This is a genomic window from Sediminibacillus terrae (assembly GCF_009602435.1).
GTDB classification, from domain to species: Bacteria; Bacillota; Bacilli; order Bacillales; family Amphibacillaceae; genus Sediminibacillus; species Sediminibacillus terrae.
The window spans coordinates 230,687-288,357 of the sequence record NZ_VZDQ01000026.1; the positions used below are offsets into that span (position 1 = coordinate 230,687).

55 protein-coding genes, 2 pseudogenes and 1 other annotated feature (2 of these 58 running past the window's edge) are annotated in these 57,671 nt (G+C 41.3%); of the genes and pseudogenes, 13 read left to right on the forward strand and 44 right to left on the reverse strand.

Annotated features, from left to right (window positions below; translation table 11 throughout):
• The 8 genes from F6X55_RS16390 to F6X55_RS16425 form a co-directional block, all read right to left on the reverse strand.
• Nucleotides 1-335 carry the 5' portion of a DRTGG domain-containing protein gene (locus tag F6X55_RS16390; protein ID WP_026569713.1) on the reverse strand. It extends 979 nt beyond the left edge of the window, so only the first 335 of its 1,314 coding nucleotides appear in the window; the start codon lies at nt 333-335; the stop codon falls past the left edge of the window.
• 73 nt (nt 336-408) lie between these two features.
• Nucleotides 409-636, reverse strand: a complete 228-nt coding sequence (locus F6X55_RS16395) for a hypothetical protein (protein WP_026569712.1) — start codon at nt 634-636, stop codon at nt 409-411.
• Between the two features lie 591 nt (nt 637-1,227).
• Nucleotides 1,228-1,908 carry a metal-dependent hydrolase gene (locus tag F6X55_RS16400; protein WP_153464766.1) on the reverse strand — a complete coding sequence of 227 codons (681 nt, stop codon included), beginning with the start codon at nt 1,906-1,908 and terminating at the stop codon, nt 1,228-1,230.
• Nucleotides 1,909-1,994: 86 nt separating this feature from the next.
• Nucleotides 1,995-3,551 (reverse strand): polyamine aminopropyltransferase, encoded by a 1,557-nt coding sequence (locus F6X55_RS16405; RefSeq protein WP_026569710.1) that lies wholly within the window; start codon nt 3,549-3,551, stop codon nt 1,995-1,997.
• 96 nt (nt 3,552-3,647) lie between these two features.
• Nucleotides 3,648-4,043 carry a DUF350 domain-containing protein gene (locus F6X55_RS16410; protein ID WP_026569709.1) on the reverse strand — a complete coding sequence of 132 codons (396 nt, stop codon included), beginning with the start codon at nt 4,041-4,043 and terminating at the stop codon, nt 3,648-3,650.
• Nucleotides 4,044-4,069: 26 nt separating this feature from the next.
• The gene (locus F6X55_RS16415) at nt 4,070-4,723 is read right to left on the reverse strand and encodes a DUF4247 domain-containing protein (protein ID WP_026569708.1); all 654 of its coding nucleotides are present in this window, start codon (nt 4,721-4,723) and stop codon (nt 4,070-4,072) included.
• A 130-nt stretch (nt 4,724-4,853) separates the two neighbouring features.
• Complete coding sequence (locus tag F6X55_RS16420) at nt 4,854-5,522, reverse strand: PspA/IM30 family protein (RefSeq protein ID WP_026569707.1); 669 nt, start codon at nt 5,520-5,522, stop codon at nt 4,854-4,856.
• Nucleotides 5,523-5,539: 17 nt separating this feature from the next.
• Nucleotides 5,540-6,049: a DUF4178 domain-containing protein gene (locus tag F6X55_RS16425; RefSeq protein ID WP_026569706.1), complete on the reverse strand. Its 510-nt coding sequence runs from the start codon at nt 6,047-6,049 to the stop codon at nt 5,540-5,542.
• 222 nt (nt 6,050-6,271) lie between these two features.
• On the opposite strand from F6X55_RS16425, the gene F6X55_RS16430 reads away from it, so the two are divergent.
• On the forward strand, nt 6,272-7,366 hold the full coding sequence (locus F6X55_RS16430; protein WP_153464768.1) for a M24 family metallopeptidase: 1,095 nt from the start codon (nt 6,272-6,274) through the stop codon (nt 7,364-7,366).
• Nucleotides 7,367-7,554: 188 nt separating this feature from the next.
• On the opposite strand, the gene F6X55_RS16435 is transcribed toward F6X55_RS16430, so the two are convergent.
• From F6X55_RS16435 to F6X55_RS16445, 3 genes are all read right to left on the reverse strand, one after another.
• Nucleotides 7,555-8,106 (reverse strand): DinB family protein, encoded by a 552-nt coding sequence (locus F6X55_RS16435; protein WP_153464769.1) that lies wholly within the window; start codon nt 8,104-8,106, stop codon nt 7,555-7,557.
• A 218-nt stretch (nt 8,107-8,324) separates the two neighbouring features.
• Complete coding sequence (gene ald, locus F6X55_RS16440) at nt 8,325-9,446, reverse strand: alanine dehydrogenase (RefSeq protein WP_026569704.1); 1,122 nt, start codon at nt 9,444-9,446, stop codon at nt 8,325-8,327.
• A 66-nt stretch (nt 9,447-9,512) separates the two neighbouring features.
• The gene (locus tag F6X55_RS16445) at nt 9,513-10,265 is read right to left on the reverse strand and encodes an SDR family oxidoreductase (protein ID WP_026569703.1); all 753 of its coding nucleotides are present in this window, start codon (nt 10,263-10,265) and stop codon (nt 9,513-9,515) included.
• Between the two features lie 155 nt (nt 10,266-10,420).
• On the opposite strand from F6X55_RS16445, the gene F6X55_RS16450 reads away from it, so the two are divergent.
• A complete protein-coding gene (locus tag F6X55_RS16450) occupies nt 10,421-10,861 on the forward strand; it encodes a universal stress protein (RefSeq protein ID WP_026569702.1) in 441 nt (146 codons plus the stop codon).
• 46 nt (nt 10,862-10,907) lie between these two features.
• Here F6X55_RS16450 and F6X55_RS16455 read toward each other — a convergent pair whose 3' ends face one another.
• From F6X55_RS16455 to F6X55_RS16480, 6 genes are all read right to left on the reverse strand, one after another.
• On the reverse strand, nt 10,908-11,714 hold the full coding sequence (locus F6X55_RS16455) for an EcsC family protein (protein ID WP_153464771.1): 807 nt from the start codon (nt 11,712-11,714) through the stop codon (nt 10,908-10,910).
• 387 nt (nt 11,715-12,101) lie between these two features.
• Entirely contained in the window at nt 12,102-13,286 is a 1,185-nt protein-coding gene (locus F6X55_RS16460; RefSeq protein WP_153464773.1) for an acetate kinase, read from the reverse strand.
• Nucleotides 13,287-13,430: 144 nt separating this feature from the next.
• The gene (locus tag F6X55_RS16465; protein ID WP_153464775.1) at nt 13,431-14,417 is read right to left on the reverse strand and encodes a class I SAM-dependent methyltransferase; all 987 of its coding nucleotides are present in this window, start codon (nt 14,415-14,417) and stop codon (nt 13,431-13,433) included.
• A 223-nt stretch (nt 14,418-14,640) separates the two neighbouring features.
• Nucleotides 14,641-15,141, reverse strand: a complete 501-nt coding sequence (tpx, locus tag F6X55_RS16470) for a thiol peroxidase (RefSeq protein ID WP_026569698.1) — start codon at nt 15,139-15,141, stop codon at nt 14,641-14,643.
• Between the two features lie 80 nt (nt 15,142-15,221).
• The gene (gene ytfJ, locus F6X55_RS16475; RefSeq protein ID WP_026569697.1) at nt 15,222-15,767 is read right to left on the reverse strand and encodes a GerW family sporulation protein; all 546 of its coding nucleotides are present in this window, start codon (nt 15,765-15,767) and stop codon (nt 15,222-15,224) included.
• Between the two features lie 15 nt (nt 15,768-15,782).
• Nucleotides 15,783-16,337 (reverse strand): DUF2953 domain-containing protein, encoded by a 555-nt coding sequence (locus F6X55_RS16480; protein WP_161993106.1) that lies wholly within the window; start codon nt 16,335-16,337, stop codon nt 15,783-15,785.
• 272 nt (nt 16,338-16,609) lie between these two features.
• Between F6X55_RS16480 and F6X55_RS16485 the strand changes: the two genes are divergently transcribed.
• On the forward strand, nt 16,610-17,410 hold the full coding sequence (locus F6X55_RS16485) for an NAD kinase (protein ID WP_026569695.1): 801 nt from the start codon (nt 16,610-16,612) through the stop codon (nt 17,408-17,410).
• Between the two features lie 362 nt (nt 17,411-17,772).
• Here F6X55_RS16485 and F6X55_RS16490 read toward each other — a convergent pair whose 3' ends face one another.
• The 7 genes from F6X55_RS16490 to refZ form a co-directional block, all read right to left on the reverse strand.
• Nucleotides 17,773-19,386, reverse strand: coding sequence for an amidohydrolase (locus F6X55_RS16490; protein WP_153464777.1), 1,614 nt, complete (start codon nt 19,384-19,386; stop codon nt 17,773-17,775).
• 170 nt (nt 19,387-19,556) lie between these two features.
• Complete coding sequence (locus tag F6X55_RS16495) at nt 19,557-19,751, reverse strand: alpha/beta-type small acid-soluble spore protein (protein WP_026569693.1); 195 nt, start codon at nt 19,749-19,751, stop codon at nt 19,557-19,559.
• Between the two features lie 770 nt (nt 19,752-20,521).
• Complete coding sequence (gene thiI / locus F6X55_RS16500) at nt 20,522-21,721, reverse strand: tRNA uracil 4-sulfurtransferase ThiI (protein ID WP_153464779.1); 1,200 nt, start codon at nt 21,719-21,721, stop codon at nt 20,522-20,524.
• Nucleotides 21,722-21,726: 5 nt separating this feature from the next.
• Entirely contained in the window at nt 21,727-22,866 is a 1,140-nt protein-coding gene (locus tag F6X55_RS16505) for a cysteine desulfurase family protein (RefSeq protein ID WP_153464781.1), read from the reverse strand.
• Between the two features lie 84 nt (nt 22,867-22,950).
• The gene (locus F6X55_RS16510) at nt 22,951-23,229 is read right to left on the reverse strand and encodes a hypothetical protein (RefSeq protein WP_026771066.1); all 279 of its coding nucleotides are present in this window, start codon (nt 23,227-23,229) and stop codon (nt 22,951-22,953) included.
• Between the two features lie 8 nt (nt 23,230-23,237).
• Nucleotides 23,238-24,929 carry a septation ring formation regulator EzrA gene (gene ezrA / locus F6X55_RS16515; RefSeq protein WP_026569688.1) on the reverse strand — a complete coding sequence of 564 codons (1,692 nt, stop codon included), beginning with the start codon at nt 24,927-24,929 and terminating at the stop codon, nt 23,238-23,240.
• 320 nt (nt 24,930-25,249) lie between these two features.
• The gene (gene refZ, locus F6X55_RS16520) at nt 25,250-25,897 is read right to left on the reverse strand and encodes a forespore capture DNA-binding protein RefZ (RefSeq protein ID WP_026569687.1); all 648 of its coding nucleotides are present in this window, start codon (nt 25,895-25,897) and stop codon (nt 25,250-25,252) included.
• Nucleotides 25,898-26,061: 164 nt separating this feature from the next.
• Here refZ and F6X55_RS16525 point away from each other — a divergent pair, with 164 nt between their 5' ends.
• Entirely contained in the window at nt 26,062-26,541 is a 480-nt protein-coding gene (locus tag F6X55_RS16525) for a GAF domain-containing protein (protein ID WP_026569686.1), read from the forward strand.
• A 296-nt stretch (nt 26,542-26,837) separates the two neighbouring features.
• Here the strand turns inward: F6X55_RS16525 and F6X55_RS16530 are convergent, their stop codons facing one another.
• Nucleotides 26,838-28,712: a sensor domain-containing diguanylate cyclase gene (locus tag F6X55_RS16530; protein WP_081704479.1), complete on the reverse strand. Its 1,875-nt coding sequence runs from the start codon at nt 28,710-28,712 to the stop codon at nt 26,838-26,840.
• A gap of 442 nt (nt 28,713-29,154) precedes the next feature.
• Between F6X55_RS16530 and rpsD the strand changes: the two genes are divergently transcribed.
• Together rpsD and F6X55_RS16540 are read left to right on the forward strand one after the other, a co-directional pair.
• Nucleotides 29,155-29,757, forward strand: a complete 603-nt coding sequence (gene rpsD / locus F6X55_RS16535) for a 30S ribosomal protein S4 (RefSeq protein WP_026569685.1) — start codon at nt 29,155-29,157, stop codon at nt 29,755-29,757.
• A 265-nt stretch (nt 29,758-30,022) separates the two neighbouring features.
• On the forward strand, nt 30,023-31,789 hold the full coding sequence (locus tag F6X55_RS16540; protein ID WP_153464784.1) for a hypothetical protein: 1,767 nt from the start codon (nt 30,023-30,025) through the stop codon (nt 31,787-31,789).
• A gap of 257 nt (nt 31,790-32,046) precedes the next feature.
• On the opposite strand, the gene F6X55_RS16545 is transcribed toward F6X55_RS16540, so the two are convergent.
• The 14 genes and pseudogenes from F6X55_RS16545 to F6X55_RS16610 form a co-directional block, all read right to left on the reverse strand.
• Nucleotides 32,047-32,502 carry an SHOCT domain-containing protein gene (locus F6X55_RS16545; RefSeq protein WP_153464786.1) on the reverse strand — a complete coding sequence of 152 codons (456 nt, stop codon included), beginning with the start codon at nt 32,500-32,502 and terminating at the stop codon, nt 32,047-32,049.
• A 1,883-nt stretch (nt 32,503-34,385) separates the two neighbouring features.
• Nucleotides 34,386-35,135, reverse strand: a pseudogene (locus tag F6X55_RS20435) (phage tail tape measure protein); the annotation flags it as partial.
• Nucleotides 35,136-35,223: 88 nt separating this feature from the next.
• Entirely contained in the window at nt 35,224-35,409 is a 186-nt protein-coding gene (locus F6X55_RS16555; RefSeq protein ID WP_153464790.1) for a hypothetical protein, read from the reverse strand.
• Nucleotides 35,387-35,752 carry a hypothetical protein gene (locus F6X55_RS16560; RefSeq protein ID WP_153464793.1) on the reverse strand — a complete coding sequence of 122 codons (366 nt, stop codon included), beginning with the start codon at nt 35,750-35,752 and terminating at the stop codon, nt 35,387-35,389. Before F6X55_RS16560 ends, F6X55_RS16555 begins: the two co-directional genes overlap by 23 nt.
• Nucleotides 35,753-35,835: 83 nt before the next feature.
• Nucleotides 35,836-36,951 (reverse strand): phage major capsid protein, encoded by a 1,116-nt coding sequence (locus F6X55_RS16570; RefSeq protein ID WP_237648696.1) that lies wholly within the window; start codon nt 36,949-36,951, stop codon nt 35,836-35,838.
• Nucleotides 36,952-37,250: 299 nt separating this feature from the next.
• On the reverse strand, nt 37,251-37,523 hold the full coding sequence (locus tag F6X55_RS16575) for a hypothetical protein (RefSeq protein ID WP_153464795.1): 273 nt from the start codon (nt 37,521-37,523) through the stop codon (nt 37,251-37,253).
• A 4-nt stretch (nt 37,524-37,527) separates the two neighbouring features.
• Nucleotides 37,528-37,923 (reverse strand): annotated as a pseudogene (locus tag F6X55_RS20265) (hypothetical protein).
• Between the two features lie 9 nt (nt 37,924-37,932).
• On the reverse strand, nt 37,933-38,343 hold the full coding sequence (locus F6X55_RS16580; RefSeq protein ID WP_153464797.1) for a DUF1492 domain-containing protein: 411 nt from the start codon (nt 38,341-38,343) through the stop codon (nt 37,933-37,935).
• A gap of 18 nt (nt 38,344-38,361) precedes the next feature.
• On the reverse strand, nt 38,362-38,550 hold the full coding sequence (locus tag F6X55_RS16585) for a hypothetical protein (RefSeq protein ID WP_153464799.1): 189 nt from the start codon (nt 38,548-38,550) through the stop codon (nt 38,362-38,364).
• 376 nt (nt 38,551-38,926) lie between these two features.
• Nucleotides 38,927-40,804, reverse strand: coding sequence for a DNA primase family protein (locus F6X55_RS16590; RefSeq protein WP_153464801.1), 1,878 nt, complete (start codon nt 40,802-40,804; stop codon nt 38,927-38,929).
• 279 nt (nt 40,805-41,083) lie between these two features.
• Nucleotides 41,084-41,377, reverse strand: coding sequence for a hypothetical protein (locus tag F6X55_RS16595; protein ID WP_153464804.1), 294 nt, complete (start codon nt 41,375-41,377; stop codon nt 41,084-41,086).
• 66 nt (nt 41,378-41,443) lie between these two features.
• A complete protein-coding gene (locus tag F6X55_RS16600; RefSeq protein WP_153464806.1) occupies nt 41,444-41,713 on the reverse strand; it encodes a hypothetical protein in 270 nt (89 codons plus the stop codon).
• 7 nt (nt 41,714-41,720) lie between these two features.
• Nucleotides 41,721-42,116 carry a hypothetical protein gene (locus F6X55_RS16605; RefSeq protein WP_153464808.1) on the reverse strand — a complete coding sequence of 132 codons (396 nt, stop codon included), beginning with the start codon at nt 42,114-42,116 and terminating at the stop codon, nt 41,721-41,723.
• A 4-nt stretch (nt 42,117-42,120) separates the two neighbouring features.
• On the reverse strand, nt 42,121-42,354 hold the full coding sequence (locus tag F6X55_RS16610) for a helix-turn-helix domain-containing protein (protein WP_153464810.1): 234 nt from the start codon (nt 42,352-42,354) through the stop codon (nt 42,121-42,123).
• 145 nt (nt 42,355-42,499) lie between these two features.
• On the opposite strand from F6X55_RS16610, the gene F6X55_RS16615 reads away from it, so the two are divergent.
• Together F6X55_RS16615 and F6X55_RS16620 are read left to right on the forward strand one after the other, a co-directional pair.
• A complete protein-coding gene (locus tag F6X55_RS16615; protein WP_153464812.1) occupies nt 42,500-42,967 on the forward strand; it encodes a helix-turn-helix domain-containing protein in 468 nt (155 codons plus the stop codon).
• 50 nt (nt 42,968-43,017) lie between these two features.
• Entirely contained in the window at nt 43,018-44,214 is a 1,197-nt protein-coding gene (locus tag F6X55_RS16620; protein WP_153464814.1) for a tyrosine-type recombinase/integrase, read from the forward strand.
• Between the two features lie 960 nt (nt 44,215-45,174).
• Here F6X55_RS16620 and tyrS read toward each other — a convergent pair.
• Nucleotides 45,175-46,446: a tyrosine--tRNA ligase gene (gene tyrS / locus F6X55_RS16625; protein WP_153464817.1), complete on the reverse strand. Its 1,272-nt coding sequence runs from the start codon at nt 46,444-46,446 to the stop codon at nt 45,175-45,177.
• A gap of 74 nt (nt 46,447-46,520) precedes the next feature.
• Nucleotides 46,521-46,729, reverse strand: a binding site (T-box leader).
• A gap of 150 nt (nt 46,730-46,879) precedes the next feature.
• Here tyrS and F6X55_RS16630 point away from each other — a divergent pair.
• The 4 genes from F6X55_RS16630 to F6X55_RS16645 all read left to right on the forward strand — a co-directional run bounded on the left by F6X55_RS16630 (nt 46,880) and on the right by F6X55_RS16645 (nt 52,683).
• A complete protein-coding gene (locus tag F6X55_RS16630; protein WP_153464819.1) occupies nt 46,880-49,897 on the forward strand; it encodes a transglycosylase domain-containing protein in 3,018 nt (1,005 codons plus the stop codon).
• 314 nt (nt 49,898-50,211) lie between these two features.
• A complete protein-coding gene (locus F6X55_RS16635) occupies nt 50,212-50,865 on the forward strand; it encodes a GNAT family N-acetyltransferase (protein ID WP_026771061.1) in 654 nt (217 codons plus the stop codon).
• A 1-nt stretch (nt 50,866) separates the two neighbouring features.
• On the forward strand, nt 50,867-51,514 hold the full coding sequence (locus F6X55_RS16640) for an acetoin utilization AcuB family protein (protein WP_026771060.1): 648 nt from the start codon (nt 50,867-50,869) through the stop codon (nt 51,512-51,514).
• Nucleotides 51,511-52,683, forward strand: a complete 1,173-nt coding sequence (locus F6X55_RS16645; protein ID WP_153464821.1) for an acetoin utilization protein AcuC — start codon at nt 51,511-51,513, stop codon at nt 52,681-52,683. Before F6X55_RS16640 ends, F6X55_RS16645 begins: the two co-directional genes overlap by 4 nt.
• Nucleotides 52,684-53,459: 776 nt before the next feature.
• On the opposite strand, the gene motS is transcribed toward F6X55_RS16645, so the two are convergent.
• From motS to F6X55_RS16665, 4 genes are all read right to left on the reverse strand, one after another.
• A complete protein-coding gene (gene motS / locus F6X55_RS16650) occupies nt 53,460-54,218 on the reverse strand; it encodes a flagellar motor protein MotS (RefSeq protein ID WP_153464823.1) in 759 nt (252 codons plus the stop codon).
• A complete protein-coding gene (gene motP, locus F6X55_RS16655; RefSeq protein ID WP_153464825.1) occupies nt 54,208-55,032 on the reverse strand; it encodes a flagellar motor protein MotP in 825 nt (274 codons plus the stop codon). The genes motS and motP overlap by 11 nt, the downstream gene beginning before the upstream one ends.
• A gap of 105 nt (nt 55,033-55,137) precedes the next feature.
• A complete protein-coding gene (gene ccpA / locus F6X55_RS16660) occupies nt 55,138-56,139 on the reverse strand; it encodes a catabolite control protein A (RefSeq protein WP_153464827.1) in 1,002 nt (333 codons plus the stop codon).
• Nucleotides 56,140-56,347: 208 nt separating this feature from the next.
• Nucleotides 56,348-57,406, reverse strand: coding sequence for a bifunctional 3-deoxy-7-phosphoheptulonate synthase/chorismate mutase (locus F6X55_RS16665; protein ID WP_026569676.1), 1,059 nt, complete (start codon nt 57,404-57,406; stop codon nt 56,348-56,350).
• 170 nt (nt 57,407-57,576) lie between these two features.
• On the opposite strand from F6X55_RS16665, the gene F6X55_RS16670 reads away from it, so the two are divergent.
• Nucleotides 57,577-57,671, forward strand: partial view of a cell division protein FtsA gene (locus F6X55_RS16670; RefSeq protein WP_153464829.1) — the 5' end (the start) only. The gene runs 2,038 nt beyond the window's last position; only the first 95 of its 2,133 coding nucleotides appear in the window; its start codon is at nt 57,577-57,579; its stop codon lies beyond the right edge, outside the window.

Below are 57,671 nucleotides of genomic sequence, written 5' to 3' on the forward strand. Positions count from 1 at the left end.
TACCGCATCATGGCATCCAGTTTCATGGCACCGATCACAAACTTATTCAACGTTTTGTGAAGCCCTTCTCTCCCGCCTAATACTTGGCCGTCGACAATACTGATTATTTCTGCAAACGTTAAATGCTCAAAATTCTCTTTTTTCTTCGTTTCTATTCTAATCGTGCCGACACGTTCGATCGTGCTGACCATCCCCTGATTTTCCGCTTCTTTGATAGCACGGTAAGCTGTTCCTTCACTGACGTTCAACTCTTTTGCGATCTGTCTTACGGAAATTTTGTGTCCGACTGTCAGTGAATCAATGAACGCGAGGATTTGTTCATGTTTGGTAGCCAAGCCATTCACCATTCTTTCATCTGTACTAATAATTTTTATCTACTTGTTATTATACAGATGTTCGGCGCTGCCTTCAATTTTTACCAGTTGCCACCCGTCGCTCATTTCCTTGTTCCATGACCGGAGGCTTGGTCATTTGTAAAAGTGTAGCCAGATTTGCCCCTGCGACAAGAAGGAAAAACGCGAGCCAGCCCGCCCAGAAGTATCCCGCAGCCGGGCCTGCCTGTCTCCCGATTTCCGGCCAAGCCACGTATAAAAAGAAACAAGCCAACAATATTCTCAACAATGCATACTGTTTCACCTATTCACCCCCATCTGTTTGGTTGTACTATTGTATGCGTCGTCCAGAAGGTACATGCTCTTCAAAAGCAAAACCCGCAGTCGCTCACTGTTTTCACCGATGCTTCTCCTGTTTGCTCCGACGTTCTCCAAGCGTATTTGGTTCACTTTCGCATGTGGCGGTGTGATTTTCACTCGTGACCAAATAAAAACCGAACGATTCGTCAGTGGCCACTGAAAAAGTCCTTTCTAATCTAGACGAATCGCTTATCGGTCGATGCTTGCCGCGGGCACGGCCTCAGCCAACTTGGTCAAGAAGATCGCTTGACCAAGTGGATCTTCGGCTCGCGCCCATTCCTCCGGAGTCTGCGCTCCTCGCCTCCGTTGGATGGAATAAAACCGCTTAGGTACACGATGAGCACTTGGAGTTTGATTTGGTTTTTGCTTTAATGGCCATGCTTAAGTTGTCCCTGCCTCTTAAGACCTCGAAGGGGGAGGCGCAGGAGCTTTACGAGGCTGTTCCTGCCGTCGATTAACCACGAGCAATGAAATTGATGATTTTCAATAAAAAAAGAACCCCCGCCGTATCAGGCAGAAGCTCTTATCATATCTGTTAAAGATCAATCGATTGACCCGGTTTAAGTGCTATGCCCTTTCCAGGTTTCACTTTCTCTGCAAATGCGTCCCCGTCCTGCTCAATCAATGGAAATGTATTATAGTGAATAGGCACAACCTGCTTCGCATTGACCCATTCCGCAGCGACCAACGCATCTTCCGGTCCCATGGTGAAATTATCACCTATCGGCAGTAATGCAAGGTCTATTTCATTCCTCTCACCGATTAATTTCAAATCGGAAAACAGACCTGTGTCACCTGCGTGATAAATCGTTTTCCCCTCTACCGTCAACAGAATTCCAGCCGGCATCCCGGTGTAAATGCTCTCGCCATTTTCATCCGTGAAAGCAGAACCATGAAATGCCTGCGTGAGTTTGACCTTCCCAAAATCGAACTGATGAGCACCGCCGATATGCATTGGATGGGTATTCAACCCCCGTGATGACAAGTAGTTTGCCAATTCGTTCGGTGCCACTACCAGAGAATCATTCCGTTTAGCGATATCGAGGGTATCACCAACATGATCGTTGTGACCATGCGTCAGCAAAATGACATCCGCTTCGACCTTGCTTGCATCAAGGTCGGATGCTCCATTTCCTGTGATGAATGGATCAATAAAAATCTTATGTTTTTCCGTCACTACCTTCACAGCTGATTGACCGTGGAAAGACACTTTCATTTCTCTCACTCCTCATAGTTTATCGTTAATTTCATCCTAGCAAGACAAAATGCTCTATTCAAACGTTATACCCTTTTTCATCATTTTTAATAGTTTTCCCAAGCTCTTTCGTACTTTTGAATAAGATTCGGATCAATCAACGTATTCGGCTGTAGTTCGGAAGTATCGCCTCCTCCTTCCATCGCTTCCATTGGATTGCCTTCATCCTTACCGAACTCAGTTAAACCAGGGAGCATGTCGGTAGTGAGGAATCGAACAGGCACATTTATTCCCAAATCGTTCACATGAATTTCCTGCCGGCTTCCCATCACAAATCCCCAATTCCCGAAACTGGGGACATCGACATGGAAATTTTCTATATTCAATCCGGTCGCTGCAATCGTTTCGGATATGGTCCAGTATACGTCTCTCGCAAATACCGGACTGGTCGCCTGCACCATTAAAGATCCTTCAGGGCGTAAATGATTCCGGACAAGCGAATAAAACTCTTTTGTGTACAATTTATTTAAACTCTCGTCATTCGGATCGGGAAGATCAACAAGAATCACATCAAACCAGCGATCTGTATTTTCCAGAAACTGAAAGGCATCCTGATGGATGATGTCTACCTTTTCATTTTGCAACGATCCCTGGTTCAATTCCAACAAATGCGGCTCCTGTTCTGCAAGTTCGACGACTGCTGGGTCTAAATCCACCAGTGTTATGTTTTCCACATCCTGATATTTCAGTACCTCCTTGGCAGCAATCCCATCACCGCCACCTAAAATCAATACACTCTGATGCTTGTCGGCTTGTGCCATGGCGGGATGGACAAGCACCTCATGATAGCGGTATTCATCGATAGAGCTAAGCTGCAGTCCCCCGTTCAAATACAAACGGGTGTCATTGCCGTCTTTCGTCAAAATGATTTTTTGATACTGACTTTCTTCCATATGAATGATAGGATCTTGATAAAGTTTTTGTTCAAAGGTAAACGCCATCTCCTCCCCAAACAAGAAGCCCAGCAGAAGTGCCACCAGAATGACGCCGCCAACTAAAAAGTGAACGGTTATGCGACTGATCTCCTTCCGGAAAAGCCATAATACAACAAGCGCGACCAAAAGATTGATACAGCCAACAAAAAATGCACTTTTCACCATTCCCAAAGCCGGGCGAAGAAAAAACACGAACAGAAGTCCCCCTATCAAGCCTCCTGCATAATCAGAAAACAATACCCGGGCGGTACTACGATTCAAGGTGACACCGATTTCGTTAGCTTTCCTGATTAAAATCGGCAATTCCAGACCTGTCAGCCCTCCGACAGTCAATGTGATGATATACAAAAACAATGCGTCGGATCCATCAGGAGAAAAAGCTGTAATTCCGAACATGGCAAAACTGGAAAACCCGCCGATCAACGCGACAAGAAATTCAATATAGACAAAAGCAATCAATAAATGCTTCATCACTTTTTCACTTATGCTTGCCCCGATTCCCATTCCAGTCAAGAAAAAAGAGATGACCAATGTGTACTGCTTGACGCCATCTCCAAGGATATAAGATCCAAGTGCACCAAACAGCACTTCGAATACGATTCCACAAATCGACACAATTCCTGAAGCCCAGTAGATAAAATTACTTTGCCTGACAGCTTGTTGTTCCAATTAGATTCACTCCGTCTTTCCATAGTCTTTAGCAAAAATAAAGTTGGGCCTGACTTCTTGTTACGTAAAGTCAGACCCATGCGACACAATTGGTATTTATGTAATGGATGCCCCGATTACAAAAGCTAATCCGATCGAAACAGCCAGAGATACAATGCCGACTGCAGTGTTATTTTCTTTTAACTTTACTTCGACCGAAAATTTTCTTGTCAGCACTTCAAACAATAAATAAGCGATAACCTGCAATACCACTCCGTAAACGCCCCAAATCACCGTTTCCCAAATGGTCACGCTATGATAGATGGCAAAAGCGAGCACAATACAAATACCTATTACTTTTCCAGAGACGGACAGTGCAACAGCAGCGTTTCCATTCTCGATTTCTTCCCAATCACGGTACTTTCTTGTCAAGGTTTCGAACACAGCCAATCCGGCCAGCACAACCAATATAGCAATAATGAAATAAATAAAAGTCGATACAAACGGACCCATTTCCATTTCTTTCCCTCCTCTAATTTTTATTTACCAGCACTCGCTCCACCACCACGGTAGGAAGACATTCCTCTTTTCGTGTTCAATCCTCCGCGGTCACCCGTCGTATAGCCTCCATAACAGCCGCCGTTCCGGCACTGTTCCATTCGTGTTTTCTCCCAGTTGGAAGTTCCTAGCATTCTATTCAACAGTAGAAAAGTAAAAAATCCATTTAAGTGGTTCGGTGAGTAATTGCTTCGCACGAATTGGTCAGAAGCCACTTCGATCAGCAACACATCCTGGTCTTCCTCACTAGGCTTGAAGGTGACAAAATAATCTGGGTAAATCAATATTTGTTCCCCATCTTTCACCTCACTTGTTTCATCAGGCTGCTTTATACTGGAAACAAGTGATACCAGCTGTTCCCTCGTGAATTGTCTGGTGGCATATACATTCGCTTCCGCGTCATCACCTGAAATGACATCCAGCAAATAAAAATTGTTGGCAAAAACTGCTTCGATGTCCTGATTGGAAGAAGCTTTCAACTGCTCCTCTATTTCCTGCCTATCCGGTTCTTCCGGTATTTCTTCTACGGACACCGATGGTTCTTCCTCGGTGCCAGAAAGCCGGGAAAGATCAGATCCACATGCAGTCAGCAATAAAACAAGCGACAGCAAACAAACCCCAAATAGTTTGTGCATGATGGAAGCCGTACCTCCTTTCTAATGGGAAGAATACCTGCAAAAACCCTTGCAGCCTGTGGCAGGTACAAGGGTTTTACTGGTGACTTCTTCACCTGTCTATTCCATCCCCTGATCGTAACGGCAACTATTATTCCTTGCCGAGTTTCTTTTTCAAGGCGGCTAATTCATCATCTACACCGCTCTTTTCCAAACTTTCAAATTCATCATCAAGCGACTTACTTGAAGCAGACAAGTCATCAGAAGTATCTGCCTCCGCTTCAAATTGCAGGACTTTTTCCTCCATGCGTTCGAATCCCCGTTTCGACTCGTCACTTCCGATTGAAGACATCGTCCGGTTCATCTTGGTCCGGGTTTTTGCAGATTCGGCCCGGGCTTTCAGAGAATCTTTTTTCAATTTCATTTGCTGGTACTCTTTTTTCATTTCATCCAGCTTATCACGAAGCACTTTGGAATCATTTTGAGCCCTGTCCCACGATTCTTTTAATGTATCTGCCTGTTCCTGCTGATCTTTTTTATCTTCCAGCGCACGGCGGGCCAAATCTTCGTTTCCTGCTTCAATCGCTTTCTCAGCCTGACCTTGCCTTTTATCAACCAATGCCTGGGCATCGTCGTATTTCCGCTTCAACATTTTTTCATTGGCGATTTGTTTGGCAACCGAGCTTTCCACTTCGCGAATATCGGATTCCATGTCGCGCATGAACTGCTCCAGCATTTTCACTGGATCTTCTGCTTTATCCAACATGGCATTGAGTTCCGAGCTTACAATAGTACTGACACGTTTAAACATTTTGAACATAGGTGAGTCCTCCTTTATTATATGGAACCTGCAATGATTTTAATTTCATAAGGTTCAATTTCATACCCATAACTTGCTTCTATTTCGCCGCCCCAGTCCTCCAGGCTAAGATAATGCTCTTCGTCTTCATCATAATATTCCGCATAGTGTATCTGTCTGCCGTTTATGTTTCTGCTCCTGCCTTCACCTACCACCCTTGCTTCTCCCTGCTCATCAAGATAGTAAACGGCATCCTGATAAGTCAATTGTTTCGGAAAAGGTTTCGAGACGGGAAGATTTACCGATTGATAAATACCAAGCTCCAACTGTTCATCCATTTCAGCAGAAAGCCATATGGTGTTTTTCCCCTCCAGAAGCTGGTAGCCGAACCATTCATAACTGTCCTCACGATAGGTGATTTTTCCGACCACCTCGTAATCGACGAGATCATAGGTTACAATATCACCGACCTCGATCGATAAGGCGGACCGTTCTTTTATTTCTGGTTTTTTTGATTCTTTTTTAAACAGTTTCGAAAATATTCCCACTGGTTCACCTCATCTTTCCAAGAAAAATCCTTGTATATTCCTGTTTACGGATGAAATATCCCTCAGGTTTCAAATTCTTATTAAATTTTCTTTTCCTTGTTACTTATGGTAACAAAGTTCCTGCCAAAAAGATATTTCAGCCTTTCATTCCCCGCTAATATTGTCATTATACCGGGCTAGTTTGTTATACTAATATAAGATAAAGAAAGGTGGCAGAAATTCATGGAACGATTACAAACGTTGATAGAAAAACTCAAACAGCAAAACTTCGACAGCGCCCTGGTTACCTCCAAGGCAAATGTCTATTATCTAAGCGGTCATTATACCGATCCACACGAACGACTGGTGGCAGTCTACATAAGTAGTGATGAAGAGCCATTGTTCATACTCCCGGAAATGGAAAAAGAAGACGCCATCGCTTCCGGCTGGAAAGGCGATTTCCTCACATACAAAGATCAGGATAACCCCTGGAAATTATTCAAGGACTATTTAACGAAGCGAAATAAAACTCCCGACACAATCGCCATTGAAAAGGAAGATTTTTCGGTATCCCGGTTCGAGCACCTACAACAAACAGTCTCAGGCTGCGAAATTGTGGATGGGACAGAGATATTGGCTGGTTTACGCGTTATCAAGGACAAAAAAGAATATACGATTCTCAAACAAGCTGCCGATTTAGCGGACTTCGGTATCAAAACAGGTGTGGAGGCAATCCAGGAAGGGGTTTCCGAAATGGAAATCCTGGCTAAAATCGAATATGAATTGAAAAAACAAGGTGTGAGGGAGATGTCTTTCTCCACCATGGTACTATCCGGCAAAAAAACTGCCTCTCCACACGGAACACCTGGGCAGGATAAAGTTGAATCAGGTGACTTGGTGCTGTTTGATCTTGGTGTCGTATTTGGCGGGTATTGCTCCGACATCACCCGAACAGTTGCATATAAACAGATAGATCCAGAGCAGGAAAAAATCTATCAAACCGTGTTGAAGGCACAGGAAAAAGCGATTGATGCTGCAGTAATCGGAAATGCAGCCGGCAAAATGGATCAAGTGGCCAGAGAGCATATTGCAAGCCAAGGTTATGGTGAATACTTCACCCATCGGATCGGTCACGGGATCGGTGTCGACGTCCATGAATACCCATCGTTAACTTCCGAAAACGATTTAACCCTGAAAGAAGGAATGAGCTTTACCCTGGAACCAGGTATATATGTACCCGGAGTGGGGGGCGTCAGGATTGAAGACGAAGTGTTCCTGACTAAAAAAGGGCCGGAATTGCTAACAAGCTATCCAAAAACATTGCAAATAATCGAATAGAGGAAAATCACCGATAAAACAAACACCGAAGTTAAAAAGGCCGGGACAAAAACATGGCCACCAAAGCAAAAACGGAACGGATTCTAATTCAACGAATCCGTTCCGTTTTTTGGCTATATACTGAATAAGGACGATTGATGCGTTCTTCCTACCACTACGGCAAGATTCTACACTTTCGACGGGCATGCTTAAGTATTTTGTTGATGATTCATATTCATATGGTAAACGACATAATCAGTAGAGATACCCTTATATCCTGACTGTCTCAACATGGCAGTAATGTTTCCTCTATGATATGTGGCATGATTGATAAGATGGCCAACTAAGTGAAAAATGGAAATTTCCATTTCCCCGAATGTGGGATGCTGAATTGATAGTTCAAGCATAGGATCAGAGGTTGCCTTCAAAAAAGATCGGAAGTCCGCTTCAAGCCGCTGGTAATCAGATTCTATATCTTCAAGACTCTTTTCTGCATAACTGCTTGTCAACAACTGGCGGTCAACATATTCTTCGATCGTGTCAAATGCCTTGCCCTGCATCACTTTCAACCATATCGTTTCCGTGAAATAAACATGGACAAGCACCGTAGCCAGTGTGGGGAAGACACTTTCCACCTCCCTGTGAATAACTTCTTCGGGAGGACTTCTTAAGTGGTCAAACAGACGTTTATTCGACCACGTATGATAGTTATATTGATCAATCAGATGACTCAATGGATCCAACTTATTCCGGGTCCCCATTTTTTCTCCCCCTGTCCTTTTGTAAGTAGTATAACGAAGAACGAGGGAGGGAATTCAGCCATCCTCCCTCCATCATCCATTATTAAAAGCCTAAATCATCAGCGATCCAGGCTTTTAATCGAAAGAAACATCCTAGTCCCGGTTTTCTCTGATAGATGTTCTCGTCCAATGAAGATAAAAAACAACAAAGTCTTTGCGAAAAAACTTCATTACATCTATCAACTGTCTTGTAATATGCTTTCGGCTTCAGCATACTCCAATTTATGTGCCTCTGCCACCGCCTTGTAGGTAACAAAACCATTTAATGTATTGATCCCTTTCAGGAGTGCTTTGTTATCTGCACAGGCCTTCCGATAGCCTTTGTTAGCCAATTGTAGCGCATAAGGTACGGTAACGTTCGTCAGACCTATTGTCGAAGTGCGCGGCACCGCTCCGGGCATGTTGGCAACCGCATAATGCAGCACTCCGTGCCTGGTATAAGTAGGATTATCATGAGTCGTAATTCGATCAGTTGTTTCAAAAATGCCTCCCTGATCGATTGCGACATCCACGATTACGGAGCCTTCCCGCATAGATTTGATCATTTCCTCGCTAACAAGCTTCGGAGCTTTGGCACCAGGGATCAGCACAGCCCCAATGACCAAATCCGATTCTTGTAAAGCTTCCGCGATATTCAGTGGGTTGGACATGAATGTATTGATGTTCGATCCAAAGATATCATCAAGCTGGCGGAGCCGCTCAGGATTCAAGTCAATGATAGTGACGTCAGCACCAAGACCGGCTGCAATTTTGGCAGCATTAGTTCCTACCACACCCCCGCCTATGATGGTCACTTTTCCTCTTCTCACACCTGGAATTCCCGAAAGCAGCACTCCTCGGCCACCCTTCGGTTTTTCAAGAAATTGAGCCCCTATTTGCGAAGCCATGCGTCCCGCCACCTCGCTCATTGGAGTCAAGAGTGGCAGCGACCCATTATCAAGCTGGACTGTCTCGTAAGCAATGGATACCACTTTATTGTCAATCAACGCCTTGGTCAATTCCGGTTCCGGAGCCAGATGCAAATACGTGAACAGGATTAGTCCATCATAGAAAAATCCATATTCTTCTGGAAGCGGTTCCTTTACTTTCATGACCATCTCCTGCTCCCACGCTTCAGCGGCGGAAGGAACGATTTCGGCACCGGCAGCAATGTACTGTTCATCGGTAAATCCCGAGCCAAGCCCGGCTCCGGTTTCCACGATCACTCGATGGCCGGCACTTTCCAGTGTAACAACCCCTGCTGGAGTCATCGCCACTCGATTTTCATTGTTTTTAATCTCTCTAGGTACCCCGATATTCATTTGTCATCCCTCCAAATAGTCTGCATTTCTTGCAGGAATCTTTGTTATGTATAGTAAGAACACCATTCACCGGTACCGGTGAATGACATCCAAACCACCTGTGACTTCAAAAACAGAACCTGTGATCATGTCGGAGTCTTTCTCGCAAAGAAATAAAATGGACCTGGCGATATCTTCTCCCGTTCCCGACCTGCCTATCGGCGTCTTTTCATCGGGTATTTTGCGACTTGCCTCTATACCGGCCTCTTTCATGTCACCTGTAATATTCCCAGGGCATACCATGTTAGAAGTAATTCCGTATTCCGCTTCTTCATATGCAATCGATTTGGTCAAAGATACTAAACCAACTTTTGCTGCTGCAAAAGCAGAACGGTATAGCCATCCAGCTGCGGTGTTGGCTCCCTGAAACCCGTAATTGATCACCCTGCCGAAACTCTGCTCACGCATCCCCGGAATGGTAAGTTGCAATAGATGAAAAACAGAATCAAGATTCCCTTTCATCATAGCATCCCATTCCTCCTGTGAATAGTCCATTAATTTCTTTCTTTCAAATATGTAAGGTCCAGCATTGTTGATCAAGTAATCGATAGTTCCGTATTTAGTCATCGCTTGCTTTACTAGTCCTTGCAAGTCCTTTTTGCTGGTTACATCCGCTTGAACAATATGTAAAGGATCTTCTTCATGCAACTCGGCTAATGCTTCCGCTTTCTCTTTATCTTTCCAATAAGTGGCGGTGACTTGATGACCAGCCTGCAAGAAAGCTTCTGTCACTTTTCTGCCCAATCCTTTCGTTCCAGCAGTTATAAGTGCATGTCCCATAAATTGCACCTCCATTGTCAATGAAACTTTTGGCCAATTCATCTTTATCCTAACTTAACCTAAACAAAAATTCTATCTTCACGTATTTAGTCCGTCTATCTGAGATGTTCCGGCCATGGTATAATAGAATAAAGAGGTAGAAAGGAGTCTTTTCTATGGAGTTTGAATACAAACATATTGTAGCGGCCGTCGACGGTTCAAAAGCTGCGGAACTCGCCTTTAACAAAGCGGTTGATATCGCCAAGCGCAACCACGCCCAGCTGATCCTGGCCCATGTCATTGACCATCGCACATTCGCAACTGCTGAAGCTTATGACCGCTCGTTGGCTGAAAGGGCAGAAACTTACGCGAACGAACTGTTAAACGGTTACCGGGAAAAAGCTGAAAGAAATGGTGTGACCAATATTGTTACCGACATAGAATACGGATCTCCTAAAATCAAAATCGCTAAAGATATCGCCAGAAAACACAAGGCAGACCTGATTATCTGCGGTGCAACCGGAATGAACGCTGTGGAAAGATTTCTAATTGGCAGTGTTTCCGAAAGTGTCACTAGATATGCTTCCTGCGATGTGTTAGTAGTAAGAAGCGAATAAAAAACAAAAGCCTATCCCTAAGGTTTATCGGGATAGGCTTTAACAGTTATACAATACACCTTTTTTGATAGAATCGAAGGGAAAACTCGCCGACACGTCTTGCCAGTCGGTAATTCCAGGCAGCCCCCGCAGCTATTCCAAGCAGCGGGACTCCTTGAACGACTTTTCTTCTAGCTGTTAAAATAAGCAGCGACTTCACCACTTGCTTTATCGGCTGCTGCAGCCAATTTTCGTCTACCAACTCATCATTCCCCTGATACATGTAATCGGCTGCAGACTTGGTTTCGGAAAGCAGGTTTTGCCATGCTTCCCACTGCATTCTTTTTGGCAGGATGGCGGCTTGAAAAACTTTTAGTGACAGCATCATTTCAGTCGGCCGACGAATTTCTCGTCCAAATCCCATTGCAATCAACTGGACTAGCCGCAAATTCATAAGCACTTGCAAGGGGAAATCCGTTCCAAGTAACAGCACGCCTCCTGTACCCGCGACACCTCCTTGCGCCAAGGCATACAATCGTCCCTTCGCCATTTCCTGCACGGAAATAAAAGAAGATTGTTCAATGGTCAATCTTTGCATATCCTCAATCGAATTTATCGACGGAAGAAAAATCCTTCCCTGAGCTATTAATCTTTCCCTTGCTTCCTTTTGCAGTGCCGAGCCTTGTAAATAGGCGTGTGAATGAAACAATAAATCATCCAAAATACGGAACCATTCGGATTTTTGATTTTCGTTCAATCGATTAACCGTATGGTATTGCAAAGCATCATAAAGTCGTTGAAAATCATTGGCCGATTGCGATTCAAGCTTTGTTTCCCAACGGGAGACTTCCTGATTAATCGGACTTGCTGCCACACGATCCCCCTCTTCCCTGCTTTTTTTCTATCGTAACACAGGGACAAGACTATGCGCGTGGCATAATTAGAACTTTATGAAACTGCTACATTTGAGTACCTGAGCAGCTTTTATTCATTCTCATGCTGACAGTTCATACAAATATCAAGACTAGGACATGCCTTCACATTCTTCTGGAACCGAATGAACTTGGCGCAAAGGGATGTACTATTTGCGCACTTTATGCCCCCTCGCGACAGGAGACGCCACAATAAGTACAGAGCCTGTATTCCATGTGATTCACAGATATGTTAACCATAAAAAACCGAACGAGTACGAATTCAAGGATTCGAATCACCGTTCGGTTTTTTTAGCGTGGATATTTTCGGTCCAGCCGCTTATTTTTGATTACGCAAGTCTGACAGTGTCGCGCGCAATCATGACTTCTTCATTCGTCGGAATGACGAATACTTTAACTGGTGAATGCGGATAGTTGATAAACGCTTCTTTTCCTCTGATATTGTTTAGAGATGGATCCCAGTAAACGCCCATGAATTCAAGGCCTTTCAAGACACGTTCACGAATCTCCGTACTGTTTTCTCCAACACCTGCAGTGAAGATGATCGCATCCACTCCATGCATTCTTGCAGCATAAGAACCCAGGTATTTATGAATCCTTTCAGCGAACACTTCAAGGGCGAGTTCGGCACGCTCATCCTTATCGTCGGCCCGTTCCGTAATGTCTCTTAAGTCACTGGAGAAGCCGGATAATGCAAGCATACCACTTTCTTTATTCAGAACTGTCATCACTTCATTGGCAGTCTTCCCTGTTTTATCCATGATATAAGGAATCAAAGCTGGGTCAATGTTTCCGGATCTTGTACCCATTGTCACACCTGCTAAAGGAGTGAAGCCCATCGAGGTATCGATTGATTTCCCATTCTCAATGGCAGCGATACTTGCCCCATTACCCAAGTGGCAGGAAATTAGCCGCAACTGCTCGAGCGGTAAACCAAGCAGTTCAGCTGCACGTTGAGACACATACTTGTGAGATGTACCATGGAATCCGTACTTTCGGATGCCGTATTTTTCATAGTACTCATATGGCAGGCTATATAAATAAGATTGTTCCGGCATTGTCTGGTGAAAAGCTGTATCGAAAACAGCAACTGCCGGAACTTCAGGAAGAATTTCACGGAATGCCCGGATACCGGTAAGGTTTGCCGGGTTGTGCAACGGCGCCAGGTCTGACACCTCTTCGATTTCTCTGATTACCTCGTCGGTGATTTTCACGGAATCACTGAAACGCTCGCCACCGTGCACCACCCGGTGACCAACACCCTCGATTTCATCTAGAGATTGGATCACCCCGGATGCCGTCAGCTTGTCCAACAGCATTTTTACTGCCTGCTCATGGTCGGGGATATCTGTAGTAGTCTCGTCCTTCTCTCCTGCAGCCTCTAATGTAAAAACAGAGTTTTCGATGCCGATCCGTTCGACAAGGCCTTTTGCAATCACTGTTTCTTCTGGCATCTCGATCAATTGGAACTTCAGAGAAGAGCTACCTGCATTTATCGCTAATATTTTGCTCACTATCCTTCAATCCTTTCATTCAAGCGTCCTTACATACTCCCTTACCCATTTAAACACCGCTTTATCAAGTTTGCAATATCAAGGTTTCAATGATAACGCTTGCCTTCCAAAATCTTTATTTTCAAACTATTCGCCGATATTTTTTCAAGAAATTCCTTCTTGCTTGAACCACTGGTTTATTTTGACCAGAATGTCATTCATTGCCTGGACATTTTTAAAAGATGGCAGTTTGGCCATTAATGCTTCTTTTGGAGCTTTGGTGTCTTGTCCTTTTTTTTGCAGCAAAAAGATGCTCTTTGCATTTTGTTCTGATTTAAAAATATTCTCCGGCAATTGCACAATTCCGAAAATATGGGCGTTTTTCTGCAAGAAGGCATTTAATTGCGATGCCTGGTCACTGTCAAACAAAAAGTTCGGGATGACCAGCACCAGGTAACCGCCTTCCTTTGTATATTTGATGCTTTGTTCAATCAATAAGTGATGGGCATAAGAATGGCCTTCTTCTGCCTTAAGCTCGAAATCAGCGGCAATGATATCATCCGGATAATAGCCTACCGGTAAATCGGAGACAATCAAATCTGCTGATTCCATTAAGAATGGCCGGAGACTGTCCTGATGAAACAATTCCATGTCGATTTGTTGGAAATTGGCACTCATCAATGCAATCCGGATTAGGGTGGCATCGACCTCACTGCCAAAAGGCACTGTTTGTTGTTCCAGTTGATTATGAACTGCAGTCAACAAGTTTCCTGTACCACAAGCAGGATCAAATAAACGTATTTGTTCCCGGCCTTTCATCAGTTTATTCGCCAAATATCCCGCAAACATCGCCACAGTATCGGGAGTGATGAGATGCTGCTGCTGCGTTGCACCTTGCATCCCTTTCAAGGCAGCCAACTGAATCGATTTTCTGATTTCCTCCCGGTCGAAAGAACTGATTTCCACTTCGCCGGCTTTTTTACGCAAGTGCTGCAGCGCAAATTCACTGAGCTCTTCTGCCGTTTCACCGGTAAAAAAGTACTCCAGCACCAGGGCAAGACTGTCCAAATATGGTTGTTCCATCTGATGACCAATTTGTTCTGTGGTTTCGTCCAGAAAGTTATATAGTCTTTCCACATTATTGTGTTCCACTTCTTTTCCCCCATTCGTTTACCATCATCAGCCTTTTATTTTAACAAAATCCATCCGTTCCGAGAAAACATATGGCTATGTATTGGTTTTACATTCCTGATCAGGCACAAAAAGCCCCGAATGCCGGATCCGCCGATGTATAACAAAGAACAAAGCTCCTCGTAAATACAAACCGGCCGGACAAGTCACTCGGGGCAAGTCCTCACTCATTCAACAAATAAAATTAATTCGTTTCTTTTACTGCAGCAAGGGCTTTTTCATAATCAGGATGGTTGGTACCTTCGCTTACATATTCAGTGTATGCCACCTTGCCGTCCGAATCGATGACAAAAACAGAACGGGCCAGTAGGCGCAGTTCCTCCATCAACACCCCATAATTCAGGGCAAAATCAGCATCTTTATGGTCGGAAAAAATGTCGATGTGCTGAATATCATTAGCTTGTTTCCAACGCTTCTGCGCAAACGGCAAGTCCATGCTGACAGTCAACACTTTGACATTGTCCAGCTTTTCCGCTGCATCATTAAAACGTTGTGTTTGTTCTGCACAAACTCCGGTGTCTACAGAGGGAACGACACTGATCAGTCGTACTTGGCCGCTGTAATCAGATAAACGGACTTCATTCAAATCATTATCAAGTACTTTAAAATCCGGTGCTGTATCGCCAACTTTCACTTCGTTCCCCCCAAGAGTCATCGGGGTGCCTTTAAAGGTTACATTCGCCATTCTATCAGCCTCCATCATTTATTCTCGTGTTCCATTATGAAGGCATTGAAATGGAATGTCTAACATAAAGACCGATCCCATCACTCGTCATCACTTTCTTCGGAATCCTCGTCGTCACTTTCTTCTTTGTTTTTCTTATCTTTTCCTTTTTTATCTTTTTTATCTTTTCCTGCTTTCTCTCCCTTTTCTTTATCTTCTTTCCCGCTTCCTTTTTCCAACTTACCCAGGGTCCCTTTCAGCATTTCCTGGATTTTATCCATCGCTTGCGGGGCGAAATCCAACAATTTCTCATAAAGGTGGGTACTTTGATCCAGATGTATCATTTGTACGCCTTTTTCATTTACGATCAAAAATGCTATCGGTGTGATGGATACTCCCCCACCACTTCCTCCGCCAAACGGCATCCCACTGCCTTCCCCGGAATCGGAGTTGTCTCCCCCGCCCGATGACTGTCCTTTGAATTCAGAGCCGCCTGCCGCAAAGCCGAACCCCACCCGGGAAACGGTTATGATCATACTGCCATCCGGAGATTCTACTGGATCTCCAATAATCGTATTGACATCGACCATATCTTTCAGATTTTCCATTGCAGTAGTCATCAAACCCTCAATTGGATGTTCACTCATTTATTATTAACCTCCTTAAGTATTTACCGGTTCATTCACAGACTTCATTGTTTTACCTGAGACCTGCTTCATAATATGTCGAATGATGCGTATAGCTTTACCTAAACGAAAGGAAAAGATACACTGCGCTTCTGTAGAAAGAAACTCATGTTGGAACAACGGCTGGATATCAATCTCTTCCACCGGCATCTGTTTGACATGAGAACGAAGCCAAGCAATCAAGCTATATTTAATCCCCCATCCAGCACCAGCTGCTAAACCCGTAGTTTTTGCATCTGCCAGGCCCAGCTTCGTTCTCCAGGAGAATTGATGAATTGAAATTTTAGATATGAATTCGAGAAATTGTGGCAGGATAGAACGATAAACTTGGAAGTGATGCTTCAGGTCGCGCCATCTTCGTTTTAACGACTTGACCGGTTCGCTTTCTGGATTTGCCATTTCATTTGACTTTGACAGCCCTTTCTTTTCTGACAAAGGGTAAAGTTCTTTATGAAAAACACGGAATCCCAATATCTCCAGCTGGATTTGAAGATAATCGGAGCCGTTTTCGTATTGATAATCTATCGTCATGTAAACCCGCACACATAAGAGAAGGATAAGGGACAACAAGACAAGAAACAGGATGATACCTGCGGACAGCAGCCAACCCATACAAACACCTCCATCGTCTCCAGTATTTTCAAAATGACTATGGATTAAACAAGGATTGTTGATTATGTTCCTGCTGGGATTATGAAAAAAAGAATGATAACATAAATATAAAGCGTTTACTCACAGGTGCAAGGCTCTGTGAGATGGAGAACAACAAAGGATAACTATACAGTCAGACAGGAGGAAGCAATATGGACAATCGTCGCAACCTTTATTTTTACTACCCAAAAGAAGAGGAACTCGAAAAAAATCTCCAACCATTATTCAAACTTGCAAAAGAGAATGGGTTCAATATTGTAGACAAGTCAGAGGATGCCAATATCATCATCAGTGTAGGAGGAGACGGGGCCTTTTTACAGGCAGTCAGAAAAACTGGTTTTCGCCAGGATTGCTTGTACACAGGCATCGCCAGATCCAATGAAGCTGGTTTGTATTGTGATTTCAACCTCGATAATTATGATGAGATGGTCAATTCTATCCTTCATGAGGAGTTGGAGGTTCGCCGCTTTCCGGTCATCGATGTTCAGGTCAACCACCAGGCCCACTTTCTATGTTTGAATGAAGCAAGTATCCGATCAACATTGATTAAAACGATCGTGATGGATGTCTATATCGACGACCAGCATTTTGAAACATTCCGAGGAGATGGCTTGATTGTGGCTACTCCTACCGGCAGTACGGGGTACAATAAATCTACCAACGGAGCAGTCGTCGATCCGAAAACACCTTGTTTTCAAGTGACCGAACTGGCATCCTTGAACAATAACCGGTACCGGACGCTTGGGTCTTCCTTTGTTTTGGACAAGTCGAGAAAGTTGACGTTGAAGGTGATTCAGGATGGAAACGATTATCCGATAATCGGGTTCGACAATGAGGCCTACTCTGTACGGAATATACAAGATTTGTCGGTGACCCTGAGTGATAAAATAGTGAAAACGGTAAAATTAAAAAACAACTCATACTGGGACAGAGTGAAAAGAACCTTTTTATAACTCTCGTACTCTGATGGAGAAGCTAAGGTGATGACTTAAAAAAGGGTCTGTATGGAATTGGATGACCATACGGACCGCTTTTCCGTCTAATTTGAAGAAATTGCTGTCCTCTATTCCTCCGGACTTCAAGCGTGACTTCCGGACATCTCAGAACAGCTGCGCAATACTTCATGAGAAGAAAAAAAGAGTGATTTCCATGATGGATCAAGGAAATCACTCTTTTTCGGTTGGCCACTGTTTGACTGTGAATGTTACCGCAGGCGACACCACCATTTACTCATCGCGCAATCAACAACGAACGCGGACAGCGCAAGTGGTTTGGCACAACGTTTCCCTCTGGAATTCACAAATGAGAAAACTACTTAATACGTTTCTTGCTGCCAGTGATTTTTCTGATAAACGACTGTCTCATCCACTACAGTATTTTGGACCTGTAATGTGGTAATTTGCTCGGGACTGATTTTAAAAGGATCCCGATCAAAGATAGTAAAATCAGCATTATATCCTGGAGCTATTTTCCCCTGGTCCTGCTCATGGCAAGATGCATAAGCACTGCCATTTGTATATAAAGAAATTGCCTCGTACATGGTCAACCGCTCATCTTCTTGATAGCTGGCACCGTCCACACTCGATTTTCTCAAAACAGCCGCTTCTATCCCCAGCAACGGATTGATACTCTCAATCGGAGCATCAGAACCAGCAGCACAAGAAATACCCCTCTCAAGAAAGGTTTTCCAAGCATATGCATGCGACAAGCGACGTTCCCCTATCCTCTCGATAATCCACGGGAAATCCGATGCGACAAAGGTGGGTTGAATATCCAGCACGACATCAAGCTCTGTCAGTAAGTCCAGCAGACGGTCGTTAACAATCTGGGCATGGATAATCCGGTCACGTCTTCCATTCTCCAGAGGATACTTTCTCAGCGTTTCTGCAACAGTTTCGACTGCCTTGTCCCCAATACCATGAACAGCAACAGGCATGCCGTAGCCTCTCGCTTTTTGGACCAGTGTTTCCAGACTTTCTACGGTATGAATATTGATACCTTCATTTTCCCGGTCATCTTCATAAGGTTCTGTAAGCCAAGCTGTCCTGCCGCCAAGCGCACCGTCGGAAAAAATTTTCATCGCACCCATTTCAATGAATTCAGTACCTTTATGGTAATCAAGACCTGTCGAAACCATATCGTCGATTACCTCATGATGAACAAGTAAGTGAGCGCGGAATTTTCGTTTATCCCCATCCACTCCGTTCGTAAAGGCATGGTATGTTTTCAGAAAACCACCGTAGTAATTTAAATCTTCTGTATGGCCGCCAACCAGCCCGTTTCGATGTAAATCATCAATTGCGGTTTGTACGATAGCAGTCAAATGTTCCTCAGACATTTCCGGAATGACATTTTTAATGAATTCCTGTGCAGTATCAAGGAAATAACCTGTTGCTTCTCCAGAAGCATCCCTTACAATGACACCTCCCTGAGGATTCTCCGTTTCTTTTGTGATGCCAGCCCGTTCCATAGCTAGCGAGTTAGCTAGCAAAGCGTGCCGGCAAATGCGGGTCAACATCATTGGATTTTCCGGACTTATTTCATCCAGCTCCCCCCTTTGAAGTATGACGGGATGTTCCCAGTGATTTTCGTTCCATCCCTCCCCGATCAACCATTCACCAGGTTCGAGCTGGGAAACACGGCTGCGGAGGGCAGCTTTTACCTCCTCGGCAGATTTCATCTCCGATAAATCCAAATGGATCAATTTTTCCCCATGGCCGATAATATGTAAGTGACTGTCAATAAAGCCGGGGAACATGGTATTCCCTTGTAAGTCTTGAACCTTATCGATCCTTCCCTCGTAAACTCTTTGTAAATCGGAAACGGTCCCGACATCGATTATCTTTCCTTCTTCTGTAAAAACAGCTTCAACTGTATCCATTTCTGATTTCATTGTATAAATCGTTCCGCCTTGCCAGATAATTCCCATAATACGTTTCCCCTTTTTCTGTGATTCCTTTGTTGTTCAACTAAAACATTCCCTGCCGACCAGGGAAAATTGTCGGAGTATGATGAATTGTAAATCATTTTAACCGTTTTAGAACTAAATGAAAAGGGTAGTGCTCGCACACTACCCTTTTTGCCATATTCTCTATTTGATTATCCACGGAATTGCTGTTGTGCCATCGATACCAAACGCTTGGTGATTTCTCCACCAACGGAACCGTTAGCACGGGAAGTTGTGTCGGCGCCAAGTTGTACACCGAATTCTTGAGCAATCTCAGTTTTCATTTGGTTCAACGCTTGTTCAACTCCAGGTACAAGAAGCTGGTTGCTGTTGTTGCTGTTAGCCATGTCTTCTCACCTCCTTCCCTGTAACCATAGCATGCTCGGGCGGGAAGGGGTCCATACAGTGAGATAACTGGGAGATATGCCAGCTTTAACCAACTATTCACGGCCAATTAAAGATAGAAACTGCGGCATAGTTTGAATGCTTCTTCCTAACCTTCCTATATTCGTTCATATAGTACCAAGTGAATCAAGAGAACATGCCTAGTGCTCTAGTTTATAAACAGGAATGCAATACCCAGCGGAGGAAATACCTGGAGACTCCTGCGGGAGGAAAGGCCTCGGTGAGATCCCGCAGAGCGCAAGCTCGAGGAAGCTCACCAGCCGCCCGCGCAAAGCGCAAGGTATTTCCGCAGCCGAACACCTACTGACGTCTCATCAATAGACATAGCCGGGAAAATAGGCAGAAAATCCTAGTGGTACCCGAACAGTTTTTTATGAAGAGAAGTACAAGTTTCCTGACAAGTAATTTTAAGATGTCTTGTTGGGTCTCAAAGAAAAAGTCTCTAGGGCTTACAATAATCAGCATGCTTCTTAGCGCAGCTAGCATACGCAGACTCCAGCGGAACAGCGCAAGCTGAAGATCCACTTGGTAAAGTGATTTTCTTTTCCACGTTAGCTGAAGCCGTGCCCGCGGAAAGCTAAATAAAGCTAAATATGCTACCGAAGCGGGGGTTCACACTCTTTTTGAATAGGCAACGGAACTTCCTATTACATTTACTGCGCAGTTAATACTAACCATGACGGTTATAGGTTAAAATGAATAGGAAAGAGATTTATAACAGAGCATCGAATTCTTCTTCTTTTGCCTGGGAGTCGATTGTTACTACTTCGATGTTTTCCAATGTTTCAGTTAACAAGTCGCTGAAATCTTCCGCCTGTTCGAACTGATTCACTTTTTCTTTCCGCGGCATAGTTTTTGGTGCATCCGGCACAAAAACGGTACAGCAATCTTCATAAGGGCGGATCGATATATCGTACGTATCGATTTGTTGAGATATATCGATTATATCCTCTTTGTCCATCGTGATAAGTGGACGCAGAACCGGATAATTCGTCACTTCATTAATGGCATGCATGCTTTCCATTGTTTGGCTGGCGACCTGTCCAAGACTCTCCCCGGTCGTCAAGGAAAGAATACCTTCCCTAGAGGCAATTTGTTCACTGATCCGCATCATCATCCGGCGCATGACCGTCATGGAATAACCATGTGGTATCACTTGGTGCACCTTTTGCTGCAACTTGGTAAACGGTACAACATGTATGCGGATAGAATGACCGTATTTCGTCAATTGTCGTGCCAAATCAAACACTTTTTGTTTTGCACGTTCACTCGTGAAAGGCGGAGAATGAAAATGAACAGCCTCTACTTGAACTCCTCGTTTCATCGTTAAATAACCTGCGACAGGACTGTCGATCCCGCCAGATAGCAGGAGCAGCGTTTTCCCTGATGACCCGACCGGCAGGCCACCTGCGGCAAGTATCTTTTGCGAAGTGATATACGTACCGTCTTGCCGGATTTCGACTCTGAGTTCCATATCGGGCTGATGAACATCCACTGTATATCCTTCTGTGTTCTTAAGCAAATAACCGCCTAGTACTTGATTGAATTGCTGCGAACGCACAGGAAAGTTTTTGTCGGTCCTCTTTGTCGTCACTTTAAACGTGTTGACACCTTGTGCCTCTTGAAGGGCAAACAAAGCAGCCTTTTTAATCTGTTCTTCTTCGTTATCTACCTTTATAGCCTTGCTTAAACTGTGGATGCCGAATATGGTTTTACAACGATTGATAATCGGCTCCGGATCCTGGCCATTTAGTAAAATGTACATTCGGTCACGCTGACGCTTTACTTTAATATCAGGTATATCTTTTAATTCACTTTGTACGTTTTCTTGTAATTTCTGCGTGAAAAATTTCCGGTTTTTGCCCTTTAAGGCAATTTCACCATACCGGATCAAAATATATTCATAATGCATAGTATCTACCCCATTACTTCGCTAAATTGATGCAGTGTCTCGCCAAGCGCTTTACAAAACCCTTCGATTTCCCGCTGCTGGTTATGATAAGAAAGACTGATACGCAATGCAGAGCTGCTTTTCGATTCCGGCATTCCGCAAGCAGCCAATACAGCACTGACATCTTCATTTTTTGATGAACACGCTGATTTAGTCGAGATATAATATCCCTTTTCGCTTAAGGCATGAATCAGGACCTCTGGTTTAAAACCAGGAACAGATATATTGATGATATGCGGTGCATGGCCTGCTGGAGAATTGATTGAAACCTGCTTTGTCTTATCCAGGCAAGACCACAGCCTCTCTTTCATATCCAGAAGGTGTTGTTTTCCCTTTTGTTGTTCTTCCAGAATGAGACGTAAAGCCTTTACCAGGGAAACAGTCCCGGCCAGATTTTCTGTTCCAGAACGTATCGATTGTTCCTGTCCCCCTCCATGCATCAAGGGAAATAGATGGGTCCCCTTTTTTGCATATAGTAGTCCTGTTCCTTTAAGGCCATGTATTTTATGGCCTGAAATAGTGCATAAATCAATGCCGCTGTTCGTTAGTGGCATAGGCACTTTGCCAAAACCTTGCACATGATCCACATGAAAATGCAATTTTGGATATTGCTTGGCAATTTTTCCGATTTCTTCAACCGGTTGTATGGTGCCCAGTTCATTATTGACATGCATAATGCTGATCAAAATTGTTTCTTCGGTTATCGCCGCTTCCACAGCTGCAGGATCGACAAGGCCTTGATGGTTTACTGGAAGATAGGTCACGGAAAAACCAAGACCCTCCAACCCTCTGCATGCTTCAAGCACGGATGGATGCTCGATACAGGAAGTGATAATGTGCCTGCCCCTTTTTTGATGGGCAAGTGCGATTCCTTTTATAGCTGTATTGTTCCCTTCTGTACCGCCAGAAGTGAAAACAATTTCTTCCTCTTTGACATCAAGCAATTCTGCTGCCTGCTGCCTGGCCCTCCATAAAAGCCTTTCAGCTGCAGCGCCAGTTCGATGAATCGATGAGGGATTTCCATAATACTTTTCCGACACTTGGGTAAAACTATCGATAACTTCTTGATAAGGTTTTGTTGTGGCACTATTGTCCAAATAAATCACGGAAACGTCCCTCCCCTTTTGTTATTTATGCAATCATTTATAATACCACAAATAATCCCTTGCTACAATCTTGTCAGCAAGGGATTATTTGTGGTGAATATGCAGATCGGAAAGTAATTCATCGACTGAAATGACAGGTGTTTCGACATTCGTTTCACTTGGCTTAATTTCAATCGCACCGTTTCGATATCTAATCGTACCTGCTCCAACAAACTTTCTGTCCATCCGTTTCGCCATCGAATGGTCGACTGCAAGCTTGCTGACATTTTCATGGTGAAAATCTTCCCAGAGCAACAAGGCTGCAGCAGCCCATAACAGCAGGGCGGTTCCAGTCAGTATCCCAATGAGCCAGTTTATTTTCATTGGTTCAATCAGCTCGGTACCTTACTATATGCTTCGAGTCTCTTTAACGCACCCGGCTCGACTTCCTCCAAGGCCTGAACCGCTTCTTCCAGTGCAGACTCATATTCAAACTGGCGGAATCTGTGCTCGGCTTCGGAAAGTCTTGCTGCCAACAAAGGATACTTACTCCGGTATCGATTGGCATACTGGATGACAAGTTCGACCAGCCTTGCCTGTTCCAACAGCATTTCAGTCTGCTCTGTCATGGAGGATACGGCCTTGTCAGCTTCTGTCAGCGAATGCTGGACTTCTCCCATATCGAGGGGCAGTTGTTCCAACTTCCCTGCAACATCTTCCACCCGATCTGCCGCCTCTTCGAACAGCTCCCAAATGAACACCGGGACCCCTGGTATATTACTTTTCGTCAATGTCCGGTGTGTATCTTGAAGTGCTTTCCGCATTTCAAGAATCAGTTCTTTCGCTTCCAATTCATCTTTTCTCAAAGATTGAATCTGACTTCTGAACGCTTCGTGACGCGCTTTGAGTTTTTCCAATTCATTGGCCGCTGCCTCCACTTTTTCCCGGAGTTCAATATGTGTAGCTGTATGTTCATCAAGTCCACGGTCAATACTTTCAAGATCTTCTTTCAATTGTTTGACCAATTTGTCCAGGTTTAAGTGATTCTCCAAGTCAGTATCCTCTAAATAGTAGGACTCCTGAAGACTTTCCACTTCCTGTCTCGTATCCTCGAAAGACTTCACTTCCATTTCCAAATCCCGACGGAAGGAAGGCATCTGTTTTTCTATGAAATTTTTTGCAATAGCTTCTTTCTCGAGCAATTGATACATTTCCTTCATTCGTTCATCGACATGCTCCAGAAAAGGCACGATTTCCTCCAACACACCCTTATCAAGCTGTTCTGCAAAATCCTGCAGCTTAGTCTTATACTGGTGAATCTCTTTTTCAAATCCCAGATGCGAGATATGGTATCCATCCTTTTTCATGCCAGCAATGCCGCTTTGCAGTTCATCTAACTGATTGGGAAGTGTATGGCGGCATTTTTTGTAAATACCCGGAAACTCCTCCATTTTTGTTTCTAACTCCGACAAGTGTTCGCGTAAACCTTCGACAAGGTTTTGCGCCTCAAAATAGTTGCCTTCTTCTGTAAGCTGGTGATAATTTTCGATCGTCCGATTGATTTCGTCCAATTCGCCTTCAAAACGAGCCTCTGATTTACCAAAATGATGGCGGTTATGCAGAAGTGATTTTCTGAGCTCTTTCACCCTCGGGTTCAACTCTTCGATTGCTTTCCGGCTGTTCTCTTCCGAGTCAAGCAATTGTTCCAGCTCTACATACATTTGTTCAATGTCCGACTCAATTGCTTTCAGGGCGTCCTCTACTCGAAGCAGATTTTGCTTCGAGGCAGAAAAACGGTACTTGTCTGCGGCTTCTTCAGCATCAAACAAGTATTCTTCCATATCGGGAAGTTCCCTGGTAAGAATCGAATCCCAACGACTCTTCCATTTTTCAAAATTTTCCTGGGTTTCCCCCGATAGATTCAGTGTTTTCACCCTGGATAATTCTGCACTTACATTCCTGTTCATAATATCCATCTTCCATCCTTCCAGACGGTCGACTTCATCATAAATTCTTTTGCGCCAAATAAGTCCAAAAATGATCAAAGCGATTAAAATAAGGATACCGCCTATTATGTATGCCATAAAAAACCTCCTGACTAATCCAATAAACTATGATTATATTAAAACGAGAGGAAAAAACTTCCGTTATAAAGGCAATTTCCTTCTCTGTTTCAAGCTCCGCAGCATTCAGTTGCTTTTTGGTTTGTTGCAACATCCTGATGATGATGATTACTATTATGATACCATGTTAACAGCTATTTTTGTTTATTAATTTTCAAATTTATTCACACAACGACAAATTTTTCAAACAAGGTGGCAACAGTTGTCGGATGACGTGTTTTCTTGAAGTTTTGCAGGTGGTATGGAAGCAAGAAAAAAAGCAGGTGTCGAGTTCACCCGCTTTAACGAGACAGTATGCTAGGCTTGCTTTTTTCATCCATCCCAGTGCCTTCCGACAAATAATCGATCCAACGACAGATCAACTGGACATATTTCTTCGCAAAAAAATCTTGAGACTGATTCCAATTCACCAGAGTTTTCCACTCGTTCGCGGACGAATACGGACTGTTCAGCAAGCCCTTCAACTGCACATATAAAAACTGCAAATCTAATTTTGTATTGCCGGAATCACGCAAAGCTTCTTGAAAAACGCTGTTGATCAGATAATTTTCCTTTGCCAAATAAGTGACCATCATCTCTCTGACGAACACTGAATCAAGGGATAATTCCCGATGAATGAAACAAGTGAATTGATGCTGTTCTTGCTTATAATGTATAATAGTTGCAATCATTTGCTTCAGCCGATCGATTTTCGGCTGCGCTTCGGTATTTGTCATTGTTTCCTCAAGCATATTCATGTATTGTTCATAATAGCTGGTGACAATCGATTCCAATAACCCCTGCTTGCTATTAAAATAATAGTTGATCAACGAAACATTGACCGAAGCTGAATGAGCGATGTCACGTACAGAAGTGCCATGGTAGCCCTTTGCATAAAATAACCTGCAAGCAGCTTCCATCACCTTTTGTTTCGTTTGATTGTTCGTCATTGGTACCACCTCCTCTTGTCTTTTACGACATAACCGGGGAGAGTCCTGCAACAGTCGCTCGTCAAATACCGCATCCATCTTGTCGAGATGCTGTTGATAATCGCGAACTGTCGCAGTGCATCAAATTAATTGTCTAAAAATGCAAAGAAAAAGGCGGGGATACAATGTTTGAAACGAAAAATTACTCCGGATCCAGAGAAAAGGATTATAAATTGCTGTTAAAGCAGTTGGAGGCTTTACTAGAAGATGAGCCAGATGTCATAGCAAACCTTGCTAATGCCTCTGCTTTACTCAATCAATTTTTGACAGATGTCAATTGGGTCGGTTTTTACATTTGGCGGGAAAATGAACTGGTATTGGGACCGTTCCAAGGTTTGCCTGCTTGTGTTCGAATCAAATCCGGCAACGGAGTATGCGGTACAGCTGTACAGGAAGGAAAAACCCAGCTTGTTGACGATGTAAATCAATTCCCTGGCCATATAGCCTGTGATGCTGCAAGCCAATCCGAAATTGTCGTCCCGCTTCATAAAGGAGATGCCATTTTTGGCGTACTGGACATCGACAGTCCAAGCAAAAACAGATTCGATAAAGAAGATCAATTTTATTTGGAACAATTCGGCAAGATTTTGGAAAAACATATTTGACAAACAGAAGTCCGACCGGGACAAATACATGTCCACCAAAGCAAAAACCGAGCGAATTCAAGATATCAATCAAATTCGCTCGGTTTTTATATGTATATTCAACAAACTTCCTTTTATCCTGCTGTTTGATGCGTGCTTCGTTATGTTAGCTGAAGCCATGCCCGCGGAAAGCGAAGTACCTTGCCGGAGTGGAGCGCGATTCATAAGAGAAGGGTAAGAATGGCTTGCTTTTTTCTGACAAAAACCTAACGAAGGATCATTCGATTTTTATTTTGGTCACTCTGCTTTTGTCCGCATTACTTTAACTCCCCGATGCATTTGGCTTTGACGACGCAATTTTTCCCAAGTTCCTTTGCTTGATAAAGAGCTTCGTCCGCCCTGTCAAAAACGTTTCCCGAACGCTGATCCTGCCCTTTGTTCCAATAGGACACACCTACTGATATCGTGACCGTAGGTTCTGTAAAGGCCTCGACTTGCTGGACTAACTGGTGAGCCGTGTCCATGCCGTCATCTATGGAAGCGTTCGGAAGATAAACGGCAAGCTCTTCGCCTCCCCATCTGGCAGCGAAATCGTCTGTACCTAAGTGTCCTTTTATAATAGAGGCTACTTGAATGATCAGTTCATCTCCCAGCTCGTGCCCATAGGTGTCGTTGAATTTTTTAAAGTCATCGATATCGATTAGCAAAAAAGCACCTTGTTCATCCTCGGCCAAGTGTTCCTGAAGCCGTTCATCCAAATATTTTCTTGAATATAGACTGGTGAGATAATCGGTAATGACCAAGTGTTCCAATTGTTCTCGGAGCATTGAATTGACAAAGGCAAGTGTAGAATGATGAACAAGTGATTGAATAAGCTTAAATGCTTCAAAAGAGAAATAATATGCATCTGAATGGAGTACGAAAATAGCGCCTTTGATTTGTTTCGACTGTATCATCGGTATAGCCATAACAGAATGATAGGGCAAAAATATGTCTGGATACTTGATGGAAAAATCGCCAATGAACACAGCATCATGTTGTTTTTTAAGCAGTTCAAGTGTATTGCCCAGGAACTGTTTCGCTTTACTCGACAAAAAGTAATCCGTACTTCCGTCCAGGACTTCGTATTCCTCCTCGCTGTCTTCCTTGAAGAGAATGAAGCCGATCTCTTCCGCACCGAATTTATCCTTGATTTGCCGATTCACAAAAGTAGTCGTTTCAATTAACCGCAAGTTCGAATTCAAGGTATGGGACGTTTCGTTAATCAATTGCAGGTCTTCAATCAATTGTTTAGACTGTTGATAAAGACGGGCATTTTCCATTGCATTTCCAGCTTCGTTCGCCAACAAGGTGATAAAATCCACTTCTTCTGCCGGGAAAGCAGTCACAGTGGAAGCATAGATTTGCAACACGCCATATACCCCTTGCTTGCCTTTGAGCGGAATATATAAGTTCGATTCGCAGGTTTCCTTTATTTGTTCGTATTGGACTTCTCCGGTAAGGAAAGCATGGACACTAAACCGGTTAGTAACATTATCATTATAAATCAACTCTTTAGTAGGCAGGTCATCCGCCCCCGGAAACTCCTGGGACAGGTATAAATAATAATCAAATCCCGGATAAACGTTCTGCAATGTAGAGATAATTTCTTCCAATACATCTTTCGTATGAATGGATGCATGAAAGGATGACGTAACCCGGTATAAAATCCGGTGATTGTAGTTGTTTTTCGCAGTATGTATGTAATTGGATATAATACGCAGTTGACCGGAGATTTCTTCTGCTATCGTCCTGCATTCCTTCCGACACCAATCCGTAATTACATCTGTGGCTATAAAAAGAAATCCAAGCTTTTTTTCTTCATCCCTTAATGGAAGCAACAAAGACTGAAGAGAAGACGGACAAACGAACACCTCATCACCTGCTTCCACAGAATCATCCTTCGAAGCTATAGAATCCGGAAGGGTCCCCACTGTCAATTTTTCCAGCTCAGAATCATCGGTTTTCAAGCTATAACCATTTTTCCACGGATCGTAATAAAAAATGGCCGCAAATCGCACAGGTATGAATTGCTTGATTTTCTGACAAATTTTCGCAATCACTTCATCAATGGCAGGGGCACTTTCTTGCATGAAAGCATCGAGCATGCGGTACCAGCATTCACACCTCGATAATCTATTGTTGGTATCCATAAATTCTCACCTATCATTAGTAGGGCTGCTTACCACTGATGGGAAGCGCCTGGAATGTTATGTTCTCTTCTATCTGTTAACGAAAATAATTATAAATATGATATAATCATGTTTTCCACGTATTAAGCGGATATAGGAGATATATCCTAATTATATATGATTAAACCTTCTTTTCCTACTTATTTCCTAGAATAATTCCGAATATTTGTATTCAAGCAAACGGCCCTTGACTTCTCTATCCAAAAAAACTATAATGGACTTTGTGTAAAAAAGGTAGCCTAAGTGAACCTCCGACTGTTTCATTTTGTTCCTTATAGATTGTAAGGTGTATCGTGTAACTCTCTGCTGCTGGAGCGATGGTACATGAAAACAAAATGGGCAGCGATCGGGAACACACTGTCTTATTTTATGCAAATCTTATATATAAAGGAGAAGATGTACAATGGCTCGCTATACAGGTCCTGTATGGAAAAAGTCTCGTCGTCTCGGAATTTCTTTAACTGGTACTGGCAAGGAACTAGATAAACGTCCTTACGCCCCAGGTCAACATGGTGCCAACCAGCGCCGCAAATTATCTGAATATGGTCTTCAATTGCAAGAGAAGCAAAAGCTTCGCTTCATGTACGGAATTAACGAACGTCAATTCCGTCGCTTGTTCGACCAGGCTGGAAAAATGAAAGGTATCCATGGTGAAAACTTCATGATCCTTCTCGAATCCCGTTTGGATAACCTGGTTTACCGTCTGGGTCTTGCCCGCACTCGCAGACAAGCACGCCAGCTTGTAAGCCACGGTCATGTTACCGTCGATGGCGGACGCGTGGACATTGCTTCCTACCGAGTGAAGCCAGGACAAGTGATTGGTCTTCGTGAAAAGTCACAAAGTCTTAATATCGTTAAAGAAGCTGTGGAAACAAACAACTTTGTTCCTGAATACCTATCTTTCAATGAAGATGCTTTGGAAGGAACTTACACTCGTTTCCCTGAACGTTCTGAACTTCCAGCAGAAATCAACGAAGCGCTTATCGTTGAATTCTACTCTCGTTAATCGAGATAGACAGTATAGTAAATGCAAAAAAGCCTTGAAAATGTTGTTTTACCAACGCTTCAAGGCTTTTTCTTTTACATTGATTTTTGCAAAGTGATGCAAAAAGATGCACGTTTTTTCGGCTAGTTTTCGGCTGTTTTTCGGCTAACAAATTAAAGCATGGGCAGATGCAGATAAAGGAAGGTTAATTCAGTGCTAATCTTTAAGTGTTCTTGTCCGTCTCGCATTAATTTTAGTTAATTTCTAAGGAAAGGAAGTACATATCTTGAATTCTGAGAAGATAGAGAAGATTGCAGTAAGTAAGATACAGTATGAGATTTTCCAAAGTGATTTTTTAAAAGATGAAATTCCAGTAAATGATAAAACACCGTCATGGGATGGAGAGATATGGGTTTACGATAACCAAGAACAAAAAAAAGAACAACTCACAGGTAAGGTTCCAGTTCAGATTAAGGGCAAGGAAGTCTCAAATTTTAGTACAGTTGCAAAGTATCAAATAGAAAAAGCTGATCTAAACAATTATTATCACGACGGTGGAATACTTTTCTTTTTAGTTGAAATAGTTTCAGTAGATGAAACTCAAATTTATTATTTGGACTTATTACCAATTGATTTAAAACAAACCTTAGCAGATATGGGAAATCAAAAGTCAATTATAAAATATTTTAAAAAGCTAGACAGTTACAGTAACTCACTTGTTACGGTATGTAAGAACTTTATATTACATAGTGAAAAGCAACCTTTGCCTTTATTAATTGATCAAGCATTTGCATACGACAGTTATAAAATTAAAACTTTTAGTCCTTCTCAATATTCAATTCATGATTATCTATTAGAACACGGAACCTATGCTTATGGACACGTTGAAAATTTAGGTCTAGATATACCGCTTTATAGAATGGACATTGAAACAATTGAGTATGAAACAGACTTGTGGGTGGGCATTAACAATACCACGTGGTATACAGAAGTTAAACGAGAAATTTCCAAAGAGTATGTAAAACTGAAATTTGGTAATTCATTTGAAATAATTATTAATAAATCAACAACTGGATCAATAAATCGTCAAAAACCTTTAAAAATTAACTTTAAAGAAAAAGGTCCTATATCTGACCGTGTTAAAGATTCCAAATTTATGTTAGAGATGATTGATCAGAAAACAATAAATATAAATGGGTCGATTATCGAATTAAATAAATTTGAAGACTCTTTCAAACTGAAAAATCTCCCAAATTATATTAAAAATCTTGAAGAAGTTATCGAAACCTTCAAAAAATTAAATATTAATTTTAATGAAGACACTAAAGATTTTACAGAAGAAGAATTAAAAACATTAAATGCCCTTGTAAACATTTTTTATAAAGGTGAGCAAAATAACATAAAGACAACTCCTGAAAATCCGTTTCTTCAATTTAAAATTGGAAACTATAAAATTGTACTTTTTACAGCGCAAGTACAAGATAAAAAGAAAGCATTTGATCTTTTCAATTTAACAGATCTTCAAAAGTATTTAAAAATAAGGGTAACTTTTGAAGATAGTTCTGAAATGGTCGATCATAGCCCATTTTTAATAATTGATGCAAATATTCTTGTAGAAATTTCTAACTTCGACCCTAAAGTGGTAGAATCATCTTTCAAGTCTTTAACCTCTAATAATGAGATAAGTTTAATGCTAACTAATAACTATATGTTACAGCTGTTAAACTATTACGACCAACATAACGATCGTAAAGAACTGTTAGATTTAAGTTTAAATATCTTTGATCATTTATTGACTCTTTCTTCTGATAATATTACTTTTTATCTAAATAGAATGCAGATTATAAAAAGGATGAGGCAATTCACAGAACAGGAAAAAGAGGATATTTTAAAGATGAAAAGAAAGCAATCTTATACATCTGACGTACTTTGTGCATTTTATATCTTATTAGAGAGTAAGATTGAATTTGATATTACCTACAGTAAATTAACTGAAGAACAACAAGAGCGTTTTTCTAAATTTCCATTCTATAATCTTACAAAACAATGGTAACCATTAAATTAAATGTAGTACTACAAAACTTGTAGTACTACAGTTCATATGACTTCTTATAAGTCCCTATCATTTACTATAACGACTGCATTTTCAAAAATAAACATTACAAAATAGTACTACAAAAAAATTCAAAAATTCTCATTGAGGTGCACAGAAGCACCCACGCTACCTATCCTCCCAAGTGAAGAAAAAATTTCATTTCGACAGGGGGGCTACAGCTTCCAGTCAAAGTCACTTTTCTTTTTTGAGATGACTTATAATCCTAACAATTGCTTTTTCTTTGATTGAAATTCTTCCTCGGTGATCACGCCTTCATCAAGTAACTCTTTATACTTTTTTAGTTCATCTGCTTCACTTAGTTGAGAACCGCTTGCTGAACTCATTTCACCTTGTAGGCTCTCAACAAGTTCTTGTAATTCTTTAGCTTGTTGAAGTTCTTTTTTATTAAATAGAATTGTATTCTCATCTTTCACCGCATTGAATATTCCACCTTTACTTTCAGAAGATCCACTGTACGCGATTTGCAAATAACCAGTAGTAAGTCCAGGCTCTTTCAATTGGATAGCAGAGATGTTTTTTATTGGCACGCTTTTTTCTCCTTTGGAACCTTGAACCATATAGTTTTTCATCCCTTTTCTAGTCCATTTCAAATAACCATTTTCCACAGTTACAACATATTTTCCATTTGATTTAAAATAAAATTCAGCCATTCATGACTCCTCCTTATAATTCATAATTCGACAGAAAAAAAGAAATTCCTTCCAATAAAAAAAGAGATCGTATTATCACGACCTCGTGGTATCTCAATCCTTTATTAACCTCGTGGTTTCCTCCTCTTTCGGTTTTGTTTACGATTTAATCCACTCTCTATATCATCAAGAACCAATTCTGCAAGTACTCGTTTGTTCGGTGTTACCATTTGAATAATTACAGGTTGCTTCTGATCTTGTTGATTCATATTTCTGGCAATACCTTTACCAATGGAGCCAAGCGTTTTATCATTTAGCGGTAATACAGCTTCCGGTCCAGCTTCCCCAGCTCCTTGTAATCTGCCACCAGATGCTCCAAAGATAGTTGGCTGAGTGAAAATTCCTCCTTTGGCCCACCAATCTACATCTATTCCAGATGGATAAGATATAGTTTTACCCATAATTGTCCTGCTTCCCCATTCGAGACTGAAATGAGGAAGACTTGGCAGGGAAGGTTTGGGAATTTTTAATCTCATGTCGGAAAAGAAACCTGTTATTTTATCTACGATTCCACTAACCTTATCCCGAGCTGTTTCAATTGGTGACAGTATTTTATCCTTCGCAGTTTGCATTACTTGGCCAGCTCGGTTTTTTAAATCATTAAATTTGTCCAAAGCTCCATCTTTCAAAGAGGTTACTTTATCAACGAAAGCACTTTTTAAATCTGAGGCCTTTCTTGAAACATTACTTTTAAAACTGGAAACTGCATCTGTTCCGCTTTTTTTAAGTTCATTGAACTTGTCTACTGCACCGTCTTTCAGTTCGGTTGTTTTATTTACAAAGTCGTCTTTCATCTGCTTTGCTTTATCTATTGCTCCATCTTTAAAGCCTTTTAGTAGTTTTATTCCCCCATCTTTTAGATCGGTGACTTTACCGATAGCACTGTCCTTCATTTGCGAAAACTTATCCACGGCACCATTTTTCATGTCTAAAAACCAGGAAATAAAGTCGGCCGCTAATTTTGGCACAACTTCTGTTAGCCAGGCGGTAAATTGATTCCATTTTTCACTGAACCAATCTGTAATCGATCCCCAGTTCTTTATAACTAATACAATTCCCGCGATGGCTGCAGCAATGCCGGCTATAACTAAACCTATAGGTGATATTACAAGAGATAGTGCTCCGACTGCCACTGCTAGAGCTCCAATAGCAGCTGTTGTTGCTGCTATACCTGCAGTTAGTTTCGGATGTTCGTTTGCCCATTCAACTAAAGTGGAAGTAAATTCAGTAACTTCTGTTACTAAAGGCGTTAATATTATGGACAATTCAGATAGTGAATCGGTTAACTCTTGTTGAGCTTGTCTCTGTGCAACTACTTCTGGATTTAGTTCTTTATACTTTTCCAAGTAACTACTTAAACCTAGATTTGTTAGTTGTTCTAAAACATATTGCTGCTCCTGCCCTTTTTCCTTAGCCTTTTCAAGTCCCTCATTAAATTTATCAATATTTGCTCCTGATCGAGATAACAATTCATCAAACATTCCTATTGATTGCCCACTTGCTATCGTTTCCTGTACGGCATCTGATAAACCTTCAACATTTAGCGTGTCTGACCATTTTATAGCCGCACCTGAAATAGACTGTGTAGCCTCTATAATTTGTGTTGGATCGAAACCTGCAGCAATTAGGTTATTTACACCTTCTACTGAAGTTTCAGCATCCCTAGAAACCAACTGCATTTCATTAAAAGCTCCGTTTACATCATCCATACTTAATCCGGCCGTGCTAGCACTCGTGTTAAGTCTGGCCAAAGCTGTATTATAATCTTCCATACTAGTTACTAATCCACCAATAGCGGCTGCTGGAGCCGCTCCTGCAATTGACTGTAATCCACCCTTTAAATGTTTTCCTACAGATTTACCTGCCTTTCGGCCCTTATCCTCCAAATCCTGAAGTGATCTATTAAATTTACTTATATCAGCCCTAGCTTCGTTTAACCTAGTTTCCATTTGCAATACTTCTACTGAATTTTCCCCATAAATTTTCTTTGTAGCTTCTAACTGTCTTTCAAGATTATTTACTGCCCTATCTGCTAATTTAATTTGTGAGGTTAATTGTTTATGTGATAATTCTACTTTTTGAGCTTCAGTGGCATTCGCACCAAGTTCAGTTTTCTGTAATTTAAAGGATGAGGTTAGCTTCTTTTGTTCAGCTTCCAATAAGTTAGCTTCATTCTTCAAACCAGAAAGCATTTGTTCCGCTTCTCTCACTTCCTGTGATTGTTCTGTCAATTCTCCATTTACTCGATCGAGAGACTTTTGCAAGGATGCTTCGGCCTTTTCTGCATCCAATAACTTTCCATACATTTGAGTAAGTTGCCCAGTAGTATTCTTGGTATCTTTGCTCATTTCCTCATATTGTGTTCGGAGCATCTTTGTTCGCTTTTGAGCTCCTTCCATCTGGATTTCAAGCTTTTTCTTTTCAGCTCTCAATTTATCAGTGGCAGTAGCATCATTACCCATTGCCGCAATATGGTTCTTGTACTCTTTTGCGGCAGTATTCATAACTGAATTAATTTCACGCAACGTTTCAGCATATTTTACCTGGCCATCCATTTTAAAATTGAGAACGACATTTTTTTCTTTATCCGGCATGTATATCACTCCTCTAATCTTCCAAAATAAAAAGGACACAAGAAACTTGTTAAAGTTACTCATGTCCGCTGGTATGTCCAGTAGGATTTTAATATTTAATTTTTTTTATAGTATCCAATTGCTTCAGTTTATTATTATGGAATTTAATGTTTACTTCTCCATATTCTAATGGCTCCATTATAGTAACTTTACCGTTTTTAACAAGTATTAACCCATCTATCATTCCCATGGCATCAATGATATTTTGAAATTCATCTAGTTTTTTGTTTTCCAAGTACTTCACCCTTTAGATAGGCCCCGAGTTTATTTTCTAAATCATGAGCTTTTTGATTGGAATTTATAAAAGTTGACTTGTCAAGATCTCTTTCCCCCTCGCTTAATGAATCTATCAATATGTTTACTGCTTTCAATCTAAATTCAATGGATTCCATAAGCATTTTGACTACGTCCTTGTACCGCATGCATAACAATTTATTTTTTTTAATTCTATGAGACAGTTTTTCAAAATCCATCTTAATCTGTTTATTTAGCTTTCGGTAATCCTTACGATCCTCTTCCTTTAATTCATCTAATCTCTGATTTACAAATCGACTACAAATTTCATAATAATCTTTCACGTGGGTAACTACTTGATGATTAACTGATTTACTAATTTTAACCACCTCTTATCGGCTTTCTTTTTTTCCTATAGACCCTATGACTACACTTCCAAACGATAAATTGTAGGTTCTATTTGCGAATAAATTAACTTACCATCAACTAGGTTATATAATTTAAAACCAACTTCATTTAAGTGAGCATACAGTGAATTAATCGTTTGAATTTCTAGCCCGTCAGGGTCTTCTTGTATTTTGAAGGATGAAAAATCTCCAAAATAGAAAACGGCTGTATTTTCATTTTCATCATTTAAAGTTTCTTGTGCTGCAGTTAATTTCGTTTCAGCTTCAGTTACCGCATCGATTAAATCTTGATTGGTAGGCTCTAAGTTTAAAGCTTCCTGTGCTGCAGCTAATTCTGCTTCAGCATTTTCAACTGATTCTTGTGCTTTTATTTGTGTATCCCCCTTAACTGCATCTGTAAAATCTAGCGGAAAGCCTAATAGCATATAGCTTACACCTCCATCTACACGATCCAGTGTTTTAAGGGCAGCTTCTCCATTTGGTAAAATTAAATCTTCCACATACTTAATTGCTGGTTTATTAACAATCCATCTTGCTTTGTTAATTACATTAGAAGTAGGGGTGTTTTTCAATTCTTTAATTATTTTTACCGGATCAGTCTGTGTAGGAGTAAATACCTTCGCTTTGTTTAATAATGATCCAGTATTAATGGCCTTTTCGTTATTACCATTAAACATATAGTCAATTTCTTTTTTTAAATACTCTCTCTTCATCAAATCAATAATTAAATCTGCTAAGCTTACTTTACCCGACATCAGTAATTTTCTTTTTACTCTTGAAAGGGAATCAAACTCCACTGGAGTCAATAATTCTGCGGTTAACCCAATACTGTTAACCTCAATTTCTTCATTACGTACCCCTGTATGAGCATCCACCTTAATATCTGTATCTTCCGTAAGAACCGGGTATTGTAGATTTCCTTCAACTTCGACTACTTTTCCATATTTACGTAAAAGATTTTCTTGTTCCACATATCCCACAATTTCATCGGCAACAACTTTAGGAATTAAAGCCTTTCCGTCATTTGAAAGTGAAATCCCAAAAGATTGGGCTTCCCTAGTGGATATTTTCCCTGCTACATAATTAGCAAATGCAGTACGAATCTCTGTTTGTTTACCATTCAATCTAGTTTTCATAATATAATTCTCCTTGTAAGTAATATTTGTTTAAGTATAGAGTGTCGACCAGGGCACTCTATACTTATATTAAATCTTTAATGCTGTATTTATTTTTTGATTAATTTAGATCTGGTGTTACTCTGCTCATCAAGTTTAGTAAGGGCACGGTTGGCTTCTTTTCATAGTTGAGCCCGTTTCTGTACCAACTCACCAAACTCTTGCATATTTCTGGACTCCATCCTATGTCTATCAGCAACCTCATAGCGATTAGCCATCTTTACCACCTCTTTTTTATACGGTTTATGAAATTGAATAGGCTATCTTATTACCTTTGCACGCTTTACTACCAAATTGTTTTTGGTATATGTGCTTCCATCTGGATGCATCCTGGTAGCCCCTTTTAAATCAACTTGAAGGTGATAAGATTTTTCTTTGTCAAATGTGTAATATAAGATACTTTCACTGGGAACAATACAAACTACTTTCCCATAAGTCTTATCTGAAAAAAGGATTAACATTTTATACTTGTCTTTTTTCAAAATGCCAACTGATCGGCCATACAAATTTATAAATTTCTGATTCTCAATCACTTAACTACCCTCCTTTCCAATTCTCAGCAAACTTAATTAGTCTCATTAACTCAGCATGTTTACTGTTAATGTAGTTGTAACTGTAATTAAGTTCAGTTGCAGTTACTTCTAGTGTTTTTCCATTTACGTACTTCTCAAATAAAATCTTGTTTTTACCCCTTTGAATCTGCTGATCAATCTTTTAGCCTTATATAAGTCATTCATCTTATGTGCTAATTCATATTCTTTAACAGCAATAATCTCTTCAAGTTTAGCGGCTTTAGAGTTCTCTTTTAACTTCACCTCATTTAAATCACCGGAAATCCATCTACCTAATTCTCTTTTGATAGCGATTCAGCTCAAACTCTAAGTAAATGATCTCTTCTTCTATCTTTTGATAATCGCGCAGCCATTCATACAACACGCTCACCTACTTGTTAGATACTTTTTGCAACAATTTCAAGCTCTTTACAATTTGAGCATGCTTATTGTAAATGTAACCTGGTGTATATCCTAATTCATAAGCTATATTTTCTAATGTCATACCATCAATGTATTTCATTTTGAGAATTTTGTTTTCAACTCCTTTGAAAGTGTCGATTAAGTCTATTAACTCTTTTTTTAGCTGCAACTTTTCTTTTAAAAGATTCTCTAAACTTCCAAGCGCCTGGCCAACTCTTTGCTGATGAAACAACACTGTTTCAAATTTATTTTTTATAAATAAATCTCCACCCTCTTTCCAACGCTTCATTTCTAACCTTGTTTTTCGTATGTCCCATTCAATTTCATCTATATCTCCTTGGAGCTCCCAATATTTATTAATCCAATTGGCGCTTTTCATCGAATGCTCCTTCCAGGGTTATTCTTCATATCCGATGACATGGGGATGAAAGTAAACTTTTTGCGTACCTTCTTCAAATTCAATAGTAGTCATCATTGGTTCATCCCAATCAATTATTATAGACTCCACATTTCCTTCACCTACCTCAAATTTTATAATTTCTGTTCCTTCTAAAACTTTAACTACGTTTACCTCTAATTTAGTCATATGTTCATCTCCTTTTTAAAAGTTAAACTATTGTTCCAGGTTACTGGTTAGTTACTCAATTTAATCAGTTGAGTAACCAATAAAAACCTAATCATATCAAGGGTTCAGTTCCATTTTTATAGCATTTGGTTACTCAATTACCCCCTTAAATTTATATATTTATTTATAGAATCTTTATTTTTAGTCCTATTAATATAAAAGAAGTTGCATTTCACTGTAACCGAGTAACCAAATTACTACCATTCAGTCATATCAAGGGTTTTGAAGGTTACTCAATTCAGTAACTGGTTACTCAATTAACGTAACTTCCCCTATATATCGTTATTTCCATCAATCATTTCTCTAATTTTTTGATGATTTTTCATCAAAATTAGCACTAATTTTTTGATGAACTAGCCTTTCGATAAATTCTTACTGATTTCTTATCTACTTTTTGTACTCTTGTATCAACATTGAATATTTTCTTGATGTGTTTGCTAAATTGAACATTTCCGAGCGGTTGAAAACCATTATCAGAACAGTACAGCTTATATTGCATATAGATGTCTTTAACTACTGCATTTTCAATATCAGGGTTTTCCTCAGTTAGGAAACTTAAAATTGGATTATTTTCCTCTTTATAAGTGTCCAATTCTTTTTCGACAGTTTTCGACTTCGTAAATCCATTATTCTTTAATAATCGTTCTAACCCCTTTAGTGCTAAATTCAATACGTACTGCATTGATTCATCAGATAGTAACTTTCTGGTTATAAACGGATCATAGTCAGGGTCACTGGAACTAAACTTAGCTCTAAATGGAATAATCAATAATCTTCGCCCAGCCCCATCTGAAAAATCATTGATTCTTGGCATTTCATTGGCGCTGAAAATTAATTTGGCATAGTTGGAGAAATCAAACGGATCCTTCCCTTTTCGTTCTACATTTAATGTCTCTCCGGTAGAAAGCTTTTTCCAAACAGATGATTCTTTAATATATCCCTTCGAAATATCATCTCCTATGTTCACCAGTTTTCCAAAGAGCTCCGCGGTTTTGAATCTTTGGTCCAATTCTTTCAGGTCTAGTGCTGACTTATTGTCTTCTCCTACCAATTTCATGATCATCTTTAAATAAGATGATTTACCGTTACTACCGTCACCAGTTAAAATAAAAGTATAGTTAAAACTATTGGATCTAAACAAAATGTAACCAAGAATCTCTTCTAAAATTGCTCTTATTTTTTTATCGTTAACCGCCAATTTATTTAATGTTTTATCGGTTGGCTCATAATACGCATTTTTGATAAACGGAACAGGTATTTTATTTTTAACTATTATGTCCGGACTAAATTCCTGCAGCTCCCACGTATCCAGGTTGAACACTCCGTTTTCTAACACGATGTATTTGGTTGACGATAAAGTTTTCTCCTTGGCCATAAGTTGTAAGTATGCTAAAACTTCTTTCCGGTTTTTTTGATTTAAACTTTTTATGTTCTTTAACATAACTCCTTCAATATCAGCTTGTTCATCAGAATAATATCCATCTTTGTATATGTGCAGCACATTCGTAATTTTACAAATGTGATACTCGTTGATTAAAAAGTCACCGAATGAATCATGCAGAAACTTTGAACCATTAAAGAAAGACTCCTTCATAAAAGCCTCGTCACGTAAAATCACGTTCAACTCTGATTTCTCTACTGGTTCATCCAGGATGTATCTGTTTATGATAGAAATGGTATCTTTAATATCATTTTTCGCCATCCCTTGAGATTGCATTTTGAGAATGTAGGTGAACAGTTTATTGTTTCTTCCATCACCTTCTGTTAAGTTGTTCAAGTTGGGATTCTTCTTATTGTATGGGTATAGCCATATCGGCATTGGTTCGTGTTGGTCTACTTTACGGATCCACTTTCGAGATTTGCCATTAATCTTTAATGGATCCACCGTGTTTTTCATCCCAAGTTTGTAATCACAAAGAATTCCGACATTGGAGTACCATTTGATTTTATTTGTTGTTAAATCATAACCTCGGAAATAAAAATGCATACCGTTATCAGTCTCTAAGACCGAGCACTTTATATCCTTATCTTCTACGATTTCAAACAGGATTTCGGCTTCTTCTATATCATCCACATCCACCATGATGTAATCATCGTCTAACACACCCACAAAAGAATCAAAAGCTCTTGCAGTGTTGTAAGCTAATAACTTGGCACCATCTTTGAACTTGGATGCAGCATGTTTTCCGTTTCCTTTTAGGTAACCCTTATACATGTTTATCACCTACTTTCCGATTAGACATTGACTTCCAAATAAAAATAATGTAATACTGTTTTTAAAGGTTATATGTTTTTTCAAATCACTCCCTCTCTATGTATGGCTAGATACATAGAGAGTTTTTCCATTCAAGAAAACCATAACTGTTATATCCCCATCCTTAAAATTGTTACAAAAACTAAAACGATAACTGGAATATAGAAAAACAAATATTCTAAGTGAAATCGATCATCTTCAAAGAAGAAACCATTAATTCTTTTTAGCAATTGCATTCATTTAAACCTCTCTACCATTATCTTCTTGCGCTTGTGTTAATTGTCGGATATGTCTTTGAGCAGTCACCATTTCATCCTGACTATCCTCTAAGCATGATCTGAAGACCACCCTGATTGCTGATAGTTTTTTAGAAATAATTCCTTCCGCTAGATATGATGCCGCGACTTCTGGATTATCTTCCATATCCTCAATCAAATTATCCAGTAACATTAGGGCACCCTTCATATCTGATAAGTTATTTAGGGTACATCCTGCATTTGAGTCTAATTCTATTAAAGTGCTCATGCTCGTCATTTTCATTTCCCCTCTCAATTGCTTAGTAAAGTTTCCTTTATCTGCATCTGCCCATGCTTTAATTATTTACCAATCATTCATGATTTCTGTAATGACTTCGACAGCCTCCTGGTAAAACCAAAATCGTTTTCTTGCTTTTCTCCTTTCAATTAATTTCATTCTCGGATCATGCAAGAAGTTCTCTTCTAAAAAACGCTTTGACATACACATTTTCTTAGCCAATGTTTCAACGTCAATCATGATTAAAGATTCTCTAATCATGTCGTCCAAACGTTGGACGATTTGCTGCTTAATTTCCTCTTCATTAATTTCTACTTTCACCTCTGCAGGAAACATTTTATGCTCACCTCTTTTCAATTTTCACTAGTGTTTGGTCTACCTGTTTTTTGGAATAGAAACCATTATAAGCTTCATAGGCACAATCTTTATTACAATAGGTAGAACCGTTGTTACCAGCTCTAAAATAAGTGTTGTTTCCATGTAAGGGCTCCCCACAATTTGCGCATTGACGTTGTTCACTTGGTTGTATGCTTTCAATGATCGCTGCTTCTTCCATTGGAGACATTATTTTGTAACCCTGATCAACTGAATAGTTAACTGGCTTATTGTTTCGATAATAAATAGTACGGTATGGTTGTCCTTCTTTATGCAGCTGGCTTTCAATACAGGAAACCTGGTGTATATCAAAAACAAATTCAGTATCGTTAGCTGTGTAAATCACCCATTTTTCTTGAATCAACTTTTCACACCTCCTGCCTTATGTTGCTAATTTTAAATTCAAATAAGTCTTCTAATTCACACTCCAAAGCTTCGGCAATGTTTCTAGCAGTAGGTGCAGAAATAGTTCTCTTGCCATTCAGAAATAACGAAAGTGTCGCTTCATTGACACCAGCGCTTTCACTTAAACTCTTTTGGTTAAAACCTTTCTTTGCCATAGCAATAAGAATTTCAATCTTTTTTGGTTGATATTTAATCAATATTTTCACCCTCTCTATTGCTATCTATTGCTATAATAAATCATTTATCAATAAATTGCAATAGATAGCAATAAATTATACAAATTATGTTTGCTTTCTATTGCTATAATGGATAAAATGAATTTAACTAAAGGAGGGGTTATTTTTGAGTAACGATAACTTATTTGGGAAGTACATGAAGGAATATAGGGATTCGAAAGGTCTTTCAATTAGTGATCTACATAAGATCACAGGTGTTTCACAACCTTATCTTTCTCAACTTGAAAAAGGTACCAAAAAACCTTCTCGAAAGATTATAAGTAAAATTGCCGCACGGTTAACAGATAACATCGAGGATATTACAAACTACAATGATTTATATAAAATCCTCCTTAATAAAGCTGGTTATAACACTGATTGGAAGTACCTAGATGAAATGGAGGATCTAAAAGAGTTAAAAAAAGGACCTGAACTAATCGAACAAGCGATAAGTAATTATAAACAAGGCCTTTCCACTCCAGTCTATTTAAATAAAGAAAATGAAGGTAACTTCTATTTTTTTACTGATCAAGGGACAATAGATGAGAAGCTCCAAGAAAAATTAAATACTATAATAAAAATCATTTTGGATTAATTAACCTTCCTTTATCTGCATCTGCCCATGCTAAGAAAGGGAAAGTGAAAATGAGTAAATTATCCAAATCAAAAAAGGATCCGGAGCTATATTATTACTTTAGTGCCAAAGGTGAAAAAAGATGGATGTACCGACACAGTTATAAAGACTATACCGGTAAGTGGAAAGAGAAGAAAAAACAAGGGTTCACAAGTGAAAAAGAAGCTTATCGCTCTTTATTAGAGGTAAAAACCAAATCTGTTGATGGTTATACCAAGGAAATTGATCATAGTAATATAACCGTTAGTAAGTGGTTTAATCTTTGGTATGAAACCAATAAAAATGATTGGAAAGTGACCTCCAGGCAACAAAGAGAAATGGCCATCAGGATAGCGATTAATCCTTTATTGGGCCATTACAAATTACATGAACTCGATAAAACAACATACAAGCGAGTATTCGTAAACATGCTGCTCAAGTCTTACAAGCCTAGCACCGTTCAACTATTTCATACCTTGTTTAAAATTGGTGTTAATGCTGCTGTCGATGATGAAATACTAGCTCGCAACCGTTTCACCAAAATCAGCATTAACCAAAACTTAATTGAAGAAGATAAATTAAAGGGAAATTTCTTGTCAGCAGATGAATTACACGTCCTTTTAAAAGACGCAGAAGAGAATGAAAATATTACCGTTTATACTTTGTTGTTGCTTCTTGCTTACACAGGATTAAGACGAGGGGAAGCATTTGGTTTGAAATGGGATAATATTGACTTCAAAGAAAAAACGCTCACAGTGGAGCGCACAAGGGATAATAAAGGTGTTAGATCACCAAAGACAAACAATAGCTATAGAACCATATCCATTGATGACAAATTAATAAATCAACTTCAGTTGTATAAGACCTGGTGCAAAGAAACAAAGTTATCTTTTGGCCGAAAGTTAAGACAAGATGATTTTATTTTCATTTCCTTTCAAACCGGTAAGGAATATACCGATGCATCTATCCTTTATGCTCTTAGACGCTGTATAAAGCGCACCGGCATAAGCTCTATTACTCCACACGGATTAAGACATACTCATGCCACATTGCTAATTAATCAAGGTGTAGGGGTAAAATATGTGGCAGAAAGATTGGGTAATACCCCAATGATGATTTTAGATATTTACGGCCACACTTTCAAAGAAGTGGAAAGAGAAATTGTAGATATGTTCAGTGCTTCTATGAATGAAGTTTCGGCTAAGTTTTCGGCTAGTTTTGGAAAGTAACCCTTAAACCGTTGATATAACAAGGCTTTCATCATCCGTTCATTTCTACTCTCGTTAATAACTTGCTTGATAAAAATCTCCCCGCCTTTCATAGGCGGGGAGATTTTTTGTTCATGGGCGAAACATAAGAATATTCGGCTCATACTGAATGTGGTGGCGTCCCCTATCGTGATGTGTTTTCCTGCAGTGTGCAGAAAAACACACTCATTCCCTCTCTCTTTGTTACCCTAAAGGTTGAAGACACCAAAGGAAAAAGAGAGGGATATGAGTGAAAGGTCATTTTATCATAGAATTATTGGGGATTGGATGAAGTTCTCCGGGAAGTTCCAGCAGAGGTAGATAAAGAAGACACGTATTCGTTTTAAAACGAGATTCTTTTGGCATCAAAGACTTTAAACGATTAATTTGAACGATTAAAGCATAAAATTTTATAGCAGCAAGCAGTTAAAAAGGCTCTATAGAGCGAAATGGCGTAGCAGAGAAAATAAGCGAGACTCCTGCGGAAAAACGGGCGGCCGAGACCCCGCAGCGAGCTGTGCGAGGAGGTTCGGGCGTTCATCCGTGGAAATCGAGTTTATTTCCTCTGCAGCCTGAGTAAAATGGAAGAAAAATCACACCACCACATTTGACAGAGAACCGAATATTCCTGGTTTCCATGCAGCATAGCTTTCTACCAATGACGGCAATAGGAAACACGGAAATCACATCAGAAGAGTAGCTATCTCCATCCAACGGAGTCAAAGTGCGTTGACTCCAGCGGGATGAGTGCGAAATGAGTAGTTTTCCTTGCCAAGTTAGCTGAAGCCGTGCGCGCACAAAGTGAAGTACCTTGCCGGCGTGGAGAGTTGCACGATTCATAAGAAAAGGATAGAACGGTTTGCTTTTCCAATCAAAAACCGAACGAAATCGTTCGGTTTTTGATTTGGTCACTATCCCTTTTTTCAGTTTATGGAAAATCAATCATTGAAAGCGAATCAAGAAATACTTTTTCTTCCCTCTTCTTATAATGGTAAATCTGTCATCAATGCGTTCTTCAGCCCCGATGGTCTTGCCTAAATCCTGCTCCCTGTCGCCATTGATGTAAATGGCTCCGTTTTTGACATCCTCCCTGGCCTGCCTTTTAGAAGAAGAAATGCCTGCTTCTACCAATAGTTCGACAATATTAGCATCTTCTTTTGTTCTTTTGTAAGAAGGTACATCCTTGAAGCCCTGTTCGATTTCATCAGCGTTCAATGACTTGATATCTCCGCTGAACAAGGCACCGGAAATCCGTTTTGCTTGCTCAAGGGCCTCTCTGCCATGAACCATTTCTGTCATTTCTTCCGCCAACCTTGTGTGTGCTGTACGTTTTTCCGGAGCAGCCTCGTGTTCTTTTTCAAGTGACCGTAACTCCTCTTGATCCATGAATGTGAAGTACTTGATGAATTTCATTACATCGCGGTCGTCTGTATTGATCCAAAACTGGTAAAATTCGTACGGAGACGTTTTTTCCGGATCAAGCCATACTGCTCCACCAGCTGTTTTGCCGAATTTGGTACCGTCCGCTTTGGTGATCAATGGCACCGTCAAACCGAAAACCTTTGCCTCTGTTCCCTGATCCTCACGCGTTCTGCGGATCAATTCCATCCCGGCAGTGATATTTCCCCATTGATCACTTCCGCCGATTTGCAGTGTACAGTTTTCTTTTTCGTAAAGGTTTTGAAAATCAAGTGATTGTAAAATCATGTAACTGAATTCAGTAAATGAAATTCCATTCTGGATGCGTGATTCTACTGATTCCTTGGCAAGCATGTAATTGATGCCGAAGTGCTTTCCGGTATCCCTTAAGAAATCAATGATCGTCATTTGAGAAAGCCACTCATAATTATTGCGTGCTACTGCTGCATTGTTCCCTTCTTCAAAATTAAGCAGTTTTGCAAGTTGTTGCTTGATTTTTTCGCTGAATCCTTTTACTACGTCTGCTTCGTTTAATGTTCTTTCTGTGGAACGACCACTCGGATCCCCGATCATTCCTGTTCCGCCGCCTATTAGCGCGATTGGTCGATGGCCGGAACGCTGAAATCTCTTCAATATGGTAATCGGAAGCAAATGTCCAATATGAAGGCTGTCCGCCGTGGGATCGAAGCCGCAGTATAACGTCACGACATTTTCCTTTAAATGTTTTTTCAACCCCTCTTCATCAGTGGTCTGTTGCACGAGACCTCGCATTTGCAAATCTTCCAAAACATCCATGCTCTACACTCCTTTTTCGATTATTTTCTGGGAGATGCCAAACCATAAACAAACAAAAAAAACTCCTCCCCAAATAAAGGGACGAAGTTGTTCGCGGTACCACCCTTGTTGCATTCCAAAGAATGCCACTTGATTCAATAACGGCCAGGCAAGCCGTCCCCTGGTTTCGCAGGAGAAACTCCAGAACGTAATTCGCGGGAGGGTTTTGTACTGCCTTTCAGCATCCGGCAGCTCTCTGAGTCACAGGGAACCATCCACTACTTCATTCCTTCTTCGCTTTTATTTTTCAGAAGTTCTGAAAATATTACATTTTATTTACTAATGATACATTAATACCATATCTTTTGGGTAAATGCAATATTATATAGAGGAAAACCTGCGTGCAAGTTGACTGCTGTGCTATAATATAGATTGATATTTAGGAGGTTTTGCTGTGAATCTAAAAAATTTTGCGGTCAAATATAAAGATAAGGTGAAGGAATGGTGGCAGGCAGGTAAGATTCAGAAAAACTTTCGAATTACTTACGATGTGGTTTGGAATATCATTCTTTTCTTCATTATCATCGGATGTATCGGATTGTTTTTTGCAGGTGGAACAGGGGCTGGGTACTTTGCCTCACTTGTTAAAGATGAACCGGTAAGATCAGCAGAAAACATGAAAGAAGACATATATAACTATGAAGAAACATCGGAATTATATTTTGCTGATGACAAATACTTAGGAAACATCCGCTCTGACTTGTACCGGGAGGAAACCACTCTCGATAAAGTATCGGATTATGTGAAAGATGCCATCATCGCTACGGAGGATTCCGAATTTGAAACACATAACGGGGTCGTTCCAAAAGCGATTCTGCGTGCAATATATCAAGAAGCGACAAATTCAGCGGTGAAAACCGGCGGGAGTACACTGACCCAGCAATTAATTAAAAACCAGATTCTAACCAACGAAGTGTCTTTTGAAAGAAAAGCGAAAGAAATACTTCTGGCCATGCGCTTGGAAAAGTCACTTAGCAAAGATGAAATTCTGGAAGCCTATCTTAACATTGTCCCCTTTGGCAGAAACGCATCCGGAGACAATATTGCAGGGATTGAGACAGCAGCACAAGGAATTTTCGGTGTAGGAGCAAGTGAGATCAACCTTGCGCAGGCAGCCTTTATCGCCGGGCTTCCGCAAAGTCCGTCTTACTACACACCTTTTACCAATACAGGAGAAATAAAAGATGAAGATGCACTTCAGCCAGGCTTGAACCGGATGCAGACCGTCCTGAACAGAATGCTGGAATCTGAATACATCACCGAGGATGAATACAAGAAAGCTTCCGACTACGATATCACGGCTGACTTTACAGAGCCCACGCCTACTCCATTGGACAAGTATCCTTACTTGACCAATGAAGTGGAAGAACGTGCCAAGGATATCATCATGAAACAGCTTGCTGAGCAAGATGGATACACGGAAGAAGACATTGCAAGCAACGACTCGCTGCAGGAGGAATATAGTATTCTAGCAGACCGCAATCTACGGCGGAAAGGATACAAGATTCATACTACCATCGATAAAAAAATCTATGATGCGTTCCAAAAAATTGGCGAGGAATACGATAATTACGGCCCTGATAAGCCGCAGACAGTTATCGACCCGGAAACCGGTGAAGAAACAACCATCATGGAACCGGTCCAGGCTGCAGGGATGCTGATTGAGAACAGCAGTGGAAAAATCATCAGTTTCCTCGGCGGCCGTGGTTATGATACGTCAGAAGTAAACCATGCCACGGACACATTGCGAAACAACGGAAGTACCATGAAGCCTTTATTGGTCTATGGACCAGCTATGGAAGCAGGTGTGATCCAGCCGGGCTCCATTGTTCTTGACCATCATTTGAATGCAAGGTATCCACAACTTCCAAAAGATTGGCCAAAAAACTACACAGGCACTACACACGGACTTGTCACAGCAAGAGAAGCACTGAAAAAATCTTACAATATTCCGGCCGCCACGACGTATCAGGAAATCGTCTCCAGCGACCCGGCAACAAACTATTTGGAAAAAATGGGCTTCTCCTCCCTTACGGAAGAAGACCATACTAATGCTTCCCTGGCGATTGGTTCCTTGGGTGAAGGGGTCACCGTTGAAGAAAACGTGAATGCCTTCTCCACTTTCGGAAACAACGGCAAATTTGTCGATGCCTATATGATCGATAAAATAGAAACAAAAGACGGCGACGTCCTTTACGAGCATGAAAGCAAACCGGTGGACGTTTTCACACCGCAAACCAGTTATCTGACGGTAGACATGATGCGGGATGTACTAACCAGCGGGACAGCTACCTATACGCAGTCCAGGTTGTCAAACCGAAGCGTCGACTGGGCCGGCAAGACAGGTACATCTGTTGACTGGTGGGATGCATGGTTTGTAGCCACCAACCCGAATGTGACGATGGGAACCTGGATCGGCTATGATACACCGAAAGAATTGACTTGTAATGCTCAATATCCATGTAGTACAGGATACAGCAATCGTAACATCGGGTTATGGTCCGAACTGGTCAACGCAGCCACCGAAATCGATCCGAGCCTGATGGCTCCCGACAACAAGTTCGACAGGCCGGACAATATTGTAGAGCGTTCTTTCTGTCGTACTTCCGGAATGTCCCCTTCCGATTTATGTAAAGATATCGGACTGGTAGGCTCTGATATATTCAACAGCAAATTCGCACCGGACGAAGAAGATAACAGTCTTGTTAGCGGTGATTTTGTTAAAGTTGACGGCAAGTCCGTGAAGGCCGGGGACAAATCACCTTCTGAATTCACAGACGGTGACGGTGTGTCCTTGAATCCGGACTGGCTCGAAGTGAACATGTATGATACGTTAAGTGACTTATCTGTATTGAAGCCAAGAAATGCTGGGGGAGCCTGGGATAAAGTGTCTTTCTCGGCAGGGAGCAGTGCTTCTTCCGATATTTCTGATGACGGAAAGGCCCCTTCGCCGCCTTCTTCCTTGTCCAATAGCGGGACAAAACTGAAGTGGAAAAAGTCATCAAGCAAAGATGTAGTCGGTTATCGAATATTCCGTGCAGAAAGTAAAGATGGTTCGTTCAGTTTAATCGGAAACACCACCGATTCAAGCTATACTGTTCCTAGTAAAGGAGCAGTGTATCAGGTGAAAGCAGTGGACTATTTCGGACGGGAATCCTCCGCTTCCAAAACGATTCAAATCGGGAAATTGAAGGATGAATCGAAGGACAAAGAAGCTGATAAGAAAAAAGACAAGGAAAAAAAGAAAGAGGAAGACAACAAGGATAAGCAGGACGATTCTTCTTCAGATGATGGAGAACAGCAGTCAGATAACAACGAACAAGAAAACGATGAGCAGACCGAAGATCAAAACAATCAGCAGGATGATCAAGAAGACAAAAACGAAGACGGCTCAGCGGAACAAGAAGAATAGACTAAATGAGGCGGCCATCGATTTCAAAATGCCCCCAGCATGATATCACCATGCTGGGGGCATTTCCTTTTAAGACTGGAATTTTTCAATGGAAAGTTTGGCACTATCCTGAAAGTTTAGTTCCTCTGCGGCCAAAGGAAAATAGCCATTTCTTTGGAGTGAGCCTTTCGATAAAGAGAGGGTGGAGTGAAAAAGCACACCACCACATTTAACAGAGGCATCTTTCTCCTAGCCCTTGTCTATCATTCCTGTTTTTAAACAAGTGCAGTTCCTGTATAATGAGAATATAAAGTGTATTTACAGGTGGTGAAACGGTGAAGCATAAAAAAAACTGTCATTCCCTGCAAGTGGCAACAAGTCAGGGAAATATAATTGTAGAAGGCCCACTCCCTTCTTCTGATTTAAGAGCTTACCATTTCCATGAAGGACTTCATGCTTTCCGTCCTGCTCACAAGCAGTTTGACGCACTGCAGGATATCGCTGATTTTCCGGAAGGCCGTATTATTATTGCAAGGACGGCCGATACAATCATTGGATATGTTACCTATTTATATCCCGACCCACTTGAACGCTGGTCGGAGTTCCAAATGGAGGATTTGATCGAGCTAGGTGCCATAGAAATTGCAGCAGACTACCGCGGAAACAAAATCGGGTCCCATCTTTTAAGCGTCTCCATGCTCGATGAAGAAATGGAGAATTTCATCATTATTTCAACAGAATATTACTGGCACTGGGATTTAAAAGGAACAAAATTAAGCGTCTGGAACTATCGAAAAGTAATGGAGAAAATGATGTTTGCGGGGGGACTGACACCTGCTCCGACAGATGACCCGGAAATTGTTTCCCACCCTGCAAATTGCTTGATGGTGAGAATCGGCAAAAACGTACCGGAAAAATCGATTGAACAGTTTGACAAGCTGCGTTTTTTACAGCGGGAAAAGTACCGTTCTCTGAGGGGAGGAATCTAACATGCTTGTAGAAGAAATCATGAAAACGGAAGTGGTCACGTTGACTCCCGGGGCTACCATAGCGGAAGCATTGAAAATATTGAACGAGCGCCCCATCCGGCATATTCCGATAGTAGATTTAGAGAACCATGTAGTCGGTATAGTCTCGGATCGCGATGTCCGTGATGCCAGTCCATCCATTTTTCGGAAAGATAACATTTCGGAGGAATTGAATAATCCGATCCACACCATCATGAGCTCTCCTGTAATGACGGTTCATCCGCTTGATTTCGTAGAAGAGATAGCAGCTATCTTCTATGAACAGGAATTTGCATGCGTACCCGTGGTCCGTGAGAGCAAGCTTGTCGGGATCGTTACGGAAAAAGACATGCTGTACACGCTCATTCAGTTGACCGGTACGCATGTACAAAGTTCTCAATTAGAAGTGAAAGTACCGGACAGAGCAGGGATCCTACCCGAAGTGGCTAACATTTTCGGAAAACGAAAAGTGAATATTACTTCGGTTCTGATATATCCTTACAAAAATGATCGCCAATATAAGATTTTGGTTTTTCGCTTTCAAACCATGAACCCGCTGCCGATCAAAGCTGACTTAAAAGCAGCTGGTTATCAAGTGCTGGGACCTGATGCAGAGGATCCTGCCTTATGATCCGAGAACCTTTATTCATATATTCCAACGCATATACGGACTATCATTTCAATGCCGAACACCCATTCAACCAACAAAGAGTCGTCATGACAAAAGAACTCTTAGAAGCGGAAGGCAGGCTGTTTGATCATCACATAGTGCCACCAAGACTGGCTACTGAGGATGAGTTGGCACTGGTTCACGACCGTCAGTACATCGAGGCCGTCAAACGAGCAGGAAATGGACAATTGCAACAAGAGGAAGCATGGCAGTTTGGTTTAGGTACCGAGGATACGCCCATGTTCTCCGGCATGCATGAGGCTGCTTCACTATTGGTAGGCGGCACGCTGACAGCCATAGACAGTGTATTGAATAATCAGGCTCCTCAAGCACTGAATTTAGGCGGAGGACTACATCATGGATTTAAACGGAAGGCATCCGGTTTTTGTATATATAATGATGCTGCTGTTGCTATCAAATACATCCGTGAACATTACGGATTGCGGGTTTTATATGTAGATACGGACGCCCACCATGGAGATGGAGTGCAATCCTTCTTTTATCATGACCCGGATGTGTGTACGCTATCCATCCATGAAACAGGCAGATACTTGTTTCCTGGTACGGGAAGCACAAGTGAACGAGGGGTTAAAAACGGCTATGGATATACGTTCAATCTCCCTATTGATGCCTTTACAGAAGATGAATCTTTTATATCTATATATGAATCCGCTTTCAAAGAAGTGGCCGAGTACTTTCAGCCGGAAATCATCATCACGCAAAATGGGGCTGACGCCCACTGCTATGACCCGCTCACCCACCTATGTTCCACAACGAAAACGTTTGAAGCCATTCCAAGCTTGGCAAAAGAAGTTGCCGAGCAATATTGTAATGGTAAATGGGTCGGCCTGGGGGGCGGCGGTTACGATATTTGGAGGGTTGTCCCCCGAGCATGGGGACAACTATGGAGTGTCATGCTGACAGGGGACACTTTGACTGGACCACTGCCTGCCGATTGGAAAGTAAAGTGGGAAAGGTTGTCACCTGTTTCACTTCCTGATGATTGGCAAGACGGAAAGGGGTTGTACAAACCGATTCCTCGTAAACAAGAAATAACAGAAAAAAATCGTTTGACCCTTAATCAGTGTCTGCAATATTGCAGAAATAAGCGGCAGTATAACAATAACTGAAACGCTTCAAAACGGTGCATTTTAAAACAATCATACTCTAGAGAGGCTTTCACAATAAATATAAACTGCGACATAGTCTGAATGCGTCTATTTGACTTCCTATTTTTGTTGAGTTGGAGTTCGACGCTGCGAAAATACCCTGCGCTTTCCGCGGGCGGCTGGTGAGCTTCCTCGAGCTTGCGCTCTGCGGAATCTCACCGAGGCCTTTCCTCCCGTAGGAGTCTACAGGTATTTTCTTCGCTAGGAACAGCATTTCTGTTTAGAAACGCCTCGAAATTTTTTTATTCATAAGTACTCCATGCACCGTATCTTCAAAAGACATTGCCAGGAAAACAAGCAGAAAGTCCAAGAACAGGAGAAAAGGTGGGAATTACAACTGTCTTTTATGAAAAGAAGTACACATTTCCTGACAAACGTTTTTAAGATGGCTTGTTGGTTCTCAAGGAAAAAGTCTACGCTTCCCGTTAATCAGCCTGCTTTTTAGCGCAGGTAGCATGCGCAGACTCCTGCGGGAACAGCACGAGCTGAAGATCCACTTGGTAAAGCGGTTTTCTTTACCAAGTTAGCTGAGGCCGTGCCCGCGGAAAGCGAAGTATGCTACCGAAGCGGTGGGTAACACCCTTTTTGAATAGGTAATGGAATTTTCCGTTATAGTTAGTTCGCAGTTTATATCAAAAGGGCGATTGTTGAATTCATGGGACTTCTGGGCATAGTAAAACCCGAGCCTGGTATATCGGGCTCGGGTTTCCGTAAATAACAAAGCATTCCAACTCGACTTATTCTTCCGCTTCCTGGAGCAACACAATTTCCACGCGGCGATTTTTGGCCCAGTTTGCTGAAGAATCATTGGGCACAAGCGGACGAGTATCACCATAACCGGCAGCACTGAAACGGTCTTTTTCCACATCGCCGTTATCGATTAAATAACGTACCACCCGGCTCGCCCTTGCAGATGATAGTTCCCAGTTGGACGGGAATCGATAATTCGATATTGGGCGGTTGTCAGTGTGCCCTTCTATCCTGACGTCATTGGAAATAGTGTTCAACAAAATGTTTACCTTGTCCAATAACACTTCCCCATCCTCGATAATATCTGCTTCCCCTGAATCGAACAGGACTTTTTCTTGTAGAGTAAGGACAACCCCTTCTTCGGTCTGACTAGCTGTAACCACGTTGTTTAGATCATTTTTGTCGAGAAAAGCTGTCACTTGGCGCAATAAATCCTCGGCTGAATCTTTATCCTGTTCGGAAGTGTCTTGCTCCTCCTCTTTTTCATCCGATTCATCCATTTGTAAGCCTGATTGCTTGGCATCGGTATTTTCTGCAGGGTTTTCCATCGGGATCGGTGACGGTGATTGTTCAAAAATCTTACTGCTGCGGAACGATTCTGCCAACGCCTCAAATTTCTCCAAATCGATTTGAGACATAGAAAATAACAAGATAAAGAAAACGAGGATCAACGTCACCATATCTGCATATGTAACCATCCATTTCGGTGCTCCCCTATCCTTCCGCCTTCTTTTTCTAAGCTTCATGAATGGAATCTCCCAAAAGTGCACCTTCCGCCTTTTCATCTGTCTTGTATTTCATATCATTGGACAAAAAAGCGGCCAGTTTCTCTTCCAATATTCTCGGATTTTGTCCGGATTGCACTCCGATGACACCTTCAATAATGATTTGTTTAAGAAAGACTTCTTCCTCCGTCTTGTTCTCAAGCTTTCCGGCCATCGGGATGAATACCAAGTTGGCCAGCACGGTTCCATAGAAAGTCGTCAACAAAGCGACAGCCATATTCGGTCCTAGTGTAGCGGGATCTTGAAGATTATTGAGCATGAGTACAAGTCCAATCAGAGTTCCGATCATTCCCCATGCCGGTGCATATTCTCCAGCCTTTTCTATAATAAGCCTTCCTTTGTGATGGCGTTCTTCCAAAGCAACGATTTCCGCATGCATGATATCGTGGATTACTTCAGGTTCTATTCCATCCACTGCAAGAAGGATACCTTTTTTCAAAAAAGGATCTTCCACTTCTTCCAGCTCATTTTCCAAAGCAAGCAGGCCATCTCTTCTCGCTCTCTCCGACAAGTGAACGAAAAGGCGGATCATTTCTGGCAGGCTCGTATCACTTTTCGTAAAAGCTTCTTTCATTACATGCCTGGTAAGTTTAATCTGGTCCAAATTGAAGTTAATCAATATAGCTGCAGCCAATCCGCCGATGACAATTAAAATCGACGAAATTTGAAGGAAGGAAAGAACTCCCCCGCTTCCACCGCTTGCTAAAATTCCAAACATAAGCATGACAAAACCCAACGTGATACCGACTGGAGTCATGATGTCTCTTTTTTTCATACTCTCTCTCCCCGATTAATTGATGCACCATACATACTTTTTGACAAGATAACGAAGGCAGTTACACGGCTACTGAATCTTCTTTATATACCACCGGAGAAGTCATTACTGGGACTTGGTCGAATTCCGTTCAATGATTCGATGCGGTAAAATGATATTCTGTTCGGTGACTTCCTCTTTATTCATATATTTTGTCAATAAACGCATTGCCACAGCACCGATATCATACATCGGTTGAACAATTGTCGACAGAGTCGGACGGACCATCGTTGCTAAACGGGTGTTGTCGAACCCGAAGACTTCCAAATCCTCCGGTACTTTCAAACCTCTGTCCTGTGCACCGTGGATCACGCCAAGAGCCATTTCGTCTGAAGCGACAAAAATACTTGTTGGTTTTTTGTCCAGGGCCATCAGCTGTTCCAGGGCTTCCATACCGGAATCATACGTATAATCCCCTTTGATAACATACTCTTCATTCAAGGTTACATTTTTTTCTTCCAAGGCACGCTTATAGCCATTGAATTTTTGAGTATTGATTTCCGTTTCTTCCTGTGCGGACACGAAAGCCGGATGCTCGTTTCCATGCTCCAACAACAAAGAAGCCGCCTCATATGCAGCTTGTTCATAATCAATATTGACAGAAGGAGTGGACTCTGTCTCATCAATTGTCGCAGCAAGCGCAACCGGAACAGGGGAAGTCTTGAACTGCTGGACATGTTCTTCCGTGATCTTACCTCCCATAAAGACAATCCCGTCGACTTGTTTCTCAAGCATCGTGTTGATAAGATGGAGTTCCTTGTCTTTGTTTTGGTCGGAATTGCTCAAAATAATATTGTAATTGTACATCGTGGCAATGTCTTCGATTCCGCGGGCAAGTTCGGCAAAAAAGATGCTGGATATATCCGGTATGATTGCGCCCACCGTGGTCGTTTTCTTGCTCGCCAGGCCTCTGGCTACGGCATTCGGACGATATCCGAGACGCTCTATCGTATTTAACACTTTTTTTCTGGTTGCAGGCTTGACATTCGGATTTCCGTTTACAACCCTCGATACAGTAGCCATGGAAACATTCGCCTCACGTGCTACGTCATATATTGTAATATTCATAAGTAAAAACCTCCTATATCTCTTCCTATATCTCGTACTGCTTTTCATTAATAATACGATACTCTACAAGGTTCCGCAATGTTTGCAAACAAAATGCTCACTTCTTTACCAGTTTCCACAAAAACGTATCCGCTTAAACAAAAAATAAAGCCCTCACCATATAATAGCAGGCAAGGGCCATATGACCAAGCGATGAAACTTGATTTTATTATTTTTTCAGTTCCGCCATGAAACGATTGAACGTTTCAATATCCATCTGCTGGGCGGAATCAGAAAGCGCAACTGCCGGATCTGGATGAACTTCTGCCATTACACCGTCCGATCCGATTGCAAGTGCTGCTTTAGCTGCCGGAAGGAGCAAGTCCCGGCGGCCGGTCGAGTGGGTGACGTCTACCATGACAGGCAAGTGCGTTTCCTGTTTAAGAATCGGAACGGCGGTAATATCCAGCGTGTTCCTGGTCGCCCGTTCATAGGTACGGATTCCTCTTTCACATAGAATGATGTCGCCGTTGCCTTTGGAAATAATATATTCCGCAGCATTGATGAACTCTGAAATCGTAGCTGACAACCCACGCTTAAGGAGGACAGGTTTTTTCACCTCGCCCGCAGCTTTTAACAATTCAAAGTTTTGCATGTTCCGGGCACCGATTTGGATGACATCGATGTACTCGACCGCCTGCTCTATATCTGCCGGATTGACGATTTCACTTACAACAGCAAGCCCATATTCATCTGCAACTCTTTTTAAAATTTTCAAACCTTCCAAACCAAGACCCTGGAAATCATATGGGGAGGTACGTGGTTTGAACGCTCCTCCTCTCAATAGCTTCAAGCCTTGCTTTTTGACGGCTTCTGCTACCTGCGCCACCTGTTCATAACTTTCCACTGCACAAGGCCCCATAATGAAATGCCGATTGCCATCTCCGAACTTTTCGCCATTGATATCGATAACCGTGTCTTCAGGCTTCTTCTTTCTGGAAACAAGCAACGCTTTTCGATGATCATCCTCCTGCAACTCCAAGCTTGCTTTAAATATCTCCTTGAATAGAGCTTCCAGTGTGGAGTTCTCAAATGGACCATTGTTATGTTCTGTAATCAAGTCAAGCATTGCACGCTCCCGTACCGGATCAAAACGATAAGCACCTTGTTTTTCCTTTATTTGTCCGATTTCCTGAACCAACTCCGCCCTTTTGTTGATTAATTCAAGAATATCTAGATTCACTTGATCAAGTTTGCTTCGCAATTGATCTAATTGTTCATTACTCACTGTCAAACTCCCCCTTGAATATGTAATAATAGTAGGTAATAGAATAATAATGTACTAATTTTTAATAATTAGGGATTATTATAGCTAAAATATTGCCTGTTGTCATTAGTAAGATTTATAAAATTTCGTATATTTGATTTTTTATTCAACACTTGAAGGGGATACGGACAATGACGGAAAAAATATTCTCCCTGGATATAGGGACAAGAACCGTAATCGGCCTGATTCTAGAGAAAAAAGGGCCAAATTACCAGCTGCTTGATTA

Bases quoted from the DNA above. Each gene is read 5' to 3' on its own strand.
- F6X55_RS16415 (WP_026569708.1), bottom strand. From the start codon at position 4,723: ATGCACAAACTATTTGGGGTTTGTTTGCTGTCGCTTGTTTTATTGCTG.
- F6X55_RS16490 (WP_153464777.1), bottom strand. From the start codon at position 19,386: ATGGGAATTATCTGGCAAGGCGGAACGATTTATACAATGAAATCAGAA.
- F6X55_RS16590 (WP_153464801.1), bottom strand. From the start codon at position 40,804: ATGTATAAGGGTTACCTAAAAGGAAACGGAAAACATGCTGCATCCAAG.
- F6X55_RS16430 (WP_153464768.1), top strand. From the start codon at position 6,272: ATGGAACGATTACAAACGTTGATAGAAAAACTCAAACAGCAAAACTTC.
- refZ (WP_026569687.1), bottom strand. From the start codon at position 25,897: ATGACGAACAATCAAACGAAACAAAAGGTGATGGAAGCTGCTTGCAGG.
- F6X55_RS16450 (WP_026569702.1), top strand. From the start codon at position 10,421: ATGGAGTTTGAATACAAACATATTGTAGCGGCCGTCGACGGTTCAAAA.
- ezrA (WP_026569688.1), bottom strand. From the start codon at position 24,929: ATGGCATACATAATAGGCGGTATCCTTATTTTAATCGCTTTGATCATT.
- F6X55_RS16620 (WP_153464814.1), top strand. From the start codon at position 43,018: ATGAGTAAATTATCCAAATCAAAAAAGGATCCGGAGCTATATTATTAC.
- F6X55_RS16640 (WP_026771060.1), top strand. From the start codon at position 50,867: ATGCTTGTAGAAGAAATCATGAAAACGGAAGTGGTCACGTTGACTCCC.
- F6X55_RS16600 (WP_153464806.1), bottom strand. From the start codon at position 41,713: ATGTTTCCTGCAGAGGTGAAAGTAGAAATTAATGAAGAGGAAATTAAG.
- F6X55_RS16510 (WP_026771066.1), bottom strand. From the start codon at position 23,229: ATGAAAATAAACTGGCTCATTGGGATACTGACTGGAACCGCCCTGCTG.
- rpsD (WP_026569685.1), top strand. From the start codon at position 29,155: ATGGCTCGCTATACAGGTCCTGTATGGAAAAAGTCTCGTCGTCTCGGA.
- motS (WP_153464823.1), bottom strand. From the start codon at position 54,218: ATGAAGCTTAGAAAAAGAAGGCGGAAGGATAGGGGAGCACCGAAATGG.
- F6X55_RS16410 (WP_026569709.1), bottom strand. From the start codon at position 4,043: ATGGGTCCGTTTGTATCGACTTTTATTTATTTCATTATTGCTATATTG.
- F6X55_RS16530 (WP_081704479.1), bottom strand. From the start codon at position 28,712: ATGGATACCAACAATAGATTATCGAGGTGTGAATGCTGGTACCGCATG.
- F6X55_RS16645 (WP_153464821.1), top strand. From the start codon at position 51,511: ATGATCCGAGAACCTTTATTCATATATTCCAACGCATATACGGACTAT.
- F6X55_RS16525 (WP_026569686.1), top strand. From the start codon at position 26,062: ATGTTTGAAACGAAAAATTACTCCGGATCCAGAGAAAAGGATTATAAA.
- F6X55_RS16445 (WP_026569703.1), bottom strand. From the start codon at position 10,265: ATGGGACATGCACTTATAACTGCTGGAACGAAAGGATTGGGCAGAAAA.
- F6X55_RS16585 (WP_153464799.1), bottom strand. From the start codon at position 38,550: ATGACTAAATTAGAGGTAAACGTAGTTAAAGTTTTAGAAGGAACAGAA.
- tyrS (WP_153464817.1), bottom strand. From the start codon at position 46,446: ATGGATGTTTTGGAAGATTTGCAAATGCGAGGTCTCGTGCAACAGACC.
- F6X55_RS16420 (WP_026569707.1), bottom strand. From the start codon at position 5,522: ATGTTCAAAATGTTTAAACGTGTCAGTACTATTGTAAGCTCGGAACTC.
- F6X55_RS16435 (WP_153464769.1), bottom strand. From the start codon at position 8,106: ATGGGGACCCGGAATAAGTTGGATCCATTGAGTCATCTGATTGATCAA.
- F6X55_RS16495 (WP_026569693.1), bottom strand. From the start codon at position 19,751: ATGGCTAACAGCAACAACAGCAACCAGCTTCTTGTACCTGGAGTTGAA.
- F6X55_RS16595 (WP_153464804.1), bottom strand. From the start codon at position 41,377: ATGACGAGCATGAGCACTTTAATAGAATTAGACTCAAATGCAGGATGT.
- F6X55_RS16580 (WP_153464797.1), bottom strand. From the start codon at position 38,343: ATGAAAAGCGCCAATTGGATTAATAAATATTGGGAGCTCCAAGGAGAT.
- tpx (WP_026569698.1), bottom strand. From the start codon at position 15,141: ATGGCGAATGTAACCTTTAAAGGCACCCCGATGACTCTTGGGGGGAAC.
- F6X55_RS16480 (WP_161993106.1), bottom strand. From the start codon at position 16,337: ATGACGATAGATTATCAATACGAAAACGGCTCCGATTATCTTCAAATC.
- ald (WP_026569704.1), bottom strand. From the start codon at position 9,446: ATGAATATCGGGGTACCTAGAGAGATTAAAAACAATGAAAATCGAGTG.
- F6X55_RS16570 (WP_237648696.1), bottom strand. From the start codon at position 36,951: ATGAAAACTAGATTGAATGGTAAACAAACAGAGATTCGTACTGCATTT.
- ytfJ (WP_026569697.1), bottom strand. From the start codon at position 15,767: ATGAGTGAACATCCAATTGAGGGTTTGATGACTACTGCAATGGAAAAT.
- F6X55_RS16400 (WP_153464766.1), bottom strand. From the start codon at position 1,908: ATGAAAGTGTCTTTCCACGGTCAATCAGCTGTGAAGGTAGTGACGGAA.
- F6X55_RS16485 (WP_026569695.1), top strand. From the start codon at position 16,610: ATGGACAATCGTCGCAACCTTTATTTTTACTACCCAAAAGAAGAGGAA.
- thiI (WP_153464779.1), bottom strand. From the start codon at position 21,721: ATGCATTATGAATATATTTTGATCCGGTATGGTGAAATTGCCTTAAAG.
- ccpA (WP_153464827.1), bottom strand. From the start codon at position 56,139: ATGAATATTACAATATATGACGTAGCACGTGAGGCGAATGTTTCCATG.
- motP (WP_153464825.1), bottom strand. From the start codon at position 55,032: ATGAAAAAAAGAGACATCATGACTCCAGTCGGTATCACGTTGGGTTTT.
- F6X55_RS16545 (WP_153464786.1), bottom strand. From the start codon at position 32,502: ATGGCTGAATTTTATTTTAAATCAAATGGAAAATATGTTGTAACTGTG.